The sequence below is a fragment of the Ammoniphilus sp. YIM 78166 genome (genome assembly GCF_004522215.1).
In the GTDB taxonomy this organism is placed as follows: domain Bacteria; phylum Bacillota; class Bacilli; order Aneurinibacillales; family RAOX-1; genus YIM-78166.
This window is the reverse complement of record NZ_SDLR01000004.1, coordinates 861,804-919,474: the sequence shown is the minus strand read 5'-3', so window position 1 is coordinate 919,474 and position 57,671 is coordinate 861,804. Positions and strand designations below refer to the sequence as shown.

The 57,671-nt window shown below is 46.7% G+C and carries 58 protein-coding genes (2 of these 58 cut by a window edge); 8 read left to right on the top strand and 50 right to left on the bottom strand.

From position 1 onward, the window contains the following. The 14 genes from EIZ58_RS21045 to EIZ58_RS20980 all read right to left on the bottom strand — a co-directional run. Positions 1-609, bottom strand: partial view of a nucleotidyltransferase family protein gene (locus tag EIZ58_RS21045; protein ID WP_255438363.1) — the 5' portion only. The gene continues 90 nt to the left of window position 1, outside the view; the window shows 609 of its 699 coding nt (coding positions 1-609); the start codon lies at positions 607-609; the stop codon falls past the left edge of the window. Beyond that, positions 545-883 carry an XdhC family protein gene (locus tag EIZ58_RS21040; protein ID WP_240689256.1) on the bottom strand — a complete coding sequence of 113 codons (339 nt, stop codon included), beginning with the start codon at positions 881-883 and terminating at the stop codon, positions 545-547. The genes EIZ58_RS21045 and EIZ58_RS21040 overlap by 65 nt, the downstream gene beginning before the upstream one ends. Continuing rightward, complete coding sequence (locus tag EIZ58_RS21035) at positions 880-1,701, bottom strand: XdhC family protein (protein ID WP_134702809.1); 822 nt, start codon at positions 1,699-1,701, stop codon at positions 880-882. Before EIZ58_RS21035 ends, EIZ58_RS21040 begins: the two co-directional genes overlap by 4 nt. Continuing rightward, entirely contained in the window at positions 1,698-3,179 is a 1,482-nt protein-coding gene (locus EIZ58_RS21030; RefSeq protein ID WP_167577847.1) for an amidohydrolase family protein, read from the bottom strand. Before EIZ58_RS21030 ends, EIZ58_RS21035 begins: the two co-directional genes overlap by 4 nt. Before the next feature lie 20 nt (positions 3,180-3,199). Then, positions 3,200-4,477, bottom strand: coding sequence for a TRAP transporter large permease (locus tag EIZ58_RS21025; protein ID WP_134702807.1), 1,278 nt, complete (start codon positions 4,475-4,477; stop codon positions 3,200-3,202). A 2-nt stretch (positions 4,478-4,479) separates the two neighbouring features. Further along, positions 4,480-4,956 (bottom strand): TRAP transporter small permease, encoded by a 477-nt coding sequence (locus EIZ58_RS21020; RefSeq protein WP_134702806.1) that lies wholly within the window; start codon positions 4,954-4,956, stop codon positions 4,480-4,482. 61 nt (positions 4,957-5,017) lie between these two features. Next, the gene (locus EIZ58_RS21015) at positions 5,018-6,076 is read right to left on the bottom strand and encodes a TRAP transporter substrate-binding protein (protein WP_134702805.1); all 1,059 of its coding nucleotides are present in this window, start codon (positions 6,074-6,076) and stop codon (positions 5,018-5,020) included. Positions 6,077-6,190: 114 nt separating this feature from the next. After that, positions 6,191-7,465 carry a TRAP transporter large permease gene (locus tag EIZ58_RS21010; protein WP_134702804.1) on the bottom strand — a complete coding sequence of 425 codons (1,275 nt, stop codon included), beginning with the start codon at positions 7,463-7,465 and terminating at the stop codon, positions 6,191-6,193. 7 nt (positions 7,466-7,472) lie between these two features. Further along, a complete protein-coding gene (locus EIZ58_RS21005; RefSeq protein WP_134702803.1) occupies positions 7,473-7,970 on the bottom strand; it encodes a TRAP transporter small permease in 498 nt (165 codons plus the stop codon). A gap of 46 nt (positions 7,971-8,016) precedes the next feature. Next, complete coding sequence (locus tag EIZ58_RS21000; RefSeq protein ID WP_134702802.1) at positions 8,017-9,093, bottom strand: TRAP transporter substrate-binding protein; 1,077 nt, start codon at positions 9,091-9,093, stop codon at positions 8,017-8,019. A gap of 81 nt (positions 9,094-9,174) precedes the next feature. Beyond that, positions 9,175-10,356 (bottom strand): M20 family metallopeptidase, encoded by a 1,182-nt coding sequence (locus EIZ58_RS20995; protein WP_134702801.1) that lies wholly within the window; start codon positions 10,354-10,356, stop codon positions 9,175-9,177. Between the two features lie 22 nt (positions 10,357-10,378). Then, on the bottom strand, positions 10,379-10,759 hold the full coding sequence (locus tag EIZ58_RS20990; RefSeq protein ID WP_167577846.1) for a 2Fe-2S iron-sulfur cluster-binding protein: 381 nt from the start codon (positions 10,757-10,759) through the stop codon (positions 10,379-10,381). A gap of 34 nt (positions 10,760-10,793) precedes the next feature. Beyond that, complete coding sequence (locus tag EIZ58_RS20985; RefSeq protein ID WP_134702799.1) at positions 10,794-12,515, bottom strand: FAD-dependent oxidoreductase; 1,722 nt, start codon at positions 12,513-12,515, stop codon at positions 10,794-10,796. A 167-nt stretch (positions 12,516-12,682) separates the two neighbouring features. Then, complete coding sequence (locus EIZ58_RS20980) at positions 12,683-13,339, bottom strand: GntR family transcriptional regulator (RefSeq protein WP_134702798.1); 657 nt, start codon at positions 13,337-13,339, stop codon at positions 12,683-12,685. A 227-nt stretch (positions 13,340-13,566) separates the two neighbouring features. Here EIZ58_RS20980 and EIZ58_RS34170 point away from each other — a divergent pair, with 227 nt between their 5' ends. From EIZ58_RS34170 to EIZ58_RS34905, 3 genes are read left to right on the top strand one after another with little or no spacing between them, the layout of a single operon-like run. Next, the gene (locus EIZ58_RS34170; protein WP_205672274.1) at positions 13,567-13,890 is read left to right on the top strand and encodes a hypothetical protein; all 324 of its coding nucleotides are present in this window, start codon (positions 13,567-13,569) and stop codon (positions 13,888-13,890) included. Beyond that, positions 13,871-14,842 carry an amidase gene (locus EIZ58_RS34910; protein ID WP_205672272.1) on the top strand — a complete coding sequence of 324 codons (972 nt, stop codon included), beginning with the start codon at positions 13,871-13,873 and terminating at the stop codon, positions 14,840-14,842. Before EIZ58_RS34170 ends, EIZ58_RS34910 begins: the two co-directional genes overlap by 20 nt. Beyond that, entirely contained in the window at positions 14,839-15,435 is a 597-nt protein-coding gene (locus tag EIZ58_RS34905) for an amidase (protein ID WP_205672270.1), read from the top strand. The genes EIZ58_RS34910 and EIZ58_RS34905 overlap by 4 nt, the downstream gene beginning before the upstream one ends. 26 nt (positions 15,436-15,461) lie before the next feature. Here EIZ58_RS34905 and EIZ58_RS20965 read toward each other — a convergent pair whose 3' ends face one another. Together EIZ58_RS20965 and EIZ58_RS33650 are read right to left on the bottom strand one after the other, a co-directional pair. After that, entirely contained in the window at positions 15,462-17,276 is a 1,815-nt protein-coding gene (locus tag EIZ58_RS20965; protein ID WP_134702797.1) for a PAS domain S-box protein, read from the bottom strand. Between the two features lie 330 nt (positions 17,277-17,606). After that, complete coding sequence (locus EIZ58_RS33650; protein WP_167577845.1) at positions 17,607-17,795, bottom strand: hypothetical protein; 189 nt, start codon at positions 17,793-17,795, stop codon at positions 17,607-17,609. A gap of 234 nt (positions 17,796-18,029) precedes the next feature. Here EIZ58_RS33650 and EIZ58_RS34900 point away from each other — a divergent pair, with 234 nt between their 5' ends. Continuing rightward, on the top strand, positions 18,030-18,164 hold the full coding sequence (locus tag EIZ58_RS34900; protein ID WP_255438361.1) for a hypothetical protein: 135 nt from the start codon (positions 18,030-18,032) through the stop codon (positions 18,162-18,164). A gap of 415 nt (positions 18,165-18,579) precedes the next feature. Here EIZ58_RS34900 and EIZ58_RS20960 read toward each other — a convergent pair whose 3' ends face one another. The 23 genes from EIZ58_RS20960 to EIZ58_RS20850 all read right to left on the bottom strand — a co-directional run bounded on the left by EIZ58_RS20960 (position 18,580) and on the right by EIZ58_RS20850 (position 40,384). Then, positions 18,580-18,792 carry a hypothetical protein gene (locus tag EIZ58_RS20960; RefSeq protein WP_134702796.1) on the bottom strand — a complete coding sequence of 71 codons (213 nt, stop codon included), beginning with the start codon at positions 18,790-18,792 and terminating at the stop codon, positions 18,580-18,582. Positions 18,793-18,883: 91 nt separating this feature from the next. Further along, positions 18,884-19,072, bottom strand: coding sequence for a hypothetical protein (locus EIZ58_RS20955; RefSeq protein WP_134702795.1), 189 nt, complete (start codon positions 19,070-19,072; stop codon positions 18,884-18,886). 283 nt (positions 19,073-19,355) lie between these two features. Next, positions 19,356-20,804, bottom strand: a complete 1,449-nt coding sequence (locus EIZ58_RS20950) for an ATP-binding protein (protein WP_134702794.1) — start codon at positions 20,802-20,804, stop codon at positions 19,356-19,358. 131 nt (positions 20,805-20,935) lie between these two features. Continuing rightward, positions 20,936-21,661 carry a UTRA domain-containing protein gene (locus EIZ58_RS20945; RefSeq protein WP_134702793.1) on the bottom strand — a complete coding sequence of 242 codons (726 nt, stop codon included), beginning with the start codon at positions 21,659-21,661 and terminating at the stop codon, positions 20,936-20,938. A gap of 61 nt (positions 21,662-21,722) precedes the next feature. Continuing rightward, positions 21,723-22,592 carry a TIM barrel protein gene (locus EIZ58_RS20940; protein ID WP_240689255.1) on the bottom strand — a complete coding sequence of 290 codons (870 nt, stop codon included), beginning with the start codon at positions 22,590-22,592 and terminating at the stop codon, positions 21,723-21,725. After that, positions 22,531-23,364: a PfkB family carbohydrate kinase gene (locus EIZ58_RS20935; protein WP_134702792.1), complete on the bottom strand. Its 834-nt coding sequence runs from the start codon at positions 23,362-23,364 to the stop codon at positions 22,531-22,533. The genes EIZ58_RS20940 and EIZ58_RS20935 overlap by 62 nt, the downstream gene beginning before the upstream one ends. A gap of 21 nt (positions 23,365-23,385) precedes the next feature. After that, entirely contained in the window at positions 23,386-24,267 is an 882-nt protein-coding gene (locus EIZ58_RS20930) for a carbohydrate ABC transporter permease (RefSeq protein ID WP_370297764.1), read from the bottom strand. A 2-nt stretch (positions 24,268-24,269) separates the two neighbouring features. Continuing rightward, positions 24,270-25,151, bottom strand: coding sequence for a carbohydrate ABC transporter permease (locus EIZ58_RS20925; RefSeq protein WP_240689254.1), 882 nt, complete (start codon positions 25,149-25,151; stop codon positions 24,270-24,272). Between the two features lie 70 nt (positions 25,152-25,221). After that, entirely contained in the window at positions 25,222-26,520 is a 1,299-nt protein-coding gene (locus EIZ58_RS20920; RefSeq protein WP_134702790.1) for an ABC transporter substrate-binding protein, read from the bottom strand. Positions 26,521-26,546: 26 nt separating this feature from the next. Next, on the bottom strand, positions 26,547-27,542 hold the full coding sequence (locus EIZ58_RS20915) for an SIS domain-containing protein (RefSeq protein WP_134702789.1): 996 nt from the start codon (positions 27,540-27,542) through the stop codon (positions 26,547-26,549). A gap of 375 nt (positions 27,543-27,917) precedes the next feature. Continuing rightward, positions 27,918-28,958, bottom strand: coding sequence for an Ldh family oxidoreductase (locus EIZ58_RS20910; protein ID WP_134702788.1), 1,041 nt, complete (start codon positions 28,956-28,958; stop codon positions 27,918-27,920). Between the two features lie 14 nt (positions 28,959-28,972). Then, entirely contained in the window at positions 28,973-29,326 is a 354-nt protein-coding gene (locus tag EIZ58_RS20905; RefSeq protein ID WP_134702787.1) for a Rieske (2Fe-2S) protein, read from the bottom strand. A 12-nt stretch (positions 29,327-29,338) separates the two neighbouring features. Next, positions 29,339-30,430 carry an amidohydrolase family protein gene (locus EIZ58_RS20900; RefSeq protein ID WP_167577844.1) on the bottom strand — a complete coding sequence of 364 codons (1,092 nt, stop codon included), beginning with the start codon at positions 30,428-30,430 and terminating at the stop codon, positions 29,339-29,341. Between the two features lie 13 nt (positions 30,431-30,443). Beyond that, complete coding sequence (locus EIZ58_RS20895; protein ID WP_134702785.1) at positions 30,444-31,430, bottom strand: NAD(P)H-quinone oxidoreductase; 987 nt, start codon at positions 31,428-31,430, stop codon at positions 30,444-30,446. Between the two features lie 141 nt (positions 31,431-31,571). Continuing rightward, positions 31,572-31,895, bottom strand: coding sequence for a DUF3870 domain-containing protein (locus EIZ58_RS20890; protein WP_134702784.1), 324 nt, complete (start codon positions 31,893-31,895; stop codon positions 31,572-31,574). Between the two features lie 82 nt (positions 31,896-31,977). Further along, a complete protein-coding gene (locus tag EIZ58_RS20885; protein WP_134702783.1) occupies positions 31,978-32,745 on the bottom strand; it encodes an SDR family NAD(P)-dependent oxidoreductase in 768 nt (255 codons plus the stop codon). 15 nt (positions 32,746-32,760) lie between these two features. Further along, positions 32,761-34,272, bottom strand: coding sequence for a tripartite tricarboxylate transporter permease (locus tag EIZ58_RS20880; RefSeq protein WP_134702782.1), 1,512 nt, complete (start codon positions 34,270-34,272; stop codon positions 32,761-32,763). Positions 34,273-34,294: 22 nt separating this feature from the next. Next, a complete protein-coding gene (locus tag EIZ58_RS20875) occupies positions 34,295-34,762 on the bottom strand; it encodes a tripartite tricarboxylate transporter TctB family protein (RefSeq protein WP_167577843.1) in 468 nt (155 codons plus the stop codon). A gap of 58 nt (positions 34,763-34,820) precedes the next feature. Next, complete coding sequence (locus EIZ58_RS20870) at positions 34,821-35,843, bottom strand: Bug family tripartite tricarboxylate transporter substrate binding protein (RefSeq protein ID WP_134702780.1); 1,023 nt, start codon at positions 35,841-35,843, stop codon at positions 34,821-34,823. 23 nt (positions 35,844-35,866) lie between these two features. After that, positions 35,867-36,631 carry a fumarylacetoacetate hydrolase family protein gene (locus tag EIZ58_RS20865; RefSeq protein ID WP_134702779.1) on the bottom strand — a complete coding sequence of 255 codons (765 nt, stop codon included), beginning with the start codon at positions 36,629-36,631 and terminating at the stop codon, positions 35,867-35,869. Between the two features lie 227 nt (positions 36,632-36,858). Next, positions 36,859-37,989, bottom strand: a complete 1,131-nt coding sequence (locus tag EIZ58_RS20860; RefSeq protein ID WP_134702778.1) for a M20 family metallopeptidase — start codon at positions 37,987-37,989, stop codon at positions 36,859-36,861. A gap of 14 nt (positions 37,990-38,003) precedes the next feature. After that, on the bottom strand, positions 38,004-38,948 hold the full coding sequence (locus EIZ58_RS20855; protein WP_134702777.1) for a phosphoglycerate dehydrogenase: 945 nt from the start codon (positions 38,946-38,948) through the stop codon (positions 38,004-38,006). Positions 38,949-38,962: 14 nt separating this feature from the next. Then, on the bottom strand, positions 38,963-40,384 hold the full coding sequence (locus EIZ58_RS20850) for a hypothetical protein (protein WP_134702776.1): 1,422 nt from the start codon (positions 40,382-40,384) through the stop codon (positions 38,963-38,965). A gap of 233 nt (positions 40,385-40,617) precedes the next feature. On the opposite strand from EIZ58_RS20850, the gene EIZ58_RS20845 reads away from it, so the two are divergent. Both EIZ58_RS20845 and EIZ58_RS20840 read left to right on the top strand, forming a co-directional pair. Then, the gene (locus tag EIZ58_RS20845) at positions 40,618-41,298 is read left to right on the top strand and encodes a DUF421 domain-containing protein (RefSeq protein WP_134702775.1); all 681 of its coding nucleotides are present in this window, start codon (positions 40,618-40,620) and stop codon (positions 41,296-41,298) included. 145 nt (positions 41,299-41,443) lie between these two features. After that, positions 41,444-41,776: a DUF3889 domain-containing protein gene (locus EIZ58_RS20840; protein WP_134702774.1), complete on the top strand. Its 333-nt coding sequence runs from the start codon at positions 41,444-41,446 to the stop codon at positions 41,774-41,776. 58 nt (positions 41,777-41,834) lie between these two features. On the opposite strand, the gene EIZ58_RS20835 is transcribed toward EIZ58_RS20840, so the two are convergent. Next, positions 41,835-42,944, bottom strand: a complete 1,110-nt coding sequence (locus EIZ58_RS20835; RefSeq protein ID WP_134702773.1) for an aminotransferase class I/II-fold pyridoxal phosphate-dependent enzyme — start codon at positions 42,942-42,944, stop codon at positions 41,835-41,837. Positions 42,945-43,339: 395 nt separating this feature from the next. Between EIZ58_RS20835 and EIZ58_RS20830 the strand changes: the two genes are divergently transcribed. Both EIZ58_RS20830 and EIZ58_RS20825 read left to right on the top strand, forming a co-directional pair. After that, positions 43,340-44,389 carry a TRAP transporter substrate-binding protein gene (locus EIZ58_RS20830; RefSeq protein WP_134702772.1) on the top strand — a complete coding sequence of 350 codons (1,050 nt, stop codon included), beginning with the start codon at positions 43,340-43,342 and terminating at the stop codon, positions 44,387-44,389. Positions 44,390-44,819: 430 nt separating this feature from the next. Then, positions 44,820-46,559, top strand: a complete 1,740-nt coding sequence (locus EIZ58_RS20825) for a methyl-accepting chemotaxis protein (RefSeq protein WP_134702771.1) — start codon at positions 44,820-44,822, stop codon at positions 46,557-46,559. Between the two features lie 84 nt (positions 46,560-46,643). Here the strand turns inward: EIZ58_RS20825 and EIZ58_RS20820 are convergent, their stop codons facing one another. From EIZ58_RS20820 to EIZ58_RS20775, 10 genes are all read right to left on the bottom strand, one after another. After that, the gene (locus EIZ58_RS20820) at positions 46,644-48,257 is read right to left on the bottom strand and encodes a hydantoinase/oxoprolinase family protein (RefSeq protein WP_134702770.1); all 1,614 of its coding nucleotides are present in this window, start codon (positions 48,255-48,257) and stop codon (positions 46,644-46,646) included. Continuing rightward, on the bottom strand, positions 48,254-49,372 hold the full coding sequence (locus EIZ58_RS20815) for an S-methyl thiohydantoin desulfurase family protein (protein ID WP_134702769.1): 1,119 nt from the start codon (positions 49,370-49,372) through the stop codon (positions 48,254-48,256). The genes EIZ58_RS20820 and EIZ58_RS20815 overlap by 4 nt, the downstream gene beginning before the upstream one ends. Before the next feature lie 19 nt (positions 49,373-49,391). Beyond that, the gene (locus tag EIZ58_RS20810) at positions 49,392-50,738 is read right to left on the bottom strand and encodes a cytosine permease (RefSeq protein ID WP_134702768.1); all 1,347 of its coding nucleotides are present in this window, start codon (positions 50,736-50,738) and stop codon (positions 49,392-49,394) included. A 105-nt stretch (positions 50,739-50,843) separates the two neighbouring features. Beyond that, entirely contained in the window at positions 50,844-52,439 is a 1,596-nt protein-coding gene (locus EIZ58_RS20805) for a PucR family transcriptional regulator (RefSeq protein ID WP_134702767.1), read from the bottom strand. Positions 52,440-52,680: 241 nt separating this feature from the next. Beyond that, entirely contained in the window at positions 52,681-54,837 is a 2,157-nt protein-coding gene (locus EIZ58_RS20800) for an ATP-dependent helicase (RefSeq protein ID WP_134702943.1), read from the bottom strand. A gap of 186 nt (positions 54,838-55,023) precedes the next feature. Further along, entirely contained in the window at positions 55,024-55,719 is a 696-nt protein-coding gene (locus EIZ58_RS20795; protein ID WP_134702766.1) for a Na-translocating system protein MpsC family protein, read from the bottom strand. Positions 55,720-56,007: 288 nt separating this feature from the next. Further along, positions 56,008-56,313, bottom strand: a complete 306-nt coding sequence (locus EIZ58_RS20790; RefSeq protein WP_134702765.1) for a hypothetical protein — start codon at positions 56,311-56,313, stop codon at positions 56,008-56,010. Between the two features lie 259 nt (positions 56,314-56,572). Beyond that, positions 56,573-56,854 (bottom strand): hypothetical protein, encoded by a 282-nt coding sequence (locus EIZ58_RS20785; protein ID WP_134702764.1) that lies wholly within the window; start codon positions 56,852-56,854, stop codon positions 56,573-56,575. Between the two features lie 11 nt (positions 56,855-56,865). Beyond that, positions 56,866-57,477 carry a hypothetical protein gene (locus tag EIZ58_RS20780; protein ID WP_134702763.1) on the bottom strand — a complete coding sequence of 204 codons (612 nt, stop codon included), beginning with the start codon at positions 57,475-57,477 and terminating at the stop codon, positions 56,866-56,868. 171 nt (positions 57,478-57,648) lie between these two features. After that, a protein-coding gene (locus tag EIZ58_RS20775; protein WP_134702762.1) for an arginase family protein crosses the window boundary here: on the bottom strand, positions 57,649-57,671 show its end. 415 nt of this gene lie beyond the right edge of the window; 23 of the gene's 438 nt are visible here — the last part of the coding sequence; its start codon lies off the right edge, out of view; its stop codon occupies positions 57,649-57,651.

Below are 57,671 nucleotides of genomic sequence, written 5' to 3'. Positions count from 1 at the left end.
TCTAACCTCCATCAACTGAATATACTCCTGATTACTCTTCATGATCTGCCGCAAACCTTCCGTTTGCTCATTGACCTCGCGTAATTCGGGGAAGAAACGGTCGGTAAACACAGGAGGATGACCCCTTTTCCCCTGATACACCGGGATACGTATTTCGGGCCCCTTATCCCCTACCCCTAACAGGAGCGAATCTATGGTTTTTGCTAAAACAGGCTGATCCACACCGATGATGGCTAACGCTTTGACTGGCCTCGTCAGGCCTGCAAGTCCAGCTCGGATGGATGCCGTTTTACCTTCATCATAATCAGGGTTGATCTGAATGATGATGTTCAGCTGATCTCGATACTGGGTTTGGAGCTTCCTGATCACCGGCTCCAAGCGCTGATGCTCATAGCCTAGGACGACGACGAGCTGTTGAATAACGGAACGGCTCATTTGCTGCACTTGATACTCAATTAGGGTAGTGTTCCCCCAGGGTAAGAGAGCTTTTAATTGACCCATCCGAGTGGACTTTCCTGCGGCCAGCAAGATGGCCCCCCACACCCTACAAGCTCTCCCTGACCAGTGGTTCAATAAAGATATCCTGGATGCCTCCGCAGATCCCGCCATCCTCATAAAACAGTCCTTTAGTAAGATCCACTTGATGATGGATACAAGCTCCGCTTACGATCGCTTCTTGTGCTTTTTTGATTACTTCTCCTTCTCCACAGCCTCCACCAATGGTTCCCACAATGGAGCCATCTTCAAATACAATCATCTTCGCCCCGGTTTTTCGCGGGGTAGAGCCTTTCGTTCGGATCACGGTCGCTAAAGCCGCTTTTTTGGAAGATTGTTTGGTTTTAATGATGCATTGGATCAAATCGAGTTCAGACATACCAATCATTCATCCGCCTTTACGATAAAATGTCCAACCTTTTCTCTTAACGATACACCCGACTTCTCATTCTTCACTTTCAGGATTTCAGCCATGATGCTAACGGCGATTTCCTCCGGAGTTTGGGCCCCGATATCCAACCCTACTGGGGCAAAGATATGATCAAACGATTCCTCCGGCCTCTCTGCTTTTAACTGGGAAAATACTCCAGATATTCTTCTGCGGCTTCCGATCATGCCAATATAGCTGGCGGACTTGCTCATAAGCTCCCGCAAAATCATCACATCAAATTGATGACCGCGCGTAACCAGAAGAATATATTTCTTCGCCGAGCGGGTGGGATTGCTGAAATAGTCCATATACTCCTTGCATATCACTTCATCTGCTAACGGAAACTGTTCTTCATTGGCATATTGCGGTCGATCGCAAATGACCGTAACAAAAAATCCTAGCATTTTTGCGATCTGAACGACCGGTTTGGCCACATGCCCCGCCCCAGCCACAATGAGGTGCAGAGGCGGAGGATAGACCTCCACATAATACTCCAGCTCCCAATCCTCCTGCTGATGGACGAAGGTCTTTGACGTCCCTTCTTGAAGAGCCTTTAGTGCATCATCAACCAACGCAGGGGTGAGAAACTCAGGTAAGCCCACTTCCAGCTCGACCTGCCCATTGTCCCATACCAGCGCTTTACTGCTTGTAATCTCATGGTCCTTCAGTGATTCGCCGTGAGTCCTGAAGCGGCAGCTTGTAATGGTGATCATGGCGATTCCTTCTTTCTTGCTTATCGCTGACAACAGCAACTCGTAGCATTCATTCCGGTTCATCGTACGGCGTCACCCTTTATCGGCTGCCCAGCAATTCTCATCAGCATCTCATAGAGCTTTGGCTCTTCTTGCTTGATTTGATGGTAATCCTCTTGACAGCGCTTCAACAGGGAAACTCCTCTTTCCATCGCTTCTTCATAAATCGCTGCTTCATCGACGAACGTCACTTTACCGTCTTCCACTACTTTTTTCCCGCCTACGTAGACGGCTCGGATGCAGGAGTCCGCTTTCCCGTACACTAATTGCCAGATCAGATTATTTAAGGGAACAAAAACGGTCGACTTCTTATCCAAGAACACCAGATCCGCCTTTTTTCCTGCTTCAATGGAACCGATTTGATCCTCCATGCCTAAGGCTGCCGCACTTCCTTGCGTTGCCATGGTCAGCACATCCACCGCTTGAATCCAACGCTGAAAATCAGCGGTATGCGTATTGCTCAAGATCGCAGCAAGCTTCATGGACTCAAACATCGATTGGAAACCGCAGCAGTTGGAGCCATCCGTACCTAAAGCCAAGCGAACACCTGCTTCTTTCATCGGGATGATGGGGGCCACTCCGCTGCCAAGCAAGAGGTTGCTTGCTGGATTATGCACAACCGTCGCCTCAAACTCCCGGATCAGCTCCATATCCCGAGAGCTCAGCCATACGCCATGCGCGAGCGAGACTCTACGATTCAAGATTCCTAGTTCAGCTAGATGCTCAACCATTGTTTTTTGGTAGAGACGCTGCGCGGTCACTTCCTGTGCTCTCGTTTCGAGCACATGCGTATGCCAAGGCAGATCATATTTTTGAGCCAGCTCCATGGAGCCAGTCAATAAATCATCGCTTGAACGCTGAGGACCGGAGGGACCTACAGCAACCCCGATGCCTCGGTCCGGATTGGCGAGTTTCACAATCACTTCTTCTACCATATCGATTAATTCCTGTGCAGAAGCGGAAGTCTTGGACTTGGGACCGTGAGAGGTGGAACCCATCCCTCCTAAGCCTATTTTCTCAGGCAAGCTGTCGGCATAAGGGAGATCTCCAAACATCGGGGTCACGAACGCTCGGATCCCAATAGACTGGTACTGCTCCGCAACAGCGGAGAGCCCCTCAAAATCCTGGGCTAAATGATCCAAAAAGGTCGTTGTTCCGCTCTTCAGCATTTCAATACTGCCTAAGGCTGCACTGATCACATGATCTTCACGAGACATATGCTTCCCCTCTGCCATGATGTACAGCATCCAGATTTCAAGGGGTATATTTTCCGTGGTTCCCTTGACCAAATTGGCATAGGAATGCGTATGAGCATTAATCAGACCTGGGAGTATAATCCGGTCTTTCCCATCCACTATCGTCAATCCTTCCCTCGGCCCCGTGTAATCCCCAGCCCCCATTTCCCGGATGGAATGTGTATCAAAGAGCAAGAAGCCTTTCTCAATGACTTGTCGATTCCGATCCATGGTGACAATCGTTGTATTTTCTATTAAGGTTATCATCACATTCTCCTTTTCTTCCATTAATTAAGTAATAGCTTAGGTAGCCATAAGAATAATTCTGGGAAATACGTAACTAAAATGAGAACAAACAAACAAGCGCTTAACAACGGGATCATCGGCCGAATGGTTTTCGTAATCGACACACGTCCGATCGAGCAAGCGGTAAACAAGGTAAAGCCCAGCGGTGGTGTGGCCATCCCGATGGAGAGATTCGTCGTTACGATCAGTCCTAGATGCAAGGGATCAATGCCGAATGATTTCCCAATCACGAGCAATGTAGGTACCGTTACTATCAGAGCGGAAGTGGTATCTAGAAAACAGCCAATTATCAATAAGAGAATGTTAAGCAATAGCAGAATCAGAATCTTGTTATCCGTGATGCTTTGCAGTGCCTGAATGATTTTCTGAGGTCCTTGCTCGGCACTCAAGATCCAGGCGAAGGCGGCAGCATTCGCAGTAAGGATCATAATCACGGCAGAGGTGATAACGGTATCCTTTAGAATGATGGATAAGTCCTTCATGCTCAGGTTTCGCTGGACGAGTCCGGAAATTACCAAGGCATAGACCACACTCACGACCGCCGCTTCTGTTGGAGTAAATACCCCGCCCAGAATTCCTCCTACAATAATCACGGGCATCAATAAGGCCCAAATGGCCTTCCGAAAAGCCTCATAAACCATAGGCCACTCGATCTTGCGTGGTTCGGTTTTAATTCCCATTTTCTTAGCCCGAAAATAAGCCGATATCATCAGGGCAAGGCCGATCAACAAGCCCGGCAAAAGTCCGCCAATGAATAATGCTCCAATCGAAGTGCCCGCAATAGCCCCATAGATGACCATCGTGATACTAGGAGGAATAATCGGTCCCATCGTTCCGGAGACCGCAATGAACGCAACGGACCATTCCTTTCCATAGCCTTTCTTCTCCATTTCCGGTAGCATTGTTCCTCCGATCGCCGCCGTTGTCGCCGGTCCCGATCCGGAAATAGAAGCAAAAAACATGGAAGCCAAGGAGGCAGACATGGCCAATCCGCCAACAATCTTATCTAATAAAAGAGAACTAAATTGGATCAGCTGCTGGGAAATCCCTCCTCTTTGCATAATCAGTCCGGATAAAATGAAGAAGGGGATGGCAAGAAACACAAATTTATCTAATCCGCTGAACATCTGCTGAACCACCAGCAAGAGCGGAAATTTTCCATCAATCAGCAAATATAAGGTGACCGAGGAAGCCAAGGCAAAAGCGACAGGCATATTCAAAACAAGCAGGATAAAGAAAAGGAGGATTAATAATCCCATGCCTAGTTCACCTCTTCCTTCGGTTTCGCATAGATCAAATTCCAAATCATTTCAAACATCATCAAAAACGTGCCCACCGGAACAGCCATATAGGGATAGGCCATTGAGATTCGCATAGCAGGCGATAACTGACTTTTCATGGATTGGGCCACTTCAAACCCTTTACTGAAGATCAGTCCCAATACTACAAGGAGCAAGGCCCCGACCATCCAAGAAACCCATCTTTGGCCCTTACCTGGCAGAAGACCAACAAAAAAGTCGAGTCCTAGGTGGGCGTTCGTTCGAAACGCAATGGCTGCCCCGAGAAAGGTCAACCAGATCATTAAATAGCGAGCTAGTTCCTCACTCCAGGAGGGAGGGGCGGAAAATAGGTATCGTGCGACAACCTGGTAAAAACATACAAGCGTTAATACAATCAATAAGGTAAAGGAAAAGTAGTCCAGGCTTTTATCAAACATCGTTTTCAGCTTAGAGATCATGCTGCCCCCCTTTGTTTTGAAAAAAAGGCGAGGGTCGATACAAGACCGCCCCCTCCCCTTCCTAATTTAATGTTTGTCCCGCTTCTTTCAAGATTTCTTCGAGCAGTTCTTTTCCGCCTTGAACCTGTTCGGCGCTCTTCGTCCAAGATGATTTCGCCAAATTGATAAACGGCGTTAAGTCCTCGACTTTGTGAACCGTAATACCATTGTTCTCGAGCTCGGCATAGATCTCGGTTTGAAGCTTCTTAATCAACTCATTCTCATATTTCGTCGCTTCCAAGGCAGCGTCGGTTACAATTTCCTGCAAGTCTTGAGGAAGCTTTTGATAGAAGTTTTCGCCGACGAGATACATCATGGTCAAGTACACATGCTTGGTTTCGGAATATACCTTAGTTACTTCAAAATGGCGGCTGCTCTGGTAGGCTTCTGGTACATTTTCAGCGGCATCTACTACTCCTTGCTGTAGAGCAGTATACAATTCAGAATAACCCATCGGCATAGGAGACGCTCCTAGGGCATTGAACAAATTCAGGTGAGCTGGCGTTTCCAAGGTTCTGATTTTTAAGCCTTTTAAATCTTCAGGCTTGTCAATTGGCTTCTGTGCGTAGACATTCCGGAAGCCGGCATCTAGATAAGCTAATCTTCTGAACCCTGACTGGATCATCTTTTCATTCAGTTGGTCTCCAATTGGACCATACAAAATCTTCTGGGCGGTTTCACCATCTTTAAACAGATATCCTAAATCCAGCAGAGCAAATTCGGGAACAAACCCTGAAACGGGTCCAGAAGAGATAATTCCCATTTCTAGTGTACCGAGCTTCATTCCATCGAGCATCTCCCGTTCATTCCCCAACTGGGCATTCGGATAGATTTCCACCGTGAGGCGGCCGTTGGACTTTACCTCTACCAATTCCTTAAATTTTTTCGCTCCATCGGTATAATGGTAATCTTCTGACAGTACATGTCCGATCTTAATCGTAAACTTCTCATCGTTCGTCTGGCCGCTGTTTCCACCCGCTTGCGGGGTAGCCCCGCCTGTGTTCTCTGAAGATCCCGTACAACCGCTGATGACAAGCAGCACGATTGTGACCAACGCTAGAATGGATAGATTCTTCTTCATCCTATTTCCCCCCTATATTTTTAATGAAACTATAGCAAATGACTCTTGACGTGATCTATGTCCGAAAAGACCAAACCACCGCCTTTATTTAGTCCGATCTGACAATGCCCTTCGCTAATAAATGCTCTTAGGCAAGAAAGTAGAGATGGCGGGAAAATACGTAATAACGATCAGGGCTAGTAACGAAACAGCAAGGAATCTAGTAATTCCCGGCAGCGATTCTACCAGCTTCATTCCCGTAATACTATTGGATACAAAAATATTCAAGCCAAATGGCGGAGTATACATCCCGATGGCAAGATTGGTAATCATGATGATGCCCAGGTGAACCGGGTCAACTCCAAGCGACATTGCGGCAGGAAACAGCAAAGGAGCCAGAATGACAATTGCCGACGAACCGTCCATAAACATCCCGACAATCAGCAAGATCACGTTCAAAAATAAAAGAAATTGCCAAGTGACCGAGAAGTGCTCCGCCAAATACTGAGCCAATGCCTGCGGAACTTGCCCCACCGTAAGCAACCAGCCGAATACAGAAGCAGCGGCAATTAAGATCATTACTTGCGCCGAGGTAATCGCGGAGGATAGGCACAGATCGTAGAGCTTTTTCAAGCTTATTTCCTTATAGATGAACATCCCGACAAAAATGGCATAGATCGCAGATACACCGGCCGCTTCGGTCGCTGTGAAAATTCCAAAATAAATGCCGCCTAAAATGATAATCGGAACCATGAGCGCCCAACCGGCTTTTCTCGTGCTTTCCCATAATTCCTTAGCCGTAGCTCTTGTCTGGCGGGGCATCTTATTCCTTTTTGCATACACCCAGATGTAGCCTAAACCGAAAATTCCAAACACGATTCCGGCGGACAAGCCAGCCAAAAACAAAGCCCCCACAGAGGTATTCGTCACCGTGGCAAAAATGATCAAGGTTAAGCTTGGCGGTATGATCAGGGACACCGAGCCTGTAGAGGTAATCAAGCCGCTGGCAAAATGCTTGCTATACCCTTGGCGAAGCATTTCCGGATACATAATCTTCCCAATCGCAATGACCGTAGCTGGGGCGGATCCGGATAGGGAGCCGAAAAACATGGAAGCCACATGCGTCGTCATCGCCACCCCTCCGCTAATATGACCAACAAGTGCTCTTGCCCATCTTAGAATGCGTGTGGATAACCCGCCGACATCCATGGCATTAGCTGCCAGAATAAAGAAAGGCATTGACATTAGTGTGAACTTGTCTATCCCGCCAAATAACCGTTGAACCATGATCATTGGGTTCGTTTCCGTAAATAGCAGCATCGCTAGGAAGCTCGATAACGAAACCGCTGCAAAGATCGGAACGCTGGTCATCAGCAAAACAAAAAGCAGGGAAATCAAAAAGTATATCAAAGCCGTTTCACCCTTTCAGCTGGTTATCCTGGTTAGAGGTTATGGGATGTCCTGTTTTGAACAAGAGGATCACTTGATGAACATACCTAATCATCATAAGAAGGGTGCCGATGGGAACGCTTAGGTAAATGATATACATGGGAATGCCCAGAGCCGGCGCAATTTGGCCATTCTTTTGGTTAAACTGGACGAGTTCAACACTGTACTTAAGAAGGAAGAGAAGAAAAAGGATAACAATCGTGTTTACGATGAGGGCCAGGAACTTTTTGATTCTGTCGGGCAATAACTCCGGCAGCAGCTCGATGCCAACATGCTCTCCCTTTCGGACACAGATGCTAGCCCCTATAAAAGTAAGCCAGATAATCAAATATCGGATTAATTCCTCCGACCACGTCGTGCCCATTCCAAACAACCGCAAAACCACATTAATAAAGACAAGAAGAGTGGCTGCAAAAATGGTGATAACGACAAAAGCATCTTCAATTTTATCAAGTACCTTCAGCATGACTGTCACCTCTATTGTTTCTAACTAACCCTCCTGAAGGCTAATCCTATTGTGCTGCTTCGACTTCCTCGTATACCTTTTCTAGGATTTGCTTCTGACGGTCGGTTTTGCTGAACTCCTGATGAACAGGGAGGGATAGCGTGCGGAAAGCTTCCCGTTGTTCATTGTTCAGGACAGTCACCTGAAGTCCTGTTTCTTCCAACTTCTTCAGATATTCAGAAGCCATCTGATCCGCTATATCTCTACCCAAATCCCTTGCTTCTTTCTCCGCCTCAATTAGCAACTGCTGTTCTTCCTGAGTAAGGCTGTCAAAGAAGCTCTTGTTCATAGTCGAGATATAGGCTAAATATCCATGGTTGGCAACGGTTAGGTTCTTCTGCACTTCATAGTACTTCTGCATGAAAATAGTTTCCAGCGGATTCTCTTGCCCGTCTACCACTCCTTGCTGCAAGGAGTTGTACAATTCCGCAAAATCAACCGGTACAGGGTTAGCTCCCCAAGCCTGATATTGGGCAATCAGCAGAGGAGAAGGAATAACCCTCATTTTTACTCCCTTCAAGTCTTCAGGAGACTGGATTTGCTTATTGCTGGTAATCGCCTTGAAACCACTTGCCCAGAAGCCTAGACCCTTAAAGCCTGCATCTTCCATCGTGCTTAAGATCTGCTGGCCCGCTTCTCCATCGAGCACCTTAAACATTGTCTCTTCATTTGGCCAAAGGAAAGGAAAATCCACTACCTGAAGATCATTCACGAATGGGGTCAAGGTAGAAATTGGTTGGATCGTCATCTCAATCGAACCCATCTGAACACTTTCGGTTTGCTCTCTCATGGAGCCTAGCTGGGAATTACCATAAATTTCAACCTTAAGACTTCCGTTGCTCTTGTTTTCCACCACTTCTTTAAACTTATGGGCAGCCTTGTCCGGTCCGCTGTCCGTCGGCATGTTATGGCTTACCCGAATGAGCTTCGCGTCCTTGGCTGGCTGTTCAACACTTGCTGGTTGCTCCGCGCTCGGTGATGGCTGAGCCGTGCCCTGCGTGTTCCCTCCACAGCCAACCAACAGGACGGCTGCTGAAAGACATAACCCGAAAACCTGGCTGAACCCTTTTCCAAACTTCCTCATGTAAATCCCCCTTCATTATCTGAGACATCAGAAGAATACTAGAAATATATTACTGACTATAAAAAAATAATTTGTATTTGTCTACCTTTTTGATAAATACTTAAAAGAAAGATAAGTATAAATCCTTGCTCCCTCGACTAAATCATCCACCGTTAATAGCTCATTATCCGTATGCCACATGTCCATTTGCCCTGGACCGAACATCACCGCAGGAATCCCACACTTGTTTACATAGCCTGCATCAATCGCACCGTTAGAGAAAAAGCATTTTGCCTCGGTTTCCCGAATCTCTTCGATCGCTGTCCTTAGTTCCTGAATCACGATCGAATCATCCGGCACTTCCGACGGGAAGGTAACGGGACCTTCCTTGACCTCAATCCGGTAAGGATCCATATTCCCCAACGCATCCCGAATTTCTCCCAATGCGGTTTCCGCTTCATCTCCCGGCAGCAAGCGGCGGTCAAAGACTAGTCGGCACTCGTTTTGAATCGTATGGGTCGCATCGGGAAAACTCTTAATGGAAGTGGAGGTTAAAGTCGGGCGACCTAATCGCGGATGCTCGCCAGCAGGAACCAGACCTTGCAATTTCTGAACGACTAGGGATGCTCCTTCAATGGCATTGATTCCGCTTGCTGGTGTACTGCTGTGACAGGATTTACCGTAAACGTGGATGTGCACATCTACTCGCCCCTTATTCCCTTGACAAATATCCCCGTTCGTCCCAATCCCGACGATCCCAAGATCCGCCTTAAGATCCAGCGTCTTGCAAATGTTATCTACCGCTAGATGCCTTCCTGTTTCTCCTGCTAAGCTAACGGCAAATATCAGCTCACCATCCAATTGGTCCTGATGCTTGTTCAAAAAATCAGCAGCGGCAATCATGCCTGCCAGTGAGCCTTTTTGTTCAGCAATCCCACGACCGCGCAGGGCCTTTCCCTTTACCGTGTCAACTACTTCCCCTTTATACGGGTCTACCATGGAAGATGCGGGGTGATTCATAGCATAGCCAAGGAAAAATATCTTTTTCTTCGCATTCTTGTTTCCGATGCGGCAAATCAGATTGCCCATATCATCCAAGGTTACATCTTCGATATTTCGCTGTTTTAACTCATCCACTAACGTCTCCCTGATGAAGCTTTTCACCAACGGTTCAAACTCCATCTGATCGGTCTGGGGGCTTGGCCTGCGAATCAGCCTTAAAGCCAAGTCCATCAGATCCTCTCGGTTGATCCCTTTTTCCACTAGCTTGAGTAATGCGCTCATTCTATTCTCCTCCTTTCTTTCGCTATTTTTTCTTCCTTTGGTTGGTAAAGGTTAGATCATGGAGTGGATATTTCGATGCATTCTTGATTACGAGGTCATCCTGAGCCAGCTCCAAACAACTCTTGGTGACTTTGCCATTCACATGAATTATACAAACGGAGCATAATCCCCTGCGACAGGATGCTTCGTAAGCTAGCGTGGAATCGCAATTGTTGCTGATATAATCAAGTACATTCAGCATACTCATTCCCCGTTCCAGCGGAACCTTATATTCCTGGGTATAAGGCGTCTTCTCCGGCCCTTCTCTTCGTTCGATCGATACTTGGATCGTATCTTTCATCGCGTTTTCCCCCTCTTTGATCCCGCAACCCAAATTATAGCCACGGAAAATTTCACTTTCCATTACCTTGTCAGAAAACCTCACCATCCGGTTCGATTCACTTCGGCTGCAGTTTCGTAATCACAAGCGGCGAATCTTTGATGACCATCTCTCCGTTTTCATTCACAACAACCAGATTCCGCAATTGATCTTCCCTCGCTTCTGGAATTTCCTTCAGGAAGTGGGCACCCCTGCTTTCCTTGCGCTGGACAGCACTTTTCGCAATGGCTTCCAATAATGTAACAATATTTTCAAGCTGAAGGCATTCTAGCAATTCTTTATTGTACAGTAAACTATCACCCTTGCATGCCAATTCGGGGAGCCTTTGCTCACGAATCAGCTTCAGCTCGTCAATCGTATTGACTAGATTCTCTTCTTTTCGAACCACACCCAAATTGTTCCAGGATAGCTTGGATAGCTCTTGCCGAAGCTCATAAGGATTGGTCCCGGATCGTCGGCCTAGGATGCTCTGCTGTTTTTCATGTAGTTTGTCGATCTGTACGGAATCCGGTTCAAGCATATCCACATCTCTGGCATAAGCTGCTGCTGCTTTTCCTGAAATCACACCCTGAACAAGCGTTTCTGTCAACGCATTTCCGGAGAGGCGATTAGCCCCGTTAAAGCCGCCGGTAACTTCGCCTGCAGCAAATAATCCTGCGACATTCGTTGCCCCATTGACATCGATCCGCACCCCTCCCATGAAGAAATGGCTGCCTACTCCGATCTCCACCGCGTTACCCTCTAGCAGCTCATCGACCAAGCCTTTAAAATTAATCGCTTCATACGTCCAATCGGGCGTCAGAAAGGGATACCACTCAGGGAAGCGTTGAATTAAGTTTTTAGGAAGATGAGCAAAGGAATAATAGACTCCCCCGTCCGGTGTTCCTCTTCCTTCCACAACCTCATTCATGATCGCAATCGCAAGTTTATCCCGCGTACTTTTTTCCATATTCACGGGATCCCAGTACTTCATGAACCTTTCGCCGTACTTGTTCAAAAGCCAGCCTTCAATCCCGTTCTTGCTCCCGAATCCAATCTCATAAATAAATTGGTTCCCGCGCCAGGCTGGAGGATTAATCAAGACTCCCGGCATAAACTGGGGCATTTCCATATCAATTAGCTCAGCCCCTGCTCTCCATGCCATCATGAAACCGTCTCCCGTCAACTCGTCTGGAGCTGTACGAATAGGAAAAGCTGCCATTCCCCCGCCTGTAGCCAGGACTACGGCTCTGGCTCGGATCGTAATAAATTCTCCATTCCTCAAGTCATAAGCGTAAATCCCTACCACTCGTTCATCCTTTTTCAGAAGCTCAATCACCATCACCTGTTCTAGAATGGTGATATTTTCATTTTTGCGCATATGACCAGCCAGCTTACGGGTGAGCTTCAAGCCAGAAACGATTAATCCCCGAGGATAGCGATGGCCAGGCGTATGTATCAGCTCTTCAGGCTCAATTCCACGATCGATCAATTGCCTAACGACTTCAGGGACCTTCTCCACAATGGATTCAACCAGTTTTTGGTTATTTAGGTATTTTCCGCCTGCTACCGTATCTTCAAAGAAAGCTTCAATGGAATCGGCTGCATCCCCCGGAAACCCCAATGCCTTTGCAGTTCTGCTGTCTACATTGATGTCCGCACTTGCCGTCAAGGTGGCCCCACTCATACTCACTTTTCCCTTTGTTACTACGATCACCTTTACACCATGCTGGGCTGCAGCCAATGCAGCCTGGGCTCCTGAAGACTCACTCCCGATTACAAGGACGTCTGTTGATAGCATAAATCCTCCTTTTTTTTGCGTACTGTTCAAACAAGTATACCAAAGATATATCGCTGGAATAACTTTATGATACTTTCCTACCCTTTATTCGTCAATACTTTTGTAATATACTGATAACTCTTGTGAAAAAAAATACAGCCATAGCTAAAATGACCGTATCTTCTGCATTACGTTTGCTTCCGACTTTGAAATACTCTCTCTTTTGCTTTTTCAATTTGCATTCGTACTAGCTCCAGAGCCCCTTGGCTATCCCTATCCCTTAGAAAAGCCAACAACTCCCGATGTTCTTCAAACAATTCATCAAGGTCCTTCTCATTAATTTTATGAAAGAGGGATCGCTGCATCTGCTGGACCACCTGCTTAAACACATCGGCCATCCACTTATTTCCGCTTGCATCGGCTATAATCGAATGAAATTCAAAATTCAACTTTCTGAATTGAAGACTTAAGTTTTCTCTTAGATCTATAATTCCCTGATCCGTTAGCCCTTCTAGCTCTTCTAGCTGCTGGCTCGTAATATTTTGTGCTGCCAGTCCGGTTATATTGGTTTCTAGAATCAATCGCAACTCAAATAGATCGACCAAATCCTGATAAGATAGATTGGTCACGAAATACCCTTTGTACGGGATGACTTCTACTAGACTCTCATACCGCAAACGACTTAATGCTTCCCGAACAGGAGTCTTGCTGACGTTATAATACTCCGCTAGCTTGTTTTCAATCAGAAAGTCATCCGGCATAAAGTTAGGGTATCCATACAGAATGGCTTTTTTCATTTCTGCATAGACCATATCTGCCCTGGATTGAGATTTTGTCGTGTTCATTTATAGACTCCTCCGGAGTAATAGTTTAATTGATTTATTGTAACAGATCACTTGAAATATATCAGTGATATATCTTATTAATATAAAGTCTATTTGAATTAATAGATATAGTCAACATTTCTTAAATTAGTAAATCTGTTACATTTTCTAACAAAGTCAATGCAAACTGAACTCCCATTATGTAAATTATTACATAAGCACTATCGTTTCAACATGAGGAGGGTAAGATGAAACTATCAAAATTAGAGACAGCCGTCCTGACCCTGCCTTTACTTTTTGCAGGAAGTGTATCTGCGAGCTCAATTTCTGAAGACATGGATAAAGCCAAGCAGAATGGCTTTTCTAACCCTCTTCCAGCAGACGCTCCGATCAGTCGCGCTGAGTATACGAAACTCGTTGTACAAGCACTGGACCGATCTAGTGTCTCGATCCCCCCTTCGTTCGATCAGCTTCCTTTTACGGATGTGTTGAACGAATTAAGTTTGGACAAGGCCCACCAAGCCGGTCAAGGGTCTGCCGGATGGCACTTTCTTGCCAAATGCACCCATTAAACGTTCTGAGGCTGCAATTATTTTTGGTAAAGCTATAGAGTTAACTGAACAAGAGAGCCCTCTTCCTTCGGTCGGTACGGGTTCCTCTCCTCTATCCATTCAAGTAGAGCTAGCTAGCATCTATCAGTTTTATCTGCATCAGCCGTTCACTCTGCTAGAGTCTAGCATTTCAGATCTGTCTGCAGCCTTGGAAAGTGGAAAAATCACCTCCAAGCAGCTCGATCAACAGTATTTGGATCGAATTGAAGCCTATGATGATCAAGGACCTGCTCTTAATGCTATCCTGGTCGTGAATCCTGAGGCACTTACGTTAGCCGAGCAATTGGATCTGGAACGCCAGGAGAAAGGCGCTCGTGGGCCACTTCATGGGATTCCAGTAATTTTAAAAGATAATTATAATACGAAAGACTTGCCAACCACGGCTTCATCCAAAACCTTAGAGGGCTTTGTTCCAGCAGAAGACGCGGAGACGGTAGGTAAGCTGCGCGATGCGGGGGCCATTATTCTCGCCAAGTCCAACCTGCATGAAATGGCCATGTCGGGTACAACGATGAGCTCCCTTGGCGGCCAGACGTTGAATCCTTACGATTTAACTCGTACGCCTGGCGGCTCCAGCGGGGGTAACGGCGCAGCCATCGCAGCGAACTTCGCTGCAGCAGGAACCGGAACCGACACGGTGAACTCTGTTCGCTCTCCCGCTTCCGCCAATAGCTTGGTCGGGATTCGTCCTACTAGGGGCTTAGTGAGTTTATATGGAATTGTTCAGGTTTCCTCTACGCAGGATGCGGCTGGACCGATTACCCGCAACGTAGCGGATGCCGCCAGCTATACAGATGCCTTGGACGCATCAGGACTAAAAGGGGCCCGGATTGGAGTCCTAACCAACCTTTTTGGAAATGACCCGATTCACCAAGACGTCAATACCGTTATGATGCAGCAATCGAGGACATGAGAAAGCTCGGCGCCACCCTGGTCGACATTAAGGTACCGGGTCTGAATACGGATGAGCTGATTCAGGAAATGGACGTCCAGCGTTATGAGATTAAAGAAGAACTAAATCGTTACTTTGACCAATACAACGCCCCAGTGAAGACACTGGAGGATATGCTAGCCGGTGGGCTATTTGATACCAGCATTGCCAATACGCTGAATCAAGCCCAAGGAATTGAGAATCCGCTTCAGCAAGAGGATTACCACGCAAGACTCGCTAAAATGGAGGAGCTCAAAGAAACCATACTTAAAGTCATGGATGAACAACAAGTGGACGCCCTCCTCTATCCGCATCAGAAGCGACTTGTCGTGAAGGTAGGTGAAGGCCAAGCGGAACGCAACGGAATCCTCGGCGCCTTAACGGGCTTCCCATCCGTCACCTTCCCAGGAGACTTCTCCAATCCGAGCGCAAACGCTCCGGTAGGGGTGCCGGTCGGTATCGAATTATTTGGTCGTCCGTCTAGCGAAAGAACCTTAATTAAATACGCCTACTCCTTTGAGCAAGGTACAGGCCATCGGAAACTACCGGGCTCGACGCCGGCTTTAAAGCAGTAAACCTCGAAGAAAAAACGCCCTTCCATCTAAGGGCGTTTTTCTGCTTGATATTGCGAAGGCAGCACAATCTCCACCATCGTGCCCTTTCCTTCTTCGCTCTCGATGTGCATCCTCCCTTGATGGTTGGCGATAATCCGTTGACAGACGACAAGACCGAGTCCCGTTCCGGTGTCCTTCGTCGTATAAAAAGGCTGGCTGATGCGTTCAAGGGCATCCTGAGGAATGCCGGTCCCTTCATCCCGGATCCGAATCCACACTTCTTGCCCTGCGCTGATCGTCTGCACGGTAATTTCGCCAGTATGAGGCATGGCTTCCAGGGCGTTTTTTAGGATATTGACAAACACTTGCTTAATCTTGTCTCCTTCACAGTAGATCAACGGGAGCCTTGGATCAAGAATCGTGCGAATCTGGATGTTGCGCAAGTTCGCCTCCGCTTGGAATAAGGTGGTCACTCGCTGCAGCTTTTTCGAGAGGTCCATGTATTCGTATTTTCTTTTTTCCGGCTTCGCCAACAGCAAAAGCTCACTGACGATCCGATTGATGCGATCGACCTCAGAAAGCATGATCGAGAAGTACTCTCGATGCCCCTTGTTCGGGTCTTCTCTTTGGAGAAGCTGGACAAATCCCCGCAAGCTCATCAGCGGATTGCGTATTTCATGAGCCACCCCGGCAGCCAGTTCGCCAACCACCGACAGCTTTTCCGACCGTCTCAGCAATTCTTCGGTTTGCTTTGCGTCCGTAATATCTTTCGCAATGATATAGATGCCTATGGTTTCCCCATTGACTATAATCGGAGAGGAAGCAGACAGGAGGTCAATGCGCCTCCCATCTTTATGAAAGATAGTGAACTCCACGTCTTTGACTTCTTGAGAAAAAGCATCGTAAAACAGCTTTTCCAACCAAGGTATATCTTCTGGAGAAAGGATCGATCGGAAGTTCATCCCGCTTAATTCCTCAACCGAATAGCCAGCGATTTGTAAGCAAGCCGGATTGGCAGTCATAAATTCGCCTTCGCGGTTCAAACTGCATATCGCAACCGGTGTATACCGGATCAGCGATTTGTGTCGCTGCTCGGTTTCTTGGAGCTGGATCTCCATTCTTTTCCGGTAGGTGATGTCCCGCGCGACAGCAACGATAAGGTAAACTTTCCCCTCTTCATCGAGCAGTTTGGTGATCGTCGTCTCGCACCAAATATCGAAGCCATCCTTATGGCGAAGTTGATAGGTTAGCCTGTCTTCCCCCGCATCCCGAGGGAGCAAAAGGTCCATGCCCTTAGGGCCGATGATCTCCACTGGGTCATAGCCTAGCATGGACCGTACAGCCGGTGAGACGTAGTGGCATGTCCCATCCGGTGAACCAAAACAAATCATATCTTGGGAATTCTGCGATATCAACCGAAACAAATCTTCAATCTCTCGCTTTTTTTGCTGCTCCTTTTTCCGTTCTGTAATATCTAATATATGGAAAATAATAAACAAAGGATGCCCTTCGGAATCCTCGAACAAGCTACCCGTAAGCAACCCCCATACCGTTTCTCCTGATTGATGTGGATAGGCCTTCTCCAGTTGAAAAGAACGAATCTCCCCGCTTAGCAGCTTCTGCAGATCCTCCTCCTCGGGTTCTGTCCTCTGATAAGCAGTGCCTATTAATTCTATTTCCTTATATCCTAAAAACCTGCATAAGGCAGGGTTGACTTTCATCCATCGACCATCTAATGACACCAGCGCCATTCCCACGGGGGCGTGTTCGCAGAGTTGATCCAAAAGTCCCTGTTGAAAAGTGGTTTCATCCAACATACTGTCCTCCATGCGACCGTTATCCATTAAGTCCCATTTTAACATGTATCCTGGGAATTTAAACCAAAAAATACTAAAAATGATACGAAAGTTGCATCTATTTTATAAAGGGAGGTGTGGTCTCGATCAATAATAGGAGAATCTCCACTTATTTGACCCTAATAGGAGCCACAAACAGGCATAAGTGGATATTTTCCATTTACCAGCGCCTAGACTATAAGCCTCCGGCTTTATCAACAAAACCTCGCCGAAGGGAGGCCTCTCTTAATATTCAATAAAGAACTCTTGAATCTTCTTCGGATTGTTCGTTTTCTAGATTTATGCGGATTTAAAGAGTCTGCGGCAACAAAGTTGTTCTCCACATCGTTTTTCCGGTTATTGACCGTACCGTCTCCCACATAAGAAGAGCGAACGATAACGGCCTTTTGCCCGCTTCCTTTGCTTTATCCGTGGATGTGTGGACATTCCTCCATCGCCTGAACCGGCTACAACGATTCCTTTCGCACGAGCTTGGAGGGCTGTGGGCTGCATCATAAAAGTAATCACCGATGCCCGGATATTCATAAACGATATCTACTTGGGGAAGAGAGTCCATGTTGGAACATCAAACACCGACCTGGTCGTGTTCGTCTTGGACACAAAGCGAGCCGCAGAAATGCGATTATTCAAAACCACCAAGTAAGTAGAGTGGATACTAGGACTTTTTTCAAATTCATTGTGAAGTTTTCTCCCCTACTTGGAGTCATTACCGGTTGGGGAGCAAATGGATGGGTTTCGTGATCAAATGGAGGTCGTTATGTGGAATGGTACCAAGTATGTGACCAAACAGTACCTACTCGTGAGCATCCACCACTTTTCCGTGAGCATATCCAAAATTTCGTGAGCATCCGGGAGCGGACGACATCTACAGGTGTCGCGAACGCGCAGGGATGATAAAAAAAGGCTTAACTACTTAAGAAATCAGCTTAAAATTAGAGGCTCCAAACCAAAGTTTGGTTTGCTCTTCTAAAAAGGAGCCTAAAATCACTCCAAACCTCGAAAAAGCTTAGCGAGGACTTGGAATCATTACAGGTTCGGAACCAAGTCTATCGTTTTTGTGACCAAACCTCCTAGATTATCTGGAATGGTACCCGTTACGTGAGCATCCGAACCCAGAAGGTAGCCATGCGGTTCCGGAACAGGCTATGATGATAAAAAAAAGCTGACTCTAAAAGTTAGCGAAACCAACTTTTTAGAAATCAGCTATTTTAGGTTGAGGTAACAAACTATTCTTCGAGCCAGACCTTTGGAGATACCTCTTCAGGATCTGGATCTTCATAAACCCCATCAACAATCTGGACTCGATGCTCTAGATGATACATTCCACCACCCCTGGAAGGTTTCCGTAACGCTTCTCTAGAGCTGCAACAGCTTGCTTCATGAGTCCATCAAATAAATCTGCATGATGGATGGCATCTCGTACTTCTTTTTGACGCACTAACATATATCCCGCGTCCTCTAAGGATTTCATCTGCAATGGGCTAATAATTTCAAGTATTTGTGGATCGTCGTAAATAGGCATGGAAAGATCTCCTTTAACCGGATTTTCCATTTAGTATATCCATACCCTACAAGTCCCGCCCATCCATATTCTAGAGTAACTCCAAAGTAGCTTACTCTTTCTTTTCTGCTGGCTGTTCTTCTGCTGGTTTTTCCTCTGCTGGCTGCTCTTGGTTACCCTCTACCTTTTGCTCCTGCTCCGTCGTCGGTGGTTCCCCCTGCACAGGCTCTTGACTGTTACAACCAACCAAACCTAAAATAGCTAATGCAGCAATACCTGATAATAATAAGTTCTTCTTCATCACTCAAACCCCCATATTGTTTTTATGGAATATTGCTATTCCTAAATGGGATTATAGTAAGTTTTGCCATTTTTGTATATATCTACAAGCTAAATTGAAGCCTTGGTCCCAAATCATGCCTTGTAGTAAATTCTTACCAAACAACGATTCGATGGATTCTATTATTTTCTGTCTTAGATAGCCCCCACTTGACACTTTCTTATTGGTTTTGCCTTCATCGATTTAGTTCGTCAATAGACCATGGAATCATCTCTTCGACAGGCTGGGCAGAACCTGCTGTACTCTAATTAACCATAAATGAATCAGACCCGCGTTCCTGATCGCCCGCCGCAGGCAGCATCACATAAACGGATGTTCCCTTATGGATTTGACTTTCGAAAAGGATCTGTCCGCCATGATTTTCCACAATCCTTCTGCTGACCATCAGCCCCAAGCCCGTACCGCCTTCCTTCGTCGAGTAAAAGGGCTCGCCTAACCGCTTGATCTCCTGTTCCGTCATGCCGCGCCCTTCATCCCGAATCTGCACAGCCATCATCTTGACTCCTGGCTTCAGCTCCATCTCAATCGTGCCGCCTTCCGCCATCGACTCCATGGCATTTTTCAGGAGATTGATGAATACTTGCTTTAATTGATTCTCCTCACTTTTGACATAGAGCGGATCGGATGGCAGATGGGAAATCACTTGGATATTTTTCAGATTCATCTGCGCTTCCATAAAAGCAATCACTTGAGCGATCAAGCTTTGAATGTGGACCTTTTTTAACTCGACAGCCTGAGGCTTGGAAAGGACTAAAAATTCACTGACAATAAAATTAATCCGATCCAGCTCAGATAGCATGATATCGGCATACTTTGTCCCGATTTTGGATTGCAAAAATTGAATAAATCCTTTAATGGTCGTAAGCGGATTCCGTATTTCATGAGCCACTCCCGCTGCAAGCTGCCCCACCATCGAAAGTTTATCCGATTGGCGAACCCACTCTTCCATCCGCTTCGCTTCCGTGATATCCTCTACGATTTCAAAAAGCCCCACCATCTCATGACCGACAATTAAAGGATAGATTTTGCAATTGATTGTAAGGATTCGGCCATCCTTATGAAAAATAGAGCTTTCAAATTCCTGAGCCTCCTGCTTCAACACCTTTTCGATCAGTGAACGTTTCTGGTCCACCTCTTCAGGAACTGTAATCGCAAGGCAGCCCAACTCCCTAAGCTCCTCAAGGGTATACCCTGTGATTTGTTCGATGGCTGGATTTCCATCCAAGAGTTTGACATCCAAATCAAAGATCATAATGCCATCGACCGTATTTTCAAAAAGCAATTGATAGCGCTGCTCTCTTTCCTCCATCAACTGCTCCACCGCTTCTCTTTTAAAAGCTGTGAGCTGATCTTTTTCTTTGATGAGCTTCATAAACCCTATGAAAATCAGGATCACTCCGATTACATTCCCCAGCTTTTCAAGCGCATCAAAACAGAGAGAAAGAAAGGGAATATTAAACTCTTCCAAGATCCCGCTCAGAAGGGCAGAAGCATAGAGGCACCACCCCACCGTAAGGATCCGAATGTTTTTAAACTCCAAGACGGTAAGCAAAGGGTACAGAAAAACAATAAAGATAAAAGCATCGCGCAAGGCATCAAATACATTCATATCAACGCCATAAAAGTAAAGGATAAGAATCGCCGAAACCATCACGATCCCGATTAAAGCTACAGTCCACAATTTCTTAACCAAAAAACGAGCCACCCCCAACTTTTAAAGAAATGGATGATATCGTTATTATTATTTTCAAAAATTTGGAACAATATTCACATCCACCTCCCGGCGAACTTAAAAACAAAAAGAACCCGACCAAAATCGGGTTCTTACTGATGATCCACCGTAAACGACACCTTATTTGAAGGCAACAGGGAGAGCGAGCAATGAATCGGTACACCTTCCCGATCATAGGCGATCTTCTCAACCTCAAATAAAGGAATGTCGGGAGTACAATGAAGCAGCTTCGCTTGCTCTACCGTCGCACTGACAAAGTTAATCGTCTTTTTATTGCGTACGGCCTGAACACCATAGATATCTTTTAGAATGCGGTAAGTCGAGCTTGTCGTTTCAAGATGCTGGTCAAATCCAGGAAACCGGTCCAAAGAATAATAGCTCGTTTCGTAATGGATCGGTTCATCCTTGATCAGGTGCAAGCGCCTCAGCTCCACCAGGGGTGTATCCCGTTCCACTAACAACGCCTCAGCTTGCCGCCAGGAGGCCGCCACAATTTTCTTAGATAGGATGTGGGACTGTGGATTTTTCCCTGATTGCAGTAAAAAGTCCGTAAACCCGTCGACCGCAATGAGCTCCCGCTTCAGCTTGTTGTTGGTGACAAAGGTTCCTTTGCCATGCAGCTTCTGAAGAATCCCTTGCTCCACCAGCTCGGTGATGGCTCTTCTGGTCGTAATTCGGCTGACCCCGTACTTTTCGCACAGCTCCGGTTCCGGCGGCAACTGGGCGCCCATGCTGTAGATTCCCTCTTGGATATCTGTCTTTATGGCATCCATCAATTGCTCGTACAAAGGCTTTAAGCTTAACTTATCTAGTTTCATTCTTTTCTCCTGCCACTCTCAAAGAGATATATCTATTATTATAGTATACTTTTTGAATATTCTACACTTGCAAATGGTCTACGCTTTTCTGAACCGCCTTTTCCGGCTCGACGAGGTACTGCGTTCCTATGAGCTCCAGGGTCAAATGTCCCTCATAACCTAGCTCCTTCAAGCAATCTTGGAACTCTTCTAAAGGAAACATCCCCTCCCCCCAGGCTAAATGAGCGGAAGAAGTATCGTTGCCGTCGACAAAGTGCACATGGACCAGATCCTTCCCAAATGCCGCCGCATAATCGTTCAGCGAATCCCCGGTCAACACCATGCAAGCCGTATCGACCATGGGCTTCAAACACGGCGACCCTACCTCCGCCAGCATCCGCTTCGTCGTCGCTAGATCCGTTAAGACATTCGTATACGGATAGTAAAAGGGCTCCAGCACCAGGGTAATCCCCGCCGCTTCCGCTTCCCGAGCCACTTCTTGCATCGACTCCACCGCACGCTTCCACGCCTCTTCCTTCGGCTCACTAAACAACCCATACCCAGCAGAAACCAACAGCATCGGGCAATCCAGCGCCCCCGTCACTTCGATGCATTTCTTAAAATACTCGATGCTTCGCCGACGACTTTCCCACCGCCCCGCTGCCAAATTAATCGGGTAGGCACATTGCTCTGGGGTAAAGCACACGAGGTTGAGGCCTCGATCGCGAATGGCTTTGCCAATCGCACCAATCTCCTGCGGAGTCGCATCCTCCACATTCAGATGCGGTTCGCCTCCCCACAATTCAATATCCTGCAAGCCCAAGCGGAGCGTGGAATCCAAAAAATACTCCAAGGAATACCGCTGATAAATCAGATTCATGTTAGCGTATTTATACATCCTTCCGTACTCCATAGCCGAAAGCACCGTAGTATCCGCAGACTTCAGCCGCATACTCAGCTGCCGCCTTCAAGGCGCCCTCCATGTCTTGACTTGCGTGATAGTTCGCCAAAAACGCCCCGATAAAGGAATCGCCTGCTCCCATCGTATCCACAACCTTCGCTGCAACGGGCGATTGCACAAAGCGTCTTCCCCTCTCGGAGAACACCGCCGGTGCCGACCCCCGGGTAATCCCCACTACCGGAATCCCCAGCTGGTGCACATACCCAATCAATTCCTCCACATACGCCTCGGTAAAATCACTGCCTGAGAAAAAAGCATACGTCACATAGGGGCTCACGAAATCCAGGTAATCCTTCGTCCAATATTCCGGTGAGGAAAAGTCAAAGGAAACCGGCATCCCCTGGATCTTCGGCAGCTCGAGCTCCAAGCCGCGGTTAATGCTCACGCAGGTGTGTATCAGATCGTACGAGCGAATATACTCGACGTCGGCCGGGTTCAAGGTCAAAGAAACGAGGGACGACACCCGGGTATCTTTATTCGTCCCGACAAAGATGCGATCCCCTTCCTCATTCAAGGTCACGACCGCTTCGCCAGTCACCCCTTCGACACGGCGCACCCGGCGCCCATCCACACCTTCCTCTTCTAGACAGCTCAAGATATGCCTTCCCGCTTGATCGGTTCCGACCATGCCCAGATACGCAGCCGCCGATGCTCCATTTCGTTTGGCCGCCACTGCCACATTTAGCGAACTGCCACCAGGATAGATTTTCCCCTGGTCTTTATAAAAATCAACTACACTGTCTCCGATGCCAATAATCTTCATACGCTACCTCTCCCTTTTTGACTATCCTTTAACGCCACCTTCAGCCAATCCTCGGATAAATGATTTCTGCATCAAGATAAAGACGATGATCAAGGGAAGAGCCGAGATCACGAGTCCTGACATTAACACACTCCAATCGGTGTACATCGCATCACGAAACGCGAGGAGTCCGGAAGTGATGGTTTTATTCGCGTCGCTATCCACGAAGATGATGGCAAATAAAAATTCGTTCCACGCCCAATAAGCCGTTAGAATCCCAGATGTGAACAAGATCGGCAAGCTTAAAGGCAGATAAATCCGGCAAAAGATCCCGAAGCTCGAGCACCCCTCAAGGTAAGCCGCTTCTTCAAACTCCTTCGGGACCGATAGGAAGAACGAGCGGATCAACAAGATAATCAACGGCATCCGAAATCCCAAGTAGGGCAAAATGAGAGCCCAAAGGGTATCGTGAATACCCAAGATCTGAACCAGTTTATATAACGGAATCAGGCTGACCTGAGGAGAAAACATGATCCCCCCAGATAACAGCGCCAAGACCACGAATTTTCCGCGGAAGTCAAAACGAGAAAGGCCATAAGCAGCAAAGGCACTAAATAAAAGGGTGAACACTACGGTTACTGAGGTCACAATCACGCTATTTAAAAAGTACTTAGAAACCCCTTGATTCCAGGCTTGCACATAATTCGAGAACATCCACTCCGTCGGAAGCGCCCAGCTATTGGTAAACATCGCCTCCGTGGTCTTTAGCGAATTAATCACCATCCAGAAGAGGGGGTACGCAATCACCAAGAAGAAGGTCAACAGCACCAATGACACGAACCCTGTGGCCAGCCATGAGCCAATAGGGCGTCTTGTTTTGACCGCCATCGGCGTTTTACTATTCATCTCAATTGAAGACTCCACCGTTATCCCTCCCCGCCGCTTTTAAATACTTTAGTTTGAATCATGAAAATGATAAAGGTAATTCCTAAAATCACATTGGCAAGGGTCGAGGCATAGCCCATTTCATTGTCCACGAACGCTTTTTGATACAAATAGGTACTGAGCACTTGAGAAGAATAGCCCGGTCCGCCTGCCGTCAACACGTAAACATCACTAAACGTTAAGATGGACTGGCTGACTGCGATGATGACCGTAACGAAGGTCATCTCCTTTACCTGTGGCACGGTGATGTGCAGGAAAGATTGAACTTTGCCCGCTCCGTCAATCTTTGCTGCTTCATACAGGTCAGGTGCGATCTTTTGAATGGCTACAATATAAAGCATCGTGATATATCCGATTCCCTGCCATTGCCCCATCGCAACGACCGCGTAGAAGGCGGTTTCGCTGTTACCTAACCAGCCCGTCGCAAGTGAACCCAGGCCGATCATTCTTAGGAATTGATTGAGAAGACCGATTTCTGGATTATAAATAAAGGTAAAAAGCAACCCGATAACCGAGATGGAAATGAGCACGGGGAGAAAGTAAACCGTACGCAATAGCGGAGCCACCCGCCTGAACACGACATCTTCGAGGATCGCAGCGAGGATCAGTCCGCCTCCCACTTGGACGAGTAGAGAAATGACCATATGAATGGCGTTATTTTTCAGCGCAACGAGAAACACATTATCATCTAGAAGTCTCTTATAGTTGGCCAATCCAATGAAATCTCTTGAATCGGAGAAAGGTGACCAGCTATAGAAGCTGGACTGCAGATTTTGCAGCACGGGATAATAGACAAAGATAAAGGCAATAACAAGACTCGGTGCAACGTATAAATATGGAGACCATTTGGCTGTTTTCATCATTTTCCCCCCTTAACTTGCAAATGAAGAGAGGTACAGGGATAGTTTCTCCCTGTACCCCAGGGTTGCTTTCTTACTTCGCAGATTCTCTTACTTGCTTGGCTCCTGCCTGGACTTCTTGCATGATTTGCTCTGGTGTTTTCTTGCCATTCAATAATTCTTGAATGCCTGCTAGATAGGGGTTAAAGATTCGACCATCCAACACGGTATCAATCCAGATCGCCATATCGTTGGAAGCTTCCACCTGCTCGATAATATCAACCATTACAGGACTGGAGTTGGTAGCGTTCACGGCTCCCTTAGTCGTACTGATAACGGACGTTTCATTGACCCATTTCTCCGCCATCGGCTTGGACGTGATAAACTTTAAGAAGTTAACTGCAACATCCGGATGCTTCGTTGTTGGAGAAACCATAAAGCCTTCCGGTGCTCCAGTGATCACCGATGCATCACCAGGTGCTCCTTCAATGGAAGGGAAGTTAAAGGTCCCCATTTCAAATTTTGCATCTTTCACATACGGGAACTCAACGGTGTGTAGCGGCATCATCGCAATTTTTCCGTTCACAAACATATTGCGCTCTTCCTCACGGCTTAAGGCGTTCGGGTGCTCGTTCACATAAGGAACCAGTTCTTGCAGCTTTTCCAACGCTTTTACATAGCCCGGATCGGTGAACTCCCCTGTTGAATAGTCGTTATCCTTCTTTAGTACGTCACCAGCTACCATCCGTTGATTCAAGGTGGTGATAAATAGACCGCCGTTCCACGGCTCCTTATTTCCTAATCCTAGCGGAGTTACCCCGCTCGCTTTAATTTTATCCATCACTTGAATGAATTCGGACCAGGTTTGTGGAGCCTCTAAGCCCAACTGATCAAAGATTTCCTTATTGTAGGTCATCGTTCTTACATCCATAAAGATCGGAACACCGTAATATTTGTTATCTAAAGTGAATGGTTTAAAAGTAGAAGGGATAATCTGATCGGACCAAGCTTTATCCGCTTCCACATAGCTCGTGATGTCGAGGGCTTTGCCACCGCGAATGAACTTGTTGGCATACTCCCCTACCCACGTGAAGTAAATATCAGGGGGATTATTGTTACCCAGAACCACGTTGATCTTCTGCTTGTACTCGGCGTTTAATGCGGTTACGACGTTAATTTTTACACCTGGATTTTGCTTTTCAAACTCAGCGATGGCGGACTCAAAATACCCTTTAAACGGCTCGTTTGGCCATCTATGAAATAACGTTAAGGTGACGTCTTCCTTCTTTTCTCCTTCGCTTGGGCTTGGCGTGCTGGAAGGAGTTCCTTGCCCACCACAACCTGCCAAAATCAACATCACAACGAACAACATGCCGGATAACCATTTTTTCATAAAATACAATCCCCCTTATCCTTTGTTTAATATTGAACTTTTTTCATGTATCTTCTAGCTGTAAATAATGGGTGCTGACGGAGCTCCGCGATATGGCTGACGAACTGCCACATCAAGTTATTGAACAGGATCGGCACGATGTAGCCCTTCACACTGTCTTCGATGCCTTCTAATTGAATATCCTTCGCATCCACCACCAGCGTTTTCTCCCCAAAACGATTCAAGAAATCAAGCGCTCTCTCTTCCAACGGTCGAGTTTCATCCAATCCCATCAAGAGGACGAAAGGTGTTTCTTTATCCACAATCTCAAACGGCCCGTGGAAGAATTCTCCCGCGTGAATCGCGTGCGAGTGAATCCATTGCATTTCCATTAGATTGCATATCGCATGGGAATAGGCTGGTCCATAATTGGCCCCGCTGGCTAGCGTATAGATGACTTTTTCGTCCTTCCACTCCTTCGCCACGCGCTGGAACGTTTCGTCATATTGGGCTTTGGCTTGGTCAATCGCTTTCGCTAGATTCTCTAAGCTCTTCAAGAGCTTGGGAAGGATATTCTTGCCTTCCACCACATCCAACACCCCTGCACCCAACTGATACATAATGGAGAAATTCCCGTTGAACGGATTAATCGGCTTCCCATCAAACGCATTCTCATATCCTACGGCAAACTCGGCCGCTAGGCCCAGCGGCGATTGAGTGTCACACGTCAAAGCTACCGTTAAAGCCCCTTTGCTTCTCGCAAACTCCGCTGCTGACGTCGTTTCCGGCGTTGTCCCTGTTAAGGATAGCAAAATCACGACAGAATGTTCATTTAAGGTTCTTGGGTTCAACTGAACAACCTCGGCTGCATTGTAATAGTGAGCAGCTACACGATCCGCTTCCCGATCGATAAAATACTTATTCGGAACCATCACTGCAAGCGATCCTCCGCATGCAATAAAGAAAATATTGTTAATCGATCTTTTTTTAACCTCATCTAAAACTTCCTGAACACCTTGACTTAAAACGATTTCATTTACCATAACAAACTTCCTTTCTTGTTTGGATGAGTAGCTTGAACCAAAAACCTAGGTTCACCTCCTGGACATTTATATGTCGTCATGTGACGTCATATAGAAAGTGAATAAGTTGGTTAGGATCGCGTTGTTTTGATAACACGTCATATTACGTTATATAGGATAGAAAAAATAAAGACCATTCCAAGATCCCCCTGTACTTTCCGCCCGACTCCCCATGTCGTCATACGACGTTATAATCTAACTTTTCTCAATTATATATCGTCCGCCTGTGGTTGTAAAGAACTATCGGAGAAGTTTGAAAAATCAAGTTCAAACCAAAAGCTTCCCACCTACATGGGAAGCTTCAGTCTGTCGAGATTATCACGGTACCCGTTTTCCCTACTCCAACACCGGAACCCCCAGCGTCTCCGCCAGTTGCTTCAACTCATCTAACACACTCTCACTGATTGGAATGCCGTTTTGCAGGCGTTTCTCCTCGATCGAAAACTCGATCTCTCCCGGAAGATAGAGTTCTTCGACCCCACTAGCCTTCACCGCCTCTTTCACATAGGAGGAAAGGACGGTTGCCATTAGCTTGAAGCGATCGACGTCCATGAAGGAAGCGATGTCAATAGCTAGCATGAAGTGGCCGATCGACTGCTTTTGGGTCAGGTCATACATGGATGGGATCATTTTGGAGAACTCACCGCCGGACAACACGCCGGTCAGCATTTCGATCATCAAGGCAAGGCCAAATCCCTTTGGTCCCCCCATCGGTAAGATAAACCCGCCATTCAACACGGCCGAAGGATCGGTAGTCGGCTTTCCTTCCTTATCAACTCCCCAGCCTTCGGGAATAGAGGTTCCTTTCGTCTTCGCAAACAAGATTTTGCCCAAAGCCACATTACTCAGTGCCATGTCCAATAACAAAGGATACTTATTATTCGTTGGAGCGGCAATGGCTAGTGGATTATTGCCTAATACCTTTTCCGCTCCGCCTACCGGAGGCATTAACGGTGCGGTGTTGCTCATTACGATACCGATCATGTTCCGCTTGCTGGCCATGAGCGCGTAATGAGCGGCGATGCCGAAGTGGTTACTGTTTTTCACCGTGACTGCGCCGATTCCGTATTCAGCGGCTTTTTCCATGGCCTTCTCCATAGCTTGGGTGGCCACGACTTGACCAGCGGAGAAATCACCATCATAGACAGCGATCGCCTGATGGTCTTTTTCAACGATCACGTTGGCCACACGTCGGATGTATTCCTTTTGAATGCGTTGAATGTAGATCGGCAGTCTCATCAGGCCATGACTGTGGATGCCTCGTGCATCGGCCTCAATCATGGTTTCCGTAATGATTTGTGCTTCTTGCTCCGGCACACCGGCCTTCATCAGACAGCGGTTGGAAAACTCAGCTAGTTGGGTGGTATTGATGTCCATGTTTTTTCGCTCCTTTAGACTTCTACAAAAACTTGGTTATCTTCGATCGTAACTTCATACGTTTTCACCTTGACCTTTTCCGGGTCAAACAGCGATCGGCCGGTCTTAATATCAAATTCCCAGCTATGCCAAGGGCATCGCAGGACTTCCTTTTCTTGTTCAAAAATGTATTCGCCTACCTCATTACTGCTACAGTTTTTATCCATCATGCCTGCCGACAGACATGGGCCCTTATGCGGGCACACATCGCGGAGCGCATAGACCTCGCCGCTCTGGGAATGAACGACTACAATCGGCTTTCGGTCAATGGAAACGGCTTTTTTTCCTTCTTGCTTTAATTCCTCGTAGTTGCAGATCAAGTGTTTCATGTCCTCCACTCCTTATAGCTGGTAGAAATTCTTAGCATTGTCAAACATGATCTTTTGTCGCACGCTGTCTGGTGTTCCATGAGGTAAGGTACGCTCTGGCGGATCGAAGTCCCAATGAGGATAATCGGAAGCGTACATGATCATCTCATCGGAGCCCATCATGTCAACGATATTCATGAACTCTTTGGCCGTCAGATCGTCCCACGGCTGAGTGGTAAAACGCAGATTATCGCGGAAATAATCGCTTGGCATCCGCTTGACCCAAGGGGTTTCCTGACGAAGTCCCTTATAAGCGGAATCCATGCGGTGCATCATGAACGGAACCCATTCGAACCCTCCTTCGACTAAAGCGACCTTCAGGTCAGGGAATTTATCGAATACGCCGTTGGTGATCAAGCTGATCGTTTGGGTCATATAGGCTTGTGGATGCAAGGAGCGCCAAGCCACATAGTATCTCAAGAAATCGCCGCCCTGAGCGGTAATCGTAGCTGATAAATGCATGCCGATCGGCAATCCGTGGCGGTTCGCCGCTTCAAAGATCGGATGGTAGTACGGATCCCCCCAAGCAAAATCCCCGATTGGAAGCATCACTTGCTTCATTTGCGGATGGGCAGCCATGCGATCAATTTCACGAACCGCGGCAACCGGATCCCGTGGAATCGTGATGGAGCCTAATAGACGCTTATCCTTAGCTAGCCAGTGCTCAACGGTATAATCGTTATACGCGGATGCCCGAGCTGCAGCAAATTCATACCATCCATTGCACATCGTTGCTTCATAAAACCAACCCGTCAATACCGCGTAAGTCATGTTGTGCTCATCCAACAGCTGCTCTTTCATCAGTTCATAGCTAGAACCAGGAGTCGAGCCATCTTCCGGACGAGTATCCATGCGGTATTTGGTTTCTTTTCGGATCTGGTTAAACGGAATGGATCTTTCAGGCACCCACCCATATTCAGAGATGTATCTTTTCCATTGATCAGGCAAATAAGGTAATAGATCCTTCAGAGAACGAATTTCGTGATGCACGTCGGTATCGATAAGGCCTGTCGGCTGTCCTTTTTTGCGGTTGGTTTCCAAGCGGTTGTCTAATTCAGTCGTCATTTCACTTTCCTCCTTACAGGTTTTGGTCGATGCGTAAGACCACTTTTCCGATATTTTTGTTTTGCTCCATATATTCATGGGCTTCCATGGCTTGTGCCCAAGGGAAGACCCGGTCAATGACAGGGACGATCTTATCGCTTTTAAACCGCTCTTCGGCGAAGCTCAGGAAAGCCTGAGTCAATTCCATTTTGTTTGGTTCGGTACGGGATCGTAAGGTTGACCCGATCAGGTGGATACGTTTTCTCATGAGCAGCTGCAGGTTCACTTGCTCCAGTTGATAGCCGCCCATGCCGCCAATCACTAGCCATCTGCCGTCCACTCCAATGGATTGCAGATTCTTCTCCCAATAGGAGGCGCCGACGGGATCGAGGATCACCTGGACCCCTTTGCCACCCGAGATCTCAGCAACCTTTTGAGAAAAATCTTCTTCCTTGTAATCAATGACATGCTCAGCGCCGAGACGTTGGCAAACCTGTAATTTTTCCTTCGAGCCAGCCGTTGCGATCGGAATAGCTCCCATCTCCTTAACCAGCTGAATGGCGGCCGTTCCTACCCCGCTTGCCGCGGCATGAATCAAGACATAGTCTCCAGGAGACACCCTGCCCAACACCACCAAATTCAAATACGCGGTTAGAAAGGCTTCCGGAATGGCCGAGGCTTGCTCGAAGGAAAAATCATCGGGAATAGAAATCGCCATGCCTGCGGGGATGACCACCTTCTGCGCATAGCCTCCTCCCGGAAGCAACGCACACACACGATCTCCCACCTTCCAACGGGTCACGTTGCTGCCTACCTTCTCAACGATTCCTGCCATTTCTAAACCAAGAATGGTGGAAGCGCCAGCAGGAGGAGGATACTTTCCTCTTCTTTGCAACAAGTCCGCCCGGTTCAACGCGGTCGCTTCTACGGATACGAGCAGATCCTCTTCCCCGGGAACCGGATCTTCCGCCTGGCCGATATACAGCTGGCTGGTCCCTTCTTCCACTAATACCGCCTTCATCATCCCCACTCCCTTTCTTTAAATAAAACAAAAAACCCAGCAACAAAGAGCCTTCACTCTTGTTACTGGGTCTTATCTACTTCGTTTGAGATAGAGTTTAGCAGCTCTACCCCCATAGATAACCAGTTGTCATGTAAGTTATTATCGATTCGGTTTGGATTCCTGATAGCGATCCCACGCGGATCGCAACGCCTGAACCAAGGCCCCCTGCGAAGGAATAATGCAATGCTTCTTCACGGTATCTAAGAGAGGATTGATGCCCTGCTTCAGATCATAACCCTTCACTAAATCACTCAAATAGTAGTTCATGAGGTCGGTGGTACAGGTAAATTCCGCATCTTCAATCACTTCGGTCTTGAGATTAATGACCATCGCAACGGCCATCGTTTTATATATTTCATAAAGTGTTGTCCCTTTCGGAACTTGCGCAAAACCCGTGACCAATATGGTGTCTTGAGTTTTCATTTGGCTCTCCTCAGTCTGACAATATATTATATACAAAATATTATATAATCAGATACTGAGAAATTCAATAGCCAACTTTTGACTACCCCATGAACCGCCCGCCATTAACATCCAATACCGTACCTGTCATGTACTTCGAATCCTCAGACGCTAGGAAAGTGACTACTTTTGCTTGGTCCTCCAGCGTTCCCAATCTTCTCAAAGGGATATCGTCCAGCACCGACGTTTGCTCGGTCTCATCCATCTTGTTCCAAGTTTCCTGCAGTCGTTCTCCGCTGATCACTAAACCGGGGGCGATGGCATTAACGCGAATTTGATAAGGTCCCATTTCCTTCGCAAGTCGCCGGGTAAAGGAAATAATGCCGCCTTTCGCTGCAGCATACGCTACTCCCGTCACAATACTGGCGGTTCTTCCCCCAATAGAAGCCAGATTAATGATACTTCCGCCGCCTGCCACTTTCATCAGAGGAAGCGCCGCCTGTGAACACAAGAACGTTCCTTTCAGATTTACGCCAAGCACCAGATCCCAGTGTTCTTCCATAATGTCCTCTATTTTTTTCGGTGTCCGCAATTCTCCGCCAGCATTGTTGACGAGAATATCGAGTCGGCCGAAGCTATCTCGAATAAAGTCCATCATGGTCACGACTTGCTCCTTATCAGCAATATTGGCCGCATGACCATAAACGGAATAGCCTTCTGCGCGCAAGGACTCGACCGCTGTCGCCACCGAGGCTTCATCGAGATCATTGATCACGACCGTAGCTCCTTGCTTGAGCATATCGATCGCCATGGCATACCCCAATCCCCGTGCGGATCCAGTAATACAGGCAATTTTTCCTTCCAGTTTCATAACTAGCCCCCTGCTCTACGTTTTGGAGGGATTAGGTGTTAATCCCATGCTCGCTTTTTTCGATTTTGAATTTCTCATCAGCGTGAAAGCCGTACAAACCACAATCAAGAGGATAAACACCAAAGAGATCGGTCGGGTGAAAAAGATCATATAGCTCCCGTTTGAGATAATCAGCGCTTGCATTAGAGATTTCTCCGCTAGTGGCCCCAAGATAATCGCGATGAGAAGCGGTGTGATGGGGTACCCATAGCGAGGAAGGATGTAACCAACCACCCCAAAAAACAAAGCGATACCTACCGAATACATATTGTTGTTCACCGCAAACGCGCCAACTAAACAGAACCCTAATACAATGGGCAAGAGAATGAAGGTCGGAACCGCAGAAACCTTAGCAAAAAGGCGAATTGCCAGCTTCGCTTGAAAAAACAAGATGATATTGACAACGAGAAACCCAACCATTACGGTATAAGCGATTTCTCCATAATTCGTAAATAATTGAGGACCAGGATTTAACCCCTGAATCAAAAGGCCCCCAAGCAATACCGCCGTAACGGTGTCACCTGGAATTCCCAGCGTCATCATAGGAATGAGAGTAGCTCCCGTCACTCCGTTATTCGCCGCTTCCGATGCGGCCACGCCGTCGGGATTTCCTTTTCCATAGCTATCCGGATCTTTTGATGTCCGCTGCGCTTCACTATAGCCTAGAAAAGAAGCAATTGCCCCTCCCGTACCCGGAATGGCTCCAACGATAACCCCGATAATACTGGACTTAAATATTGTCTTCTTGTAAGGAGCGATCTCCTTTAATCCAAACTTCTCCTTCTTGTACTCCGTATTCACAGAGATGGATTTCGCACCCTTCTCGACTTGATTAAAGATCTCCGCAATGGCAAACAGTCCAATCAACACAGGAATCAAATCAATTCCGGACAGCAAGAACGTACTGCCAAAGGTGAACCGGTACACGCCTTCGATTGGATCCAGACCCACCGTCGCCAGCAACAACCCCAGACAGGCCATTACTAACCCTTTGCTCATCGACTTGCCGCTAACTCCCGCGATAATGGATAACCCAAACAAGGCCAATAAGAAATACTCAGGAGGACCAAATTTCAAGGAAAACTTAGCCACCTGCGGAGCGATCAAGAGCAACACGATTCCGCTGATCAGCCCACCGGCTACGGAAGCATAAATGGAAATGTTTAAGGCGAAGCTTGCTTTCCCTTTCTGCGCTAAGTGAAAACCATCGGCAGCGGTTGCCGCAGAAGCCACGGTACCCGGGTTGTTTAATAGAATCGCAGAAATGGAACCTGCGTACGTCCCAGCACAATAGATACCAACCAGAAGTAGGATGGCTGCAGATGGTGGCATACTAAATGTAAGCGGCAGGGCCAAGGCTACACCCATCGTTACACTCAGGCCAGGTAAGGCCCCGATGATCATACCGACGGCTACGCCCAAGAACATCGTTAATAGATTCTGCCATTCAAAAATATGCACGAATGCTGAAAGAATATAATCTAGCATAGATCCTCCTTTCCCCCTTTAATTAAATCAATATCTCAGGAAGAGCAATATGAAGCAGAATGGCAAATACATAATATACCACTAAAGAAAAGGCTAAGGGTACCCATCCTAGCGTTAATTTATTTCGGCAGCCGATCAGGATCATCGCAGCCATCGTCACGAGCGTGGTGGTAATAATAAATCCAGCGATGGGAACGATCAGAATCCAAAATAGTATGCAACCAAATAGAAGACCTGTTCGAAGATAGTCTTTCTTGCCTTCAGTTTCTCCTGTGCTTTCCTGTTCTTCCTTAGGAATAGCAGATGGCTCTTTTTCCGTTGAAAACATCGAGATCACACTAAACAAGATAATGCCTATACCCAATAAATAGGGAAAAAACCTAGGCCCCAGAACGGCCCCTCCGGACGTTTCGCTAATTTGGTAGGGTATGACCAAAATAACCAGCAAACCAAGTAAAATCATGATGATATTGGGTAGATTCGCCCTCATAGATTCCTCCCCTTTTTCCAATAAATGAGGGAAAGGCATACACCTTCCCTCCATTCCATTACTTCTTTAATCCGATAGCCTCTAATACATCCCCGTTAATCTTGTAATCTTCATCAATCTGCGCTTGGAATTCGGAAGGGCTCTTATACACTCCCGCAGCCCCGATCTTCTTAAATTGATCAACAACCGCTGGGTCTTCTAGCGCCTGCTTGAAAGCCTCATGAAGGATGGCGATGACTTCATCCGGTACATCTTTCGGAACGACAATACCTGTCCAAACATCTCCTTTTACATCGATTCCTTTCTCAGACAACAAAGGTACATCCTTCAGCTCTTCGGGCTTAAACGTCCCTGCAATGAATAACGGGCGAACCGTTCCTTCTTGAATATGCGGAAGGGCTTCTGTGGTTTGAACCACTGCCCCTTTCACGTTATCTCCAAGCAACGCCGTCAGCGCTGGCGAACCGCCTTGGAACGGTACATGCTTAAGCTTTGCGCCTGTTTTAACAGTGAAGTTCTCCATCGTAATATGCTGCGTTAACCCTGCGCCGCTTGTAGAATAAGTAAAGACTTCCGGATTCCCTTTCACATATTCCAACCACTCTTCAAAGGTCTGCCAAGGCGCATCCGCTTTTACTACAAGGACGTTTGGCGTAGCGACAACCTGCATGACGGGCTTGAAGTCTGGCGCATCATACGCAATTTGTCCGCCGTGTGGCTTAATGGTGATCGGGCCGGATGTAGCCATCCCGATCGTATACCCATCGGCTTTCGCCTTCGCCACTTCCGTCATGCCTATGGTTCCCCCGCCGCCATCCTTATTGACAATCGCTACAGATTGCCCATTCGGGAGGTAATTATGAACAACAGAAGACAGTGATCTGGCCGCGATGTCTGTCGTCCCTCCTGGTGCAAAAGGAACAATCATTTGAATCGGCTTGGTCGGGAAATCCGCTTTTGGCGCTTGTTCGGCGGGTGCATTGGTAGCCTGTGTTTCCTGACTACTGCTTGAACAGCCCACTAGATTAAAAGCAAGCGCTCCGACCACCGCTAAGGTCGATAAGAATTTCCATTTTTTCATACAGAATCCCCCTTTATGTTTTATTAGATGGTTTTGTTCGTTACTTTGTTGGATAATACACCGATTCCGTCAATTTCCACTTCAACCACATCCCCCTCAAGCAAAGGCGACACGCCGGATGGAGTTCCTGTGATAATCACATCGCCCGGCTCTAACGTCATGACTTGAGAAACGATGGATACGATTTCAGAAGCGGAGAAGATCATATCATTGGTATTAGAATCCTGTCTGACCTCACCGTTAACGCGAAGTTGAATCGGAGAGCGATCGGGATCGATGTCGGTTGCAATAACCGGGCCAAGCGGCTTGTAGGTGCTAAAGGACTTTGCGCGAGTAAACTGTCCGTCTCTCTTTTGCAACACGCGGTCCGACACATCATTACAAATGGTGTAACCGAATACATATTCAAGTGCTTCATCAATGGCCACTTCGGACGCCCGCTTCCCGATAACAATCGCCAATTCTGCTTCATGGTCATTACGGTGCTCCGGGTTAACCAATTGAATTGTCTCTTTGGGACCCACTACAGCGGTCGGCGATACTAAAAACATCATCGGTTCTTCCGGAAGCGACTTACCCATTTCCTCCGCATGCTTCTTGTAATTCAAACCAATTGCTACCAATTTACCTGGAATCACCGGGGCAAGCAGCTCCACTTGATTCAAAGAAATTCGTTGATCAGTAAGCTGATATGCTTCGAAGATCGAACCATTAATCTTGATAATTTCTTCCCCTTCAACTACTCCATAAGAAATGACACCGTTTTCTAGAAATCTTGCAAATTTCATCTTTTTTTCCTCTCTCCTAAATGTAATAGAATAAAGTACAACAAAAATAACCCATTGACAAACAACACCCTAAAAATCAGGCACTGTTGTCGCTGAGTTATACCTACGAATCGAGAAATTATTTGCGGTAATTCCCCAATAGATATTCAGCAATACTAGATATTTGTTAACTATTTGAATTTTACCACATCATAAAAAATGTTGTCAACATGATTATATTGTTAATACTACAAACTATTGATCAAACCATATAGAAGTGCCGTTCTTTCAGGAATGGAATCCTTCCAAAGAAATTCTTTCGGAGAATGGGCATATCCTCCCACCACACCTAATCCATCTAAAACCGGTACACCCGTAACCGCAGCAAAATTGCCATCGCTGCCTCCTCCCGTCGTCACTTCGGATAAGCGAATGCCAAGCCTGGATGCCTGTTGTTGGGCAAGATCAAACAACTTCCTCGTCTGCTCCGTGCGAACCATCGGAGGGCGATAAATGGATCCTTCCACCTTTAGCCGCGTTCGAGGATTACGGGCTTGCAAGCTATGAAAGGCCTGTTCCAGACGTTTGGCTTCCGAAGGGTACAACACCCGCACATCGATCTCTGCCATGGCATAATCCGGTACAACATTGAACAGCGTTCCCCCTTTGATCTCCCCTGTATTGATGGTCGTCCCCAGGCTTTCATCCGCCCATCTGTTGATCTGTACAATCTGATAAGCTAATTCTTCAATGGCATTCGCCCCATCCTGCGGATTGATGCCAGCATGGGCAGAACAGCCGAACACCTCTAAGCAAAATTTCCCGCCACCTTTGCGGGCCGTTTTCAATGCCCCGCCTTCCGCACTAGGCTCCAACACGAGGACCACCTCGCTTTTTCCTGCCTCCTCCATCACGATATGCCGACCTGTAGGGCTTCCGATTTCCTCATCCGAGGTGCACAGCCATACGAGGCGGAATTTCTCTGAAAGACCTCGCTCCTCAAGCAACGAGAACAAATAATACATCATGACATAACTGAACTTCATATCGTAGACTCCTGGACCGAATATCCGCTCTCCTTCCACCTTAAAAGGCATACTGGACAGTGTCCCTCGCGGATAAACCGTATCCAAATGGCTTAATACAGTGATTTGGCGATTCCCCTTTCCCCATGTGAAGCGCACATGGTTCCCGTAGGTTTCCTCCTTAAAGATATCGACTAGAAGAGGAAAATGTGAAAAAGTTTGGATTAACTCCGCACTCAACCGATCGATTCCTTCCTTATCATAGGAGAACGATTCGATCTCGGTGAATTTTTGAAGCAGCTCGATCGAAAGGACCTCCTGTTCAATCAATCGCTGTTTGATTGAGTTTAGCATGGTCGGTATACCTCCTATCCTTCGTAAACATGTTCCGGACGTCTGCCTTGGATGGCGTTCAAGACATTGCGAGCGGTAATCATCCCCACTTCACGCAGCGCTTCATAGGTATATCCGGCCATATGCGGGGTCGCGATAAAATTGGGCAACTCCAGCAGCGGTGACTGTCCGGCAGGCTCTATGGAAAACACATCTAGGGCAGCCCCGCCGATCTTACCTTCTTTTAGTGCAACGAATAAGTCCTGCTCATCAATGATGCCCCCTCGTGCCGTGTTCACAATAAAGGCTGTTGATTTCATAGCTTCAAGCTGCGGAGCGGCAATCATCGCTTTAGATTGCTCATTTAAGTCGGTATGGACTGTAATAAAGTCCGACTCCTGGTATAGTTGATCAAGTGGAACATACTGGACTTCGCTTAATTCCTTGTCAGGATACAGATCATACGCCAATACCTTCATCTGGAAGCCCTGAGCCCGGCGGATGACTTCTTTCCCAATTTTACCGGTGCCAATCACCCCCAGCGTCTTACCAAACAACTCAAAACCAATTACGCGAGGCCATTCCCCTTCTCGAACTTGGGTGAAAGACCGAGGAATTTCCCGCGCTAAGGACAGCATAAGGCCTACAGCCAGATCAGCCACAGCATGACGATTTGCTCCCGGAGCAAAAGCAACCGGAAGATCTTTTTCCGCTGCAGCTTGGAGATCGATATTGTCTACGCCAGCTCCATGCTTGGCAATCACCTTCAATTTTGGGACATTGCGCAAGACGTTGCGGGTGATTTTTTCTACCCCGACAATCAGTCCATCGACATTCTCCAGCGCTTTCGCCAGCCGTTCTTCGTCATGGCTGATTTCTGCGGGAAGAATGACGACCTCGCAGCCCTCTGATTCCAGCAGACGTACCGGATCTAACGAATATTTGCCAAAAGTGGGGGATGTAGATACAACTTTGAACATGGTTATTCCTCCTTTTATATGTTGAGCGCCCAAAGATAAAACGGAATGAACATCAGCATTATTAGTGCGTATTTCAGATTCCAGCGGATGGATACATCCAGCACATTCTCTTTTAATAGATGAGACAATAAGTTGTTGACGGCCGTAGCAGGAGAAACCGTGTTGGATATTCCCCAGCTGGCCAGAAGCAGGACCGCAAAATATTCGGGACTGAGTCCAATCAATCTGGGGTCAATGCTTGTAGCCAGAATGGTCACAACGACAATAGGATGAAGGCCAACAACAGCGGTCAGAACAATCAGGAGCGAAAAGAAAAAAGCAATGCCCATCGTGAAAGACCCAAACACCGCATTCATGGCCTCAATCAAGTACCCACTTAGTTCAGCCTGTACGATAGCACCACTGAAAAAGCCAGCAATTAAAAACAACACAATTTCCTTTTTCATGCGAGGGATGCCTACATCCAGATGCTGTTGTAACTGTTCTATCAAAGGAGCCGCTTTACCGGAAAACCCACACCACAGCAACGGAAAAATCAAGGACACTAAACAAATGATGAGAACCATAGAATAGGAAGTCATCCTCTCCACAAACAGAACAAGACCCATAATGAGAGTTAGAAGGATAAACAACTCGATGACTTTACGTTTGGCTTTCTGGAGATGGATAGGGTCGGTTGTTTCCCTTATTCCTTCTCTATGCTTCTGCTCCTGCTCATTCGAACGAATCACGGAATGATCTAACCCAATACTGACTACCGTACTTATGAACACCAAGCCCAGTGAATAGAGAACAATAGATGACCAGGTGATGTGCAATTGGCTTAAGATGAGGGCCATGGCCGAAAAATACGGAGACCAATAGATGCTTGTGACAAATCCCCGATTGAGAGCATTGGCAATCAGGCGAGACGAGGTAATATTGGATGCTTTCGTCAGTTGATAAACAATGGAAACCGCACCAATATTCAAAACTACCCCAAGCATATGGGTCAACAACTTGGAACCGATGTAGAAAAATCGTGGTTCATTCATGCTCCGAGCCAGTACTATTTTCAATGCCTCCACATATCCTCCCGTCCGAACGGGAATTCCCAGAAGAGGGACAAACAAAAACAAGGCGATCAGCGTAAGATTGACCCGCGCTGCTTGAAGCCATTCCTGTACCGAGGCTTCGTAATAAACCATTAAACCCACAGCAAGCAGAAGCAGTACCGTGCTGATCGTCAACGTGGATCCCCGAATTCTTGGCATGACCCAGACGATGACGCCAAGAATGATTACGCTGACCACAGCCTCCATCTCTTGTCCTGGATAAATTTGCAGCAGTAAATAGCTGATGGCTAGTAAACTAATGATCCTCCCTTGCCATTTTTCCGCATTCGCAGTAGAAGCAGGCGTTGCCTTTTCCACCGGAACAGAAGATTGTACACTCACAACCCATGCCCCCTCCTGTAAAAGCAAAAAAACTCAGTCCAATGGCATGGAACTGAGTTTATCTACTAGATGAGAAAATCGTTGAATCTTCCCGATAGAAACCCTTGTTAAGGCTATATGATGTTACTGTGATTATAAAAGGTTTTTTGCAAGAGTTCAAGGGTTAGCGGTTATCGATCCATAAATTCGGCAAGAATGGAGGGGTAATTTCCCGAAAAGATAGGAGTATCATTATGAAACACTTCGGCATGATTGCCCTTGAGTTGTCCTTCGGTTTGGTGCTACTGTTTCTGGTCCTCAAGATGCTTGGAAAAACCCAAATTTCACAGATGCGGCCATTTGATTTTATCTCTGCCTTGATTTTAGGAGAGCTGGTCGGCAATGCGGTTTATGATCATGAAGTCAGAATCACGGAAATCTTATTTGCAACCATACTCTGGGGCACGATGATTTTCCTCCTCGAATATATCACGCTGAAATTTAAAAAGACAAGAAAGATCCTAGAGGGTGAGCCCAGTTTGGTGATCCAGCAAGGGAAGTTAAAATTTGATGAATTAAAGAAGAATAAAGTCGATCTCAACCAACTGCTCCTGCTCCTTAGGCAACAAGGCTACTTTTCCGTCCAGGAGGTGGAATACGCCATCCTGGAATCCAACGGAAAAATTAGCGTCCTTCCTAAGTTCCAATATGATTATCCTCGAGTGAGGGATTTTCAGTTGCCTCTTAGAACAGTCTGCTTGCCTCTTCCCCTCATTCTGGACGGTGAGGTCGATTACCGCAATTTGGCGAAAGCAGGACTGGATGAGGAATGGTTGAAAAACCAACTAGCCATGCAAAACATTTCTGATTACCGGGATGTTTTTTACGCAGAATGGCAAGAGAATGAGCCTCTTTTTGCTATGAGGTATGAATGAGCAGCGCATCTGGCCTTAGGGTCCCTTTGCGGGGCCTGAATCGGCTAGCTTTAGGTTTGATTGAATGATTACCTAATTTTGGTTTTATTTCTCTATTTTAGCAAAAAATAAAGACGTAAATAACTAAACCCTAGGAGGTAGAAAAATGACAAAGCCATCAAAAGTTTTCTCTTTCATGCTCATTCTCTGCTTCATGTTGATGTCGATTCTCACCCCGGCGTCTCATGCTCAACCCGAGCCCGATTATGCAAAATGGGGCAAGCTTGCTATGGAAGAAGTTATGAAAAAATATCCTGGAAGCCAAGAAACGGATTACGAATACCTAGGCAGAAAAACTCTTTCCAGTACAGAAACGCAAGATGCTTTTGATTTTAAAGTAGTCGACAATTCAAAGAAGAAATTAGTAAGAGCCTATGTGGTATTCAATCCTCAAACAAACAAGCTAGTCAAAATCAACCTTGTTGAGATTATGGCTTAACTCCTAATAGGGCCTTTACCCAAAGGCCCCTTTCTGAATTTGTCACATCCTTCGCTATTTAGAACCTATTGATTACATATCCTTCAAACCTTTCCAAACACTCTGCAAAACTCTTCCTGCCATACCCCATGCGAATGTAAGGCTCTTCTACGTCATACACCGTCGCTGGCAACAGTAGCACGCCTGTCTCCTCCACCAGCTTTTCACAAAACTGCTCAATCGGCTGATTCGTATGGATTCGGTGAAACGCCACAGGTCCGGACTGTGGGACGTTATTGGTGAAAATCCCCGGATACCGCTGAAAAAAGGAGTTCGCTATTTGTTGGTTTCCCTGGATGATTTCTCGGTTCCTCTTAAGAATTCGGTCCCCATGATTCAGTGCAATCTCCGCAAGAAACTCACTCGGCCCGCTGGTGCAAATCGTCGTGTAGTGCTTGAAGCGAACCATTTTATCGTAGATTTCTTGGTTCTGGGTGGCAATCCACCCCACTCGCAATCCAGCCAACCCGTACGCCTTGGACATGACACCTAGGGATACGGCATTTTCATAGAGATCGGCAAAAAAGGTAGGCCGAGTTTCTTCTAGTCCTTGATAGACTTCATCCGAAAAGATGAGGCAATTATGCTGACGAGCCAATTCCGTAATGGCTTGAAGCTCAGCCGGGTTGAGCGTATATCCTGTAGGGTTATTCGGTGTGTTTACCACAATCAGCTTCGTATTCACTTGGATGAGCGACTTCAGCTCGTCTAGATCCAACTCCCAACCGTTCTCCCCTTGCTTGATCTCCCACATCGAGACCTCACAGCCAAGAGATTTCGCCACTTCATAAAGAGATTGATAGATTGGAAACTGGCAAATAATATGATCGCCCGGCTCCAGCGCCACATGCATAAAATTGAAGATCGCCTCTTGTGCTCCCACATGAACCAAGATGCCTGACTCATCTACTTGTTGATAAAGCCGAGCAATCTGGCTTCGCAAGGAAGGGTTTCCCGGCACTTCCGTATACCCCAGCCCAAGCTGCTTCAACTGCTCCTCCGCCCCTGCTTCGTAGCTCAGTAACTCTTGAATCGACATAGACTCGCAATCGGACTGTGCAAGCAGATACGGTGCCGTGAACTCATATTTGTTGAAAAACACTTCAAGCTTGAAGTCATTTAAACGCATCGTTTGTTCTCCTTTATATGTAGTGGTCGAGTGGAGTTGGGGGCGCCCAATTCCCGGTCGAGAGCGCCCATATACAACGGGTAAGCGCCCTTACCCGGCTGAGGCGCCCAATCTGGCCGGGCTTCCGCCCAATTATCCGGCCGAGTCGCCCATATCCCCAGACTGAGCGCCCATTTATCGGCCTAGTTCGCCCGATCCAGGCGACATCTTACACTCCCACCCATTTATTGGATATTGTATCACCAAACACCATTCCCCACTATCCCCTATCCCAAATACTTTATTAATTAACCTATAATGTGCGGTAAAATGTGGCTAAGTGTTGACTAAATGATTAAAAATATATTATTATTCAATTAATTCATAAACACATACAGAGAGTAGGATGAACAGAGATGGAGAGAAACAACAAAAGAAAATGGTTTACTGGCTTGGCGTTGGCAGCCACGATGATGCTTACAGCGTGTGGTGGGAACTCGGTTGCACCAGAAGCAGGCGGAACGGCAGCTCCAGCGCCAGCAGCGGCAACAGGGGAGCAGTTCACTTTTAAGATGGGGAACGCCCAGAAGCCTGAACATCCTTATAACATCGTTCTAGAAGAGTTTGCGAAGAAGGTTGAAGAGAGAACCAACGGAAGTGTAAAATTTGAACTTTACCCGATGAGTGCCCTTGGAGCAGAGCGCGAGATGATTGAAGGCATGCAGTTGGGAACGATTGATTCTGCGATGGTATCTACTGGGCCACTTGGTAGTTTTTCTCCTAGCATGGGTGTACTCGACTTGCCTTTCTTATTCACTTCCCGTGAGCAAGTTTACAATGTACTTGATGGTGAAATTGGACAAGGACTACTTAGTGAACTAGAAAAGTCGAACCTTGTTGGTTTAGCTTGGGCAGAAAATGGCTTTAGACATATCACCAACAGCAAGCGTCCTGTGCAGTCCCCTGCTGATTTGAACGGATTAAAATTGCGCACGATGGAAAATGAAATTCACTTAGAAGCCTTTAAGCAAATGGGAGCCAACCCAACGCCGATGGCTTGGACTGAAGCTTTAACCGGAATGCAACAGGGCGTAGTGGATGGACAAGAAAACCCGCTGGTTATCGCGGATACCTTTAAGCTTTATGAAATGAATCAAAAGTACATGACTTTAACTGGTCACTTGTACTCTCCTGCTCTCATTGTATTTAGCAAATCTTCTTGGGACAAGCTTCCTGCTGAATTCCAAGCCATTGTTCAGGAAGAAGCGAAGGTTGCTGCGGACAAAGAAAGACAGTTAATCGTTGAAGCCGATGAAAAAGCCCTTGTTGAGCTGAAGAACAACGGAGTAGAAATCATTGAAAACATCGACATTCTTCCTTTCCAAGAGGCGATCAAGCCTGTCTATGAAAAGTACGAAGAGCGCTTTGGAAAAGAGTTAATTGATAGCATTTTGAATACAAAGTAATGATACCGAAGAAGGTGAGCCAGGTGGCTCACCTTTTTTTATCTATATATTGAAGAATGGTGGGCTAAGATGGCAAGACTAGTTACTTACGCCGTTTTGGGAGCTAACTCTAGCTTCTTAAGTTCGAGGAACTTTTTAAATTCTTCCTTGCTTACTTTTCCTTCTGTAGCCATTTTAGCCAAATCTTCAATTTCCTTATTCAATGGAACTCGCCCCTTATTTATCGTATTACCCAAATTATAACATCAAGTATCGACTTTTTAAAGAACAATTTGTTCTTTATTGTCGAACAAACGAATCCATAGTCCTACTGCCTCTTGGAATTAAATAGTATTGCTGTAAAATCGCACAAATATTATGATATAATCATGATAAATAGTAAAAAAGTCCTATTTTTAATTCAGGTTTAATTTTAGGGGGATTTTTCAATATGAGTGGAAGAGGAATTGTCTTTAAATCTATTTTTTCATTGTCATTGATGGTCATCCTTCTCGCTTCTGTTTACGGAGGAACCGCTTACTGGTCCGAGAGGAAGCAATATTATCAAGAAATGCAAAGCGTTCAAAACATCCTACATAATCAGCTTTCCCATCATGTTGCTCATGTCGAAGCAGCGATGGAGCGTATTCCTAAAGATCCCGCTGCCTATAAAACCCATGAGCTTATCGTCGATCTTCAAGAAGAGCTTGATCATCCTATCGGTGCCGCAAAAGTAGCCAATAGCTATCTCTTCCAACCACAGCTACTAGTAGAAGGGAACAAGACTTCTTTAAAAACGCTGCTCAGCAATCAGAGCCTTCGAGACGGCGGGTTTGAACCGAATACATCCTATGAGCTGCCCCAATCGTTTATTGCTGCCTATAACCAAGCGCTTGAAAAAGGGATTGGAGTGACCGATCCTTACACGGATGAGTTTGGAAGCTGGGTCTCGATATTAGCTCCTATAAAAAATATTCAAGGGCAGGTTATTGCCATTCACGGCATCGATTTTGACTATAGCGACGTAAGCGAGGAACTGCGAAATAGTCTCCTCTTTTATATCTTACTTGGTGTTATGATGGGGGGAATAGGGACTGTCATCCTCGGTCTTGTCGTTCGTCGAACCCTGCAACCTATTGTTCAATTATCTGGGCTCGCTCAGTTAGCTTCACAGGGGGACTTGAGCGTCAAGGCGGATGTATCGAGCAAGGATGAAATTGGCCTTTTAGCCCATAACTTTAATGAAATGCTCGGCAACTTCTCAAGTATTACCCAGCAACTCCGTAAAGTGAGTAAAGAAATCGATGAATCTAGTCAAGTGGTGAATCTCGGATCAGAGCAAACGAAGCAAGCTTCTAGCGAGGTCGCAGCGTCCATTCAGCAGATTGCCATGGGGGCGGATTCAGCGGCAACGGGGGCTGTTGAAAGTGTGAAGGCAATGGAAGAGATGGCTATAGGCATTCAGCGTATTGCAGAATCGGCCTCTCATGTGGCAGAAACCATTTCAGATGTGGCAAAGGAATCGGTCGAGGGGAATGCCGTCGTCCAATCCACCGTCGTGCAGATTCGCACCATGGCCGATCGGATAAAGGAAAGCACGCAACTCATAGAATCCTTAGCCGTTCAAACGAAGGAAATCGATCAAATTATTGTCGTGATCTCTGAGATTGCCAACCAAACCAATCTCCTTGCCCTTAACGCAGCCATCGAGGCCGCCAGAGCCGGAGAACATGGAAGAGGCTTTGCCGTTGTTGCATCGGAAGTGCGTAAGTTGGCAGAACAGTCCAAGGAATCTACAAACCAGATCGCCACTTTAATTGAAAGAATACAGTCCCATACGAAGCAGGCCGTGGAATCGATGAGACTAGGAGTGGAAGAGGTCGAAGAAGGGGCTAAGCATGTCTATCAAACAGGTGAGCGATTCGAACGGATTAGCCATTCTATTCAAGGCGTGAGCAGTCAGATAGAAGAAGTATCAGCTTCTACCGAGCAAATGTCAGCGGGATCTCAAGAAGTCACTGCTTCGATCGTCGAGCTTTCCCAGTCAGCCACGGAAGCCTCGAGATATGCCCAACAGGTGGCCGCAGCCACAGAAGAGCAGCTCGCTTCCATAGAAGAAGTGGCAAGATCAACAGAAACCCTCACACAAATTGTTAGACAACTAGATACGATGATGATCCGATTTAAGTAGGGCGTGTACCCTCCAATTGAAATAAGAACCCGGTGACGAGAGCACCGGGTTCTTTTGTTTTGTACATTCCCCTAGCAGGCCTAATCATCCGACAAAATTCGGGGAATTTCGGGGAGTGACAGGCACCGCCAAAAGGGAGCCTGCTGCTTTCGCCTTGATCCGAATGACGTTGGAGGGAACATAGGCGACCGGTACTTCTTCCATATCGATGAGTGAGACCGTAGAAGGGTCTGCTCCGGCATCGATGGTTTTTTGCTTCACGAGGGTTTCGACTTCGGCGACTACTTCTTCCCGGCTTCGACCTACGGTAGAAAACATCTTATCCACTTCCCCGCTGACCTGGGCGATGGCGGCCCCGATGGCATTGGCACAGCCCGCATTGGGAGGTCTCAGCACTTGTGAGGTTCCGTCTAACTCCCCTTGAATGAGCAGCGCTCCACCCCCTACGAGGATGACCGGCAAGTCCTGATTACTCGTTTTAATCTTATCAATCACATCAGCCACTTGACCTCGGATGACTTCCATCGCTTTTTCCCAGGTGCTGCGTGAGATAGCATCTAAGCGTGACAAGTCACACTTGGGATGGTCTATCAACGCAAGTCCCGAAGCCAGAAGGCAATCCGTTGCGGTTAACGTACTTCCTCCGAAGGCAATGCTCTCGTTTACGATCTGATACCCCACACTGTCAGGTCCGACCGTGACCTCCCCCTCCTTCTCCCGCACGATACTTCCGCCGCCAATCCCAATGGAGATAATGTCCGGCATACGGAAATTAGTCCGAACCCCACCGATGTTCACAGCAATGGAGGATTCACGTGGAAAGCTCTTAACGAGAATCCCTACATCTGTGGACGTTCCGCCAATATCGCAAACAATACAATCCTCCAACCCACTTAGGTAAGCGGCCCCGCGGATACTGTTGGTGGGTCCAGATCCGATCGTTAAGATCGGATATTTTTTCGCGTATTCCAGGGACATTAGCGTTCCATCGTTTTGGGCAAAGAAGATATCCGCCTCGATCCCGTATCGTTCTAGCGCTTTCTCGAGTCCCTTTGCGACCATGTCCGCAACTTTTACCAAGGCCGCATTCAGGGCAGCGGAGTTTTCCCGCTCTAATAAGCCTAAATTGCCGATCTCCGAGGAGAGCGTAACGGGAAAATCTTCGCCAAACCGTTGCTGAGCTAGGCGGGCAAATTCTTTTTCATACTGATCCACTACGGGGGAAAAGATGGACGTAACCGCGATCGACTCCACCCCTGAAGCCTCCATCTGATCAAGTATCCTCTCACATTCTTCCTCAATGAGTCCCGATCCGTTTAATGGCCGGCCGTCAAACTCACTTCCTCCGTGGATGAAGTAATACTCATTTCCCACGGCCTGCTTTAAGGATTCCTCCCAGGTAAACATCGGTTCAATCGCTTGCCCTGCCGGCAGGCAAATCCGCACCACCGCGATTTTTGCCAACCGTTTTTTCTCGATAATCGCGTTCGTGGCATGGGTCGTACCCAGCATGACATAACGAATTCGACTAAATTCAACCTTACTATTCTTCAGCACTTGCTCTAAAGCGTTAAATATTCCCGTTTCCACGTCTGGCGTGGTGGCTGCTTTGGTCGAGGAAATGACCCGATTCTCCTGATCCAAGATCACCGCATCCGTATTCGTTCCGCCGACATCAATCCCAATCTTATAGATCATCGAACTCCTCCTCCCTGTTTGGCCATCAGCTCAACCGGAACATAGTCATAATCATAGCCAAAGTAGCGGGGCCCCCACACTTCGATGGCGGCTGGACTCCTCATAATGTCAGGGGTAGGAATGCCCAGGCAAATCACGCGAAAGCCGTATCGCAACCCTTCCGTTGTCAGCGGAACCCCTGTCTCATAGTCCAAAAAGCTGATCAGGTCGGGAACGATAGCGACCGGCGTATCACCAATCTTGGCAATGAGGTTCTCATTTTGAAAATCCACATGCAACTGATCTCCTGTATATTCCTCAAACCCATCCACGACCGCTTTCCCTCGGACAAAACCATCCGTTGATCTGCGTTCCACATCCACCACCTTGCCTTTAAAAAGGACGATAGCTTCTCCATAGATGGACTCCCTCGTCACTCGCTGAATAGCCTCAATGGGGTTGCGTTTTTGCTGATTGGCCTCACGAATGGCTTTTCCCAGCTTGATACAAAGGCTGATCGTATTAGGGATTGCCGTACGCCTGACCTCAGCCCCGGTCATCGCATATTCTGCAATATGGGCCACGCCCCCCATCCGAACAGCAATTCCTCTTGAAATATGCTCAAGCATAGGATTATCCAGCGTTTCTAGCAAACAATAATCGCCGCGTTCATTGTGAAGTCCCATCGGGGTGCCCTTTATACCATAAATATGGAAGGTTTCCATCTGCAATTCGGGAAAAGCCCGGCCCATCCCATCCGCATCCACCAACGGAATACCGGCTTGGGACGCCACCACAAACGGGATCGTCGAGTTTAATCCCCCGCATTCAATCGGCATGGTGGCAAACGCTTTTTTACCGAGCCGCTCTTCCACCAATCGCAAAGATTTCAGCGCTTCATCCCCGTTGGGAATCTTCTCTACCATGATGGTTGGAGCTCCCATCATCGCCGTAGGAATCACCCATTGATCCTCCGGAACCTCAGACGGGTCGAGCAGCTGGATCGGGCCATTTTTCCGAATAAACTTTTGCACCATGAGTTTTCCTAGGTAAGGGTCTCCCCCTCCCCCGGTTCCTAACAACGCCGCACCAACGGCTAAATCTTCAATCTCTTGCTCACCTATCCATGTTGGCAATGTCTTTCTCCCCTTTCACTTAGAATCCGGTGTAATCTTCGACGTACGTCCCTTTTCTCGCCTGAATACCCAACTTTTCGCAGAGCTTCACGATCGCAATATAAGCGACAAAAGCCACGATAATCGAGTTAAGAGAAGGAATACCCGCGGTTACGGTATACCCGGCAAGAGAAGCAATCGCCCAAGCAACAAAAGCTGCCCAATTTACCTTGCTGTATTCCGTTCCCACTCCGAATCGATAGTTTCCTTTTTGGATCACATAGTAATCTGCAATCAAGATTCCCGCAATCGGCGGGACGAAAATCCCCAGGATACTGAGCCATGGAACAAAATAATCGGCTATGCCCAGAAAACCGAAAAAAGTAGCAATAAGACCGGATATAATAACGATCGTTGATTTTTTAATCTTGATAATATTAGATAGCCCGAGAGAAGAGGAGTAAAGGTTATTGTCATTGGTCGTCCATTGAGCTGCAATCAAAATCAGCATAGCGGGTATGCCCAATCCAAGCGAAATCATCGCCGCTGGTAAATCTCCGGATTCCGTTGCTGCGTAGGTCACTGCCCCAGCAATAATTACGAACGAGTTAGCCACAATGTAACCAATGAGCGTAGCGATCCAGGAGGTTTTTCGCGACTTCGCATATCGTGTAATATCGGCTTGCACCACTGCCCCTGCTGCGAAACTGCCAACGGCCATCACGATACCCGCGGACAAAGGGATCGGGTTGGCAGGAACCTTATCGAATAAGCTTGCCCATCCTCCTGCCTGACTCACGGAAGCAGCTATCCCCCACCCGGCAAGGATGACCAGAGCAGGAATCGCAATGCGGCTAATGACTGCTAACCCCTTGTACCCAAAGTAGGCAGAAAGGATCATCAGAATTCCGCCCCATAAGGCTGCAATCTTCGGAGATGTCAATACCCCTCCGTCAGGCACCATGGCGCTCACCGTCATCCCGAAGAATCCAGTTTGCACGGAAAACCATCCCATGAGTGAAATCGCCCAAACGGCTCCGATCACTTTCGCCCCTTGCCGGCCGAAAGCATGCCGGGAAAGCATGGTGGTGGACACGCCGTGCTTGGCTCCTGCGGCTCCAATCAATCCCCCATAGATCGCGAGAATGGTGTTCCCGATGAGAGCAGCGAGAATCGCCTGAGCTAAGGTTAGCCCCGCCGCCATCGCAGATCCGGTGAACAACCCCGACATGGCAATACAGTATCCAGCCGTCACGAGCGAAACATCCAAGGCACTCCGCTTTTCGTGCGGCTGCACAGGTGTCACCGCATGATCACCAAACACATCCTGAATTTCCTCTACCTTATTGATGGTATGGACATTACTGTGTTCGACCTCTGTACTCATTCCTTGCACCTCCCTTTTTTAAAATTATAATGATATATTAAAAAATTTAAAATATTCTATAGACTAAAAATTACATGCTTTTCTTGTGCAGGTGCATAACCCCTCTTACGACAACCTTTTGAATAGAATGGCCAGCTCAAATTGAAGACGATGGGGATTGATGAACGGATCCACCTGCAAGATTTCCTTGATCCGCTGCCGTCTATACGTCAGTGTATTACGATGTACATTAATTTGACTTGGCAGCTGCTGTACATCTGGACTGAATAACAGCCATTCCAACGTTTCAGACAGATCCGTCTGATATTGTCGATCATACTCTTCCAAAGGTTGAAGCAATTGTTTGATCCGATCCAAACGGGGGTGATAGGGCAACGAATGAAGAAAAGCAAAGGCGGGAAAGTGAGCTGCATCCAGGACAGTTGGCAAAACCGGCATCCTCTTTCTCAATGCCAAAAGATCCAACAATTCCTGGTATAGCTGGCCTCCCTCTTGAGCGATTTGGGTCTCTTTTCGAAATGCAATCCCTACCGCCCCCTCTTCTTCCAGCTTCGACAGTAGGTAACCCAACCATTCCGCATAGAAAGATTCAAACGTTTCCCCCTTATGTAAGTCAGGAGTGGGTAACAAAAGAAGGACACGCTGTCCATACATCAAGGAGATGCAGCGGCTATGTTCTTTTTCCAACACTCTTTGCAAAAGATGGAAGATACGTTCCGTGCTGGACTGCTCTTCGATGGGTTGAAGGACGGCCATTCCTTGAATGTCCTTCATCTTCCACCCCAATTTAGAAGCTTGCAACATTAAAGAATCCGCAGAAAGGTTTCTTGCAATCAACCAATCATCGAGCAAGCTGTTTTCGTGCCTCCTTTTCGTTTCCTCGATTACGGCTTTCTGTGAGAAAAAGAGAGCAAGGCTAGTCGACACATATTCATGTATCAACCGCTTCAGAGCTGAGTTTTCCTTTTCCATAATTACAAGAAAATAGCCATAGACATCTTCTCCCGTGCGGATGGGCCGAGCATAAAAATTCCCCTGTGGTGTCGCCCAGTGGATGGGGTTGGCAATTCCTTTTGTACAAAGGGGCTGTCCATGCTGCCGGATGAGCCGACCGAGTTCCTTTTCAGGAATGGATCGCTGCTCCTCCCAAAAATTCCAGGCCATTAACTCTAAATTCCGGTCGAGGATCACGATGTTTTCACGTAAAATCTGACTCATATTTTTTACGATTTCGTCCAAGCTATACTGCATTGCAATCCAATTATGAAGATCCTTTTGGATTTCTAAAGCCTGTTGCAATTCTTTTGTTTGTGTTTTTTTGATCGCCTCAAGTACCGGTGATATGACTTCAATATAAGCGACATCTTGGGGAATCTCGATGATGGGAATCTGAAGTTCATTCGCCTTTGCCACCACCTCTGGTGACAACTGCTCGTAATACATGCCCGGATAACAAAGACCTAGCGCCGAGACGTTTCTTTCCTTCATCCTCTCCAGAAGCAGAAGCTGGGCTCTTCGATCGTCTTGAATGGTATAGAACGCAGTTAGAAAAAGCTCATTTCCGCGAAACCACTGGTACGCCTCTGGGACCTCGATCACACTCACATGCTCCAGCAGGTTGTTCAGCCCACCGTGACCCGCGAGTACCCTCGCTTTCTTTAGTCCCCCTAACTCCATGGCCTCTTTCACCAAAATCCCCATTTAGATCCCACCTTTTTTCACGCCTTTTTTATTACATTACCTAAGAAACGCTTGGAGATGAAGGAAATAAGTCATATTTTCTAACAGTCGATGTGTTCTGTTAATAGATTCAATTTTCTGAACCAAAAACCTTTTTCAGAACAAAAATAGACCCACTCTTCATGATTTCATGATAAGTAGGTTTAACTTAATAAGTCATTTAACTAACTTCAATACCCCAGAGCGCGGGGATGACAAGATCTCACTCGGCCACCCCCTCCAACAACCCCATTTCCAAACAAGCCGCAATCAAAAGGACTTTCACCCCTTTTTCAAAGTCAACTTTAATCTGGTCTTCGTTAACTTCCAGGATCATCCCCTGTCCAAAAGCCCGGTGCTTAACCACTTTCCCAACGATTAAATCCGCTTTATCCTTAATCGCATCCGGATTATCCTGTTTTGAAGGCTTCACCATATTTTTGAGATCCACAACAAAGATGGACTCATCCACCTTTTTCCCATCTCTTTCTCTATACACGATGAACTCCAAGTGCTGCTTCGCCCGGGTCATGCCGACATAAAACAGACGAGCAGCTTCCTCCATTAAGGACTTATTGCTCGCCGTCAAGTCATCCTTGAAATCCTCCGAAGAGGGGATAATCCCATCGATCAGATCAATCATATAAACGCGCTCAAACTCTAACCCCTTCGCACTATGAAAGGTAGAGCATGTCACGACATTTTGACCTTTCCGGGATTTGGAGGACTTCAAGACCGATTCCAAATGCCTCAACCTTCTTGCAAACTCCTCCAAGGACTCGAGCCCGTTAGCAATCTCCTCCAACGTGTTCAAGATTCCGATCAGGTATTCCTTTCGAAATCCAAGACGCTCGCACATCTTTTCAAGGGCCTTCTCGTAGCCTAATCGTTTACGAATCACCTGAATGGCTTCAAGAGGAGACAGGCTCTTCATCTGCTGAAAGGTCTCTTTACACTCCGTCAACGCTTTGACTTGATAATCCTGTACTGGGACGTACCGAAGCAAGTTATCAAATACGGATCCCTGATTCTTGATGTCCTTCAACGCCGCCATCTGTTGCTTCGAAATGTATCCATTAAATTTCATATGGATGCTCTCCAAAATGTCAGCTCGTTTATCCGTAAAGGACATCCGCATGAAGTTCAGGATATCTTGCACGACCCAATGCGAAAAAAAGCGATGATCCGCATCCTTCATATAGAAAGGGATTCCTGCTCGATCAAATTCATTCATTAGGGCAATGGAGGAGGAATGGTTGCGGTACAAAACCGCCACCTCAGACAGCTTTTCAATCTTTTGGATTTCTTGTACCAAATATTTGGCCTGGTATTGATAGTCAGCAAAGCTTTTGATGCGGACCGGCTGGGATGGAGGATTCCCGGTAAACATATTTTTTTCATATCGGTTCTTGTTTCGCTTAATGAATTGGTTGGCTGCCTCTACGATGTTCTTCGACGAGCGATAGTTCTGCTCCATGAACAAGACAACCGCGTTTGGATACACCTTCTTAAAGTTCAGCAAGTAAGACGGCTCTGCCCCCCTCCAACTATAGATCGATTGATCATCATCGGCAAAAACACAAAGATTCCTATGCTCTCCCACTAATTTCTCAATAATGGCATGCTGAACCAAGGAAGTATCTTGACTCTCATCGGTTAATACATAATCGTACCTTTGCTGATACCTTTGCAGCAGCTCCCGATCCCGTTCTAAGATCTTATTGCCGATCGTTAGCATATCATCATAATCTAGCAAAAGCTTGTTCGAACCCGACTTCTTAAAAGCCTCATACTCCCGCAAAATCCGCTCAGCTTCGGGAACGTCCACTTTAACCCCCGGCCACTTTTCTGGAGGGATCATTTTGTTTTTGATAAAGCTAATATACGTGGTCAGCTCCTCCATTTGGTCATCTGTGATATGTTCGCCCACCAACGATTGATATAGCTTCCGTAGTATCAGCTTCTTGTGCAGCGGCTGTTGATCCGCACCTTGGGATTCCTGGGATTCCAGGTCAAGGTCTCCCTCAATAATTTGGAAATCTAGATTTTTCTTCCGAAAATACTCTCGCACGACCTCAAAAGCCAAACTGTGTATCGTTGAAAAATCCACAGGCGATAGGCCAGGAAAAAAACGTTTAAATCGTTCCTTCATCTCGGTTGCCGCAGCGCGACTAAATGTAACGGCTTTAATCCGCGAAGGATCTACTCCTCTTTCTTCTATTAGATAGCCGATCCGCATGATCATCGTTGTGGTTTTGCCCGATCCTGGCGATGCCAATAAGAGCACCGGTCCTTGCGTTTGAAGAACGGCTTTTAACTGAACCTCATTTAACGAGACGCCTATTTCATTCTTTTTGCGTACAAAGAAATCTTCCCTCATCATTCTCTACTTAACCTTTCATTCGACTATTCCTATGCTCATCATTATAGCACCCTATAGGAAATGAAGAACAAGGGGAGGACAGGTTTTTTATAGAAAAGGAAGTGACCGACTTTCTCTCCTGTGCCTAGTGTTTGTTTCCATTCATCCGACAAAATCCGAGCAATTTCGGGGAGTGACAGGCACTCACTTCAGCACCAAGCACACTAAACTATTGTCTTTACTTAGATTCCAATCCACAAAAATATCGTCTATGGGTTGCTTAAAGACCGCTTCAAACCGCCCTTCACGGTCAAAGTAGCTTTTCGTCAAATCCTCCATGGTAACGAGAAGAGTCTTGCTAAAACCTTTTGAGATTAAAGCTTTTTCCAGAGGAATCAAGACCCCCATTCGTACCAGCACAATGATCTTTGGTGATATCTGATAAACAAACGTGCTTTCTGGTGTTTTTTGAACGATGGAACTAACCCGATTGACCTCGTGAATCAATGCGAGTCTTTCAGGAAATCCCTCTCTATCATCCTCTTCTACTGGCAAAACGTCTCGTTCAAAAACGACCGTAATCATTCCCGAGTTCTTAACATAATTCCAATCGTGGTAAAAATCTTTAACCTCTTCTTCGAACTCCAATTCAAGGATCCCTCTAAGTTGTGACAAGACCGTTTCCATCACAATATTTCGTGAGATCTGGAGGTTATCGCGGTTCCCGTTTTCAAGAAGAACAGCCTCCATCGGTGAAACAAAACCTTTCAAGTAAAAAACGAGATATCGATATTTAAGATACGCCTGACAGAACTCAGGTCCTCTGCCAAAATTTTTTCTCAGCAACTTGCTAGTTAGGTTACTTATGTTTATCAACTTTTGCTGTAATGGGGACAACATCGATGTCCTACCTCACCTTCCACAAAGAAAGACAACAACTCAACCAATACCCCCTTAGGTATAAATACAAAAAGGGCCAAAATAATAGCTAAAGCTAGCTACTATTTTGGCCTATGAATAGCTCAATATGAATTGTCTATAACATCTTCCAAAAGGGTCTATGAAAGTTTCATTTCTTTTATAGTTTAAATGTAATTATCCCTTATTTTACCCAAGGCTTTTTAACAATTCAATCTTATTATTCAAGTTTTATAAATAAATAAATCCGGTATACAAAGAAAAGACCAATTAAGCGAAGTTTGCTTGATTGGCCTTTTTTGCAGCGATATATAAAGCAGCGAGACAAATTACTTTAGGCAAGGAGGGAGCCTTTTCATAAGGAATGGTAGAATCCAGGCTGCCGATCGGGCGAAACCTGAAAAAATGATTGCTGCCGCTCATATAACAATCATAGCGATAACCTTCTTTAATAAATTTTTCGACGATGATCCAGGATGCTTTTTCATCTTTTGAATACTGAGGTATGTCTTCTCTAGAGGTTTTCTCCAAAACTTGATGAGCCACGAGTTGGTCGAGTTCATATCCTGCTTCCATTTCATCAACTCCCTATGGTCGCTAAAATCTTATGTTCATTATCGGCTTTTTCTTCGGTGAATGCGATAGTATTGTAATATTATGTAACAAAAAACCTTGCTGAGCACCCCATGGTTGTAAGAGATCCTCCGTAAAGGCAACCTTAGAGTTGTGCGGACATGGATCCCTTAAATCGGATGGCCAAATCAGATAGAGGAAAGCCCTGGAGGTCGATACTACTGGCCTCCAAGGCTTCCTCAACTTCTCCTCAACTTTTCCGCTACTGCACGGTTACTTTAAAGGTTTGTGTAACATCTCCATCTTTAATCGTAACTAGGATAACATCATTCGCTCGGAGGTCAAGGGTAGACAACCCGGATGTCACTACATACCCGTTGAGTTTGACGTTCACATCAGCGTATCGATCCTTTGCTTCAGCTACGATTCCTTTAAAAGAGTCCACTTTTACAATTGCCCCATTCGATGTGGTTAACCCAGCCCATGTTCGCAGTTCATGCCCGCCAATGGTCAGTCTCTTCAGCAGATAATCCTGCTCCCTCACCAACTTAACTTTTAGGTTTCTACCAGGCTGCCATTCTTGACTTCCACTACCACGCGATCCCCTGAAAGGAACGGAAAATTGCTAAGCTGACTAGGAGTGTAGATGCTATCGTTAATCTTTACCGTAACAACGGCCGCACTGTCTTGGGCTCTTACTTCTAATCCATTATAAGAGGAGAAATCTTGAACTTCTACAATTGCACCATCAGTCGTGGTGAGTCCGGATAGATTTCTAATATCGACTCCATTGATCCTGAAACGGTCTAGGGATAAGTTTTCAGCCTGGACGAGCTTGACTTTATATTCTTGAGTCGTAGTTCCGTCTTTCACCACCACCTGTACCACATCCTGGGCATAAAGCCTGTAATTAGCCAGTTGGGAGCTAGAGATTTGGGTACCATTTACTTTGACCGTGACGGAGGCCTCTTGATCCTTGGTTTGGAGGGTAATTCCTTTTAGGCCGGATTGATTCACTTTTAGAACAGCCCCTTGACTGGTCGTGAGTCCAGCCAATCCATTCACATTCATCCCGCCGATGGTAAATGTCGACAAGCCCACCTCATCCGCATGGACCAGATTCACGGTGTACTGTTGAGTCCGATCTCCATTTTTCACCGTTACCACCACTTTATCTCCAGAGCGAAGAACATAGGTTGAAAGACTGCTGACCGGTACTTGAACGGAATTTACAGTGGGTAATTTCTACCACAGGGTTCAATATAAATTGAGTAGCTATAACCGTGATATTCTCCGCGGCAAATCCGGTCGGTAATGGCCAAAAGCTATTACCTTGAGTCAGAAACCACAGTCCCATCCCT

Excerpts from the sequence above, each read along its gene's own strand:
- EIZ58_RS21005 (WP_134702803.1), bottom strand. The coding sequence starts at position 7,970 with ATGCTGAAGGTACTTGATAAAATTGAAGATGCTTTTGTCGTTATCACC.
- EIZ58_RS20895 (WP_134702785.1), bottom strand. The coding sequence starts at position 31,430 with ATGAAGGCGGTATTAGTGGAAGAAGGGACCAGCCAGCTGTATATCGGC.
- EIZ58_RS20990 (WP_167577846.1), bottom strand. The coding sequence starts at position 10,759 with ATGGAAAGTGAAATTTTCCGTGGCTATAATTTGGGTTGCGGGATCAAA.
- EIZ58_RS20955 (WP_134702795.1), bottom strand. The coding sequence starts at position 19,072 with ATGAAGAAGAACTTATTATTATCAGGTATTGCTGCATTAGCTATTTTA.
- EIZ58_RS20995 (WP_134702801.1), bottom strand. The coding sequence starts at position 10,356 with ATGAGCGCATTACTCAAGCTAGTGGAAAAAGGGATCAACCGAGAGGAT.
- EIZ58_RS20915 (WP_134702789.1), bottom strand. The coding sequence starts at position 27,542 with ATGGTAAATGAAATCGTTTTAAGTCAAGGTGTTCAGGAAGTTTTAGAT.
- EIZ58_RS20935 (WP_134702792.1), bottom strand. The coding sequence starts at position 23,364 with ATGAAGATTATTGGCATCGGAGACAGTGTAGTTGATTTTTATAAAGAC.
- EIZ58_RS20875 (WP_167577843.1), bottom strand. The coding sequence starts at position 34,762 with ATGAGGGCGAATCTACCCAATATCATCATGATTTTACTTGGTTTGCTG.
- EIZ58_RS20840 (WP_134702774.1), top strand. The coding sequence starts at position 41,444 with ATGACAAAGCCATCAAAAGTTTTCTCTTTCATGCTCATTCTCTGCTTC.
- EIZ58_RS20820 (WP_134702770.1), bottom strand. The coding sequence starts at position 48,257 with ATGATCTATAAGATTGGGATTGATGTCGGCGGAACGAATACGGATGCG.
- EIZ58_RS21025 (WP_134702807.1), bottom strand. The coding sequence starts at position 4,477 with ATGGGATTATTAATCCTCCTTTTCTTTATCCTGCTTGTTTTGAATATG.
- EIZ58_RS20880 (WP_134702782.1), bottom strand. The coding sequence starts at position 34,272 with ATGCTAGATTATATTCTTTCAGCATTCGTGCATATTTTTGAATGGCAG.
- EIZ58_RS20925 (WP_240689254.1), bottom strand. The coding sequence starts at position 25,151 with ATGATGAAAACAGCCAAATGGTCTCCATATTTATACGTTGCACCGAGT.
- EIZ58_RS20860 (WP_134702778.1), bottom strand. The coding sequence starts at position 37,989 with ATGCTAAACTCAATCAAACAGCGATTGATTGAACAGGAGGTCCTTTCG.
- EIZ58_RS20795 (WP_134702766.1), bottom strand. The coding sequence starts at position 55,719 with ATGTTGTCCCCATTACAGCAAAAGTTGATAAACATAAGTAACCTAACT.
- EIZ58_RS20865 (WP_134702779.1), bottom strand. The coding sequence starts at position 36,631 with ATGAAATTTGCAAGATTTCTAGAAAACGGTGTCATTTCTTATGGAGTA.
- EIZ58_RS21030 (WP_167577847.1), bottom strand. The coding sequence starts at position 3,179 with ATGATAACCTTAATAGAAAATACAACGATTGTCACCATGGATCGGAAT.
- EIZ58_RS20960 (WP_134702796.1), bottom strand. The coding sequence starts at position 18,792 with ATGCCTATTTACGACGATCCACAAATACTTGAAATTATTAGCCCATTG.
- EIZ58_RS20945 (WP_134702793.1), bottom strand. The coding sequence starts at position 21,661 with ATGAAACTAGATAAGTTAAGCTTAAAGCCTTTGTACGAGCAATTGATG.
- EIZ58_RS20810 (WP_134702768.1), bottom strand. The coding sequence starts at position 50,738 with ATGAGTACAGAGGTCGAACACAGTAATGTCCATACCATCAATAAGGTA.
- EIZ58_RS20870 (WP_134702780.1), bottom strand. The coding sequence starts at position 35,843 with ATGAAAAAATGGAAATTCTTATCGACCTTAGCGGTGGTCGGAGCGCTT.
- EIZ58_RS20830 (WP_134702772.1), top strand. The coding sequence starts at position 43,340 with ATGGAGAGAAACAACAAAAGAAAATGGTTTACTGGCTTGGCGTTGGCA.
- EIZ58_RS20900 (WP_167577844.1), bottom strand. The coding sequence starts at position 30,430 with ATGACGACTGAATTAGACAACCGCTTGGAAACCAACCGCAAAAAAGGA.
- EIZ58_RS20910 (WP_134702788.1), bottom strand. The coding sequence starts at position 28,958 with ATGGACATCAATACCACCCAACTAGCTGAGTTTTCCAACCGCTGTCTG.
- EIZ58_RS34170 (WP_205672274.1), top strand. The coding sequence starts at position 13,567 with ATGAAACTATCAAAATTAGAGACAGCCGTCCTGACCCTGCCTTTACTT.
- EIZ58_RS21015 (WP_134702805.1), bottom strand. The coding sequence starts at position 6,076 with ATGAAGAAGAATCTATCCATTCTAGCGTTGGTCACAATCGTGCTGCTT.
- EIZ58_RS20980 (WP_134702798.1), bottom strand. The coding sequence starts at position 13,339 with ATGAACACGACAAAATCTCAATCCAGGGCAGATATGGTCTATGCAGAA.
- EIZ58_RS21040 (WP_240689256.1), bottom strand. The coding sequence starts at position 883 with ATGATTGGTATGTCTGAACTCGATTTGATCCAATGCATCATTAAAACC.
- EIZ58_RS20800 (WP_134702943.1), bottom strand. The coding sequence starts at position 54,837 with ATGAGGGAAGATTTCTTTGTACGCAAAAAGAATGAAATAGGCGTCTCG.
- EIZ58_RS21020 (WP_134702806.1), bottom strand. The coding sequence starts at position 4,956 with ATGATCTCTAAGCTGAAAACGATGTTTGATAAAAGCCTGGACTACTTT.
- EIZ58_RS34905 (WP_205672270.1), top strand. The coding sequence starts at position 14,839 with ATGAGAAAGCTCGGCGCCACCCTGGTCGACATTAAGGTACCGGGTCTG.
- EIZ58_RS20790 (WP_134702765.1), bottom strand. The coding sequence starts at position 56,313 with ATGGAAGCAGGATATGAACTCGACCAACTCGTGGCTCATCAAGTTTTG.
- EIZ58_RS20845 (WP_134702775.1), top strand. The coding sequence starts at position 40,618 with ATGAAACACTTCGGCATGATTGCCCTTGAGTTGTCCTTCGGTTTGGTG.
- EIZ58_RS20825 (WP_134702771.1), top strand. The coding sequence starts at position 44,820 with ATGAGTGGAAGAGGAATTGTCTTTAAATCTATTTTTTCATTGTCATTG.
- EIZ58_RS20890 (WP_134702784.1), bottom strand. The coding sequence starts at position 31,895 with ATGAAAACTCAAGACACCATATTGGTCACGGGTTTTGCGCAAGTTCCG.
- EIZ58_RS21000 (WP_134702802.1), bottom strand. The coding sequence starts at position 9,093 with ATGAGGAAGTTTGGAAAAGGGTTCAGCCAGGTTTTCGGGTTATGTCTT.
- EIZ58_RS20905 (WP_134702787.1), bottom strand. The coding sequence starts at position 29,326 with ATGAAACACTTGATCTGCAACTACGAGGAATTAAAGCAAGAAGGAAAA.
- EIZ58_RS20940 (WP_240689255.1), bottom strand. The coding sequence starts at position 22,592 with ATGCGGCTGAAGTCTGCGGATACTACGGTGCTTTCGGCTATGGAGTAC.
- EIZ58_RS21035 (WP_134702809.1), bottom strand. The coding sequence starts at position 1,701 with ATGAACCGGAATGAATGCTACGAGTTGCTGTTGTCAGCGATAAGCAAG.
- EIZ58_RS20885 (WP_134702783.1), bottom strand. The coding sequence starts at position 32,745 with ATGAAACTGGAAGGAAAAATTGCCTGTATTACTGGATCCGCACGGGGA.
- EIZ58_RS20835 (WP_134702773.1), bottom strand. The coding sequence starts at position 42,944 with ATGCGTTTAAATGACTTCAAGCTTGAAGTGTTTTTCAACAAATATGAG.
- EIZ58_RS20965 (WP_134702797.1), bottom strand. The coding sequence starts at position 17,276 with ATGTTAAAATGGGACTTAATGGATAACGGTCGCATGGAGGACAGTATG.
- EIZ58_RS20855 (WP_134702777.1), bottom strand. The coding sequence starts at position 38,948 with ATGTTCAAAGTTGTATCTACATCCCCCACTTTTGGCAAATATTCGTTA.
- EIZ58_RS20805 (WP_134702767.1), bottom strand. The coding sequence starts at position 52,439 with ATGGGGATTTTGGTGAAAGAGGCCATGGAGTTAGGGGGACTAAAGAAA.
- EIZ58_RS20920 (WP_134702790.1), bottom strand. The coding sequence starts at position 26,520 with ATGAAAAAATGGTTATCCGGCATGTTGTTCGTTGTGATGTTGATTTTG.
- EIZ58_RS33650 (WP_167577845.1), bottom strand. The coding sequence starts at position 17,795 with ATGAATATCCGGGCATCGGTGATTACTTTTATGATGCAGCCCACAGCC.
- EIZ58_RS20985 (WP_134702799.1), bottom strand. The coding sequence starts at position 12,515 with ATGCTATCAACAGACGTCCTTGTAATCGGGAGTGAGTCTTCAGGAGCC.